The organism is Paenibacillus tritici (assembly GCF_018207515.1).
GTDB classification, from domain to species: Bacteria; Bacillota; Bacilli; order Paenibacillales; family Paenibacillaceae; genus Paenibacillus_AQ; species Paenibacillus_AQ tritici.
Window position 1 is genome coordinate 4,262,963 of record NZ_CP073365.1, and the last position, 57,671, is coordinate 4,320,633.

The 57,671-nt window shown below is 53.1% G+C and carries 51 protein-coding genes (2 of these 51 running past the window's edge); 11 read left to right on the forward strand and 40 right to left on the reverse strand.

From position 1 onward, the window contains the following. A protein-coding gene (locus tag KDC22_RS18300) for a dihydroorotate dehydrogenase electron transfer subunit (protein ID WP_211719934.1) crosses the window boundary here: on the reverse strand, positions 1 to 26 show its start. It extends 679 nt beyond the left edge of the window; the window shows 26 of its 705 coding nt (coding positions 1–26); its start codon is at positions 24 to 26; the stop codon falls past the left edge of the window. 86 nt (positions 27 to 112) lie between these two features. Continuing rightward, a complete protein-coding gene (locus KDC22_RS18305; protein WP_211724099.1) occupies positions 113 to 1,153 on the reverse strand; it encodes an NADH:flavin oxidoreductase/NADH oxidase in 1,041 nt (346 codons plus the stop codon). A 171-nt stretch (positions 1,154 to 1,324) separates the two neighbouring features. Between KDC22_RS18305 and KDC22_RS18310 the strand changes: the two genes are divergently transcribed. Next, entirely contained in the window at positions 1,325 to 2,221 is an 897-nt protein-coding gene (locus tag KDC22_RS18310; RefSeq protein ID WP_211719935.1) for a polysaccharide deacetylase family protein, read from the forward strand. Positions 2,222 to 2,341: 120 nt separating this feature from the next. On the opposite strand, the gene KDC22_RS18315 is transcribed toward KDC22_RS18310, so the two are convergent. Beyond that, on the reverse strand, positions 2,342 to 3,022 hold the full coding sequence (locus KDC22_RS18315) for a 3D domain-containing protein (RefSeq protein ID WP_211719936.1): 681 nt from the start codon (positions 3,020 to 3,022) through the stop codon (positions 2,342 to 2,344). Positions 3,023 to 3,386: 364 nt separating this feature from the next. Here KDC22_RS18315 and ppk1 point away from each other — a divergent pair, with 364 nt between their 5' ends. Further along, a complete protein-coding gene (gene ppk1 / locus KDC22_RS18320; RefSeq protein WP_211719937.1) occupies positions 3,387 to 5,501 on the forward strand; it encodes a polyphosphate kinase 1 in 2,115 nt (704 codons plus the stop codon). Here ppk1 and KDC22_RS18325 read toward each other — a convergent pair. From KDC22_RS18325 to KDC22_RS18340, 4 genes are all read right to left on the reverse strand, one after another. Beyond that, positions 5,449 to 6,975 carry a Ppx/GppA phosphatase family protein gene (locus tag KDC22_RS18325; protein ID WP_173139478.1) on the reverse strand — a complete coding sequence of 509 codons (1,527 nt, stop codon included), beginning with the start codon at positions 6,973 to 6,975 and terminating at the stop codon, positions 5,449 to 5,451. The two genes, ppk1 and KDC22_RS18325, sit on opposite strands and share 53 nt — an antisense overlap. Positions 6,976 to 7,119: 144 nt before the next feature. Beyond that, positions 7,120 to 7,842, reverse strand: coding sequence for an amino acid ABC transporter ATP-binding protein (locus KDC22_RS18330; protein WP_173139480.1), 723 nt, complete (start codon positions 7,840 to 7,842; stop codon positions 7,120 to 7,122). Beyond that, positions 7,829 to 8,488, reverse strand: coding sequence for an amino acid ABC transporter permease (locus tag KDC22_RS18335; RefSeq protein WP_211719938.1), 660 nt, complete (start codon positions 8,486 to 8,488; stop codon positions 7,829 to 7,831). The genes KDC22_RS18330 and KDC22_RS18335 overlap by 14 nt, the downstream gene beginning before the upstream one ends. Positions 8,489 to 8,623: 135 nt before the next feature. Further along, positions 8,624 to 9,448 (reverse strand): transporter substrate-binding domain-containing protein, encoded by an 825-nt coding sequence (locus KDC22_RS18340; RefSeq protein WP_211719939.1) that lies wholly within the window; start codon positions 9,446 to 9,448, stop codon positions 8,624 to 8,626. A 207-nt stretch (positions 9,449 to 9,655) separates the two neighbouring features. On the opposite strand from KDC22_RS18340, the gene KDC22_RS18345 reads away from it, so the two are divergent. Further along, positions 9,656 to 11,419 carry an alpha-glycosidase gene (locus tag KDC22_RS18345; RefSeq protein ID WP_211719940.1) on the forward strand — a complete coding sequence of 588 codons (1,764 nt, stop codon included), beginning with the start codon at positions 9,656 to 9,658 and terminating at the stop codon, positions 11,417 to 11,419. Positions 11,420 to 11,794: 375 nt separating this feature from the next. Here the strand turns inward: KDC22_RS18345 and KDC22_RS18350 are convergent, their stop codons facing one another. Genes KDC22_RS18350 through glgB form a run of 3 tightly spaced genes read right to left on the reverse strand, consistent with a single transcriptional unit; the run spans position 11,795 to position 15,428 of the window. After that, positions 11,795 to 11,971, reverse strand: a complete 177-nt coding sequence (locus KDC22_RS18350) for a hypothetical protein (RefSeq protein WP_211719941.1) — start codon at positions 11,969 to 11,971, stop codon at positions 11,795 to 11,797. A gap of 59 nt (positions 11,972 to 12,030) precedes the next feature. Next, complete coding sequence (glgA, locus tag KDC22_RS18355) at positions 12,031 to 13,467, reverse strand: glycogen synthase GlgA (RefSeq protein ID WP_211719942.1); 1,437 nt, start codon at positions 13,465 to 13,467, stop codon at positions 12,031 to 12,033. 44 nt (positions 13,468 to 13,511) lie between these two features. After that, positions 13,512 to 15,428, reverse strand: coding sequence for a 1,4-alpha-glucan branching protein GlgB (glgB, locus tag KDC22_RS18360; RefSeq protein WP_211719943.1), 1,917 nt, complete (start codon positions 15,426 to 15,428; stop codon positions 13,512 to 13,514). Positions 15,429 to 15,644: 216 nt separating this feature from the next. Here glgB and KDC22_RS18365 point away from each other — a divergent pair, with 216 nt between their 5' ends. Further along, the gene (locus KDC22_RS18365; RefSeq protein WP_211719944.1) at positions 15,645 to 16,868 is read left to right on the forward strand and encodes a glucose-1-phosphate adenylyltransferase; all 1,224 of its coding nucleotides are present in this window, start codon (positions 15,645 to 15,647) and stop codon (positions 16,866 to 16,868) included. A 124-nt stretch (positions 16,869 to 16,992) separates the two neighbouring features. Here the strand turns inward: KDC22_RS18365 and KDC22_RS18370 are convergent, their stop codons facing one another. The 5 genes from KDC22_RS18370 to KDC22_RS18390 all read right to left on the reverse strand — a co-directional run bounded on the left by KDC22_RS18370 (position 16,993) and on the right by KDC22_RS18390 (position 22,338). Continuing rightward, positions 16,993 to 18,396 (reverse strand): sensor histidine kinase, encoded by a 1,404-nt coding sequence (locus KDC22_RS18370; protein ID WP_173139496.1) that lies wholly within the window; start codon positions 18,394 to 18,396, stop codon positions 16,993 to 16,995. Further along, on the reverse strand, positions 18,393 to 19,091 hold the full coding sequence (locus KDC22_RS18375) for a response regulator transcription factor (protein ID WP_173139498.1): 699 nt from the start codon (positions 19,089 to 19,091) through the stop codon (positions 18,393 to 18,395). Before KDC22_RS18375 ends, KDC22_RS18370 begins: the two co-directional genes overlap by 4 nt. Beyond that, complete coding sequence (locus KDC22_RS18380; RefSeq protein ID WP_211719945.1) at positions 19,084 to 20,385, reverse strand: hypothetical protein; 1,302 nt, start codon at positions 20,383 to 20,385, stop codon at positions 19,084 to 19,086. Before KDC22_RS18380 ends, KDC22_RS18375 begins: the two co-directional genes overlap by 8 nt. Before the next feature lies 1 nt (position 20,386). Next, complete coding sequence (locus tag KDC22_RS18385; RefSeq protein WP_173139500.1) at positions 20,387 to 21,112, reverse strand: phosphonate ABC transporter ATP-binding protein; 726 nt, start codon at positions 21,110 to 21,112, stop codon at positions 20,387 to 20,389. 89 nt (positions 21,113 to 21,201) lie between these two features. Then, entirely contained in the window at positions 21,202 to 22,338 is a 1,137-nt protein-coding gene (locus KDC22_RS18390) for an MFS transporter (protein WP_246553752.1), read from the reverse strand. Between the two features lie 239 nt (positions 22,339 to 22,577). Here KDC22_RS18390 and KDC22_RS18395 point away from each other — a divergent pair, with 239 nt between their 5' ends. From KDC22_RS18395 to KDC22_RS18405, 3 genes are all read left to right on the forward strand, one after another. After that, a complete protein-coding gene (locus KDC22_RS18395; RefSeq protein WP_211724100.1) occupies positions 22,578 to 23,438 on the forward strand; it encodes an ArsR/SmtB family transcription factor in 861 nt (286 codons plus the stop codon). A gap of 27 nt (positions 23,439 to 23,465) precedes the next feature. Next, a complete protein-coding gene (locus tag KDC22_RS18400) occupies positions 23,466 to 24,218 on the forward strand; it encodes an HAD family hydrolase (RefSeq protein ID WP_211719947.1) in 753 nt (250 codons plus the stop codon). 102 nt (positions 24,219 to 24,320) lie between these two features. Then, on the forward strand, positions 24,321 to 25,055 hold the full coding sequence (locus KDC22_RS18405; protein ID WP_211719948.1) for a DsbA family protein: 735 nt from the start codon (positions 24,321 to 24,323) through the stop codon (positions 25,053 to 25,055). 51 nt (positions 25,056 to 25,106) lie between these two features. Here KDC22_RS18405 and KDC22_RS18410 read toward each other — a convergent pair whose 3' ends face one another. From KDC22_RS18410 to KDC22_RS18420, 3 genes are all read right to left on the reverse strand, one after another. Next, positions 25,107 to 27,383, reverse strand: coding sequence for a type IA DNA topoisomerase (locus KDC22_RS18410; RefSeq protein ID WP_211719949.1), 2,277 nt, complete (start codon positions 27,381 to 27,383; stop codon positions 25,107 to 25,109). Between the two features lie 97 nt (positions 27,384 to 27,480). Next, on the reverse strand, positions 27,481 to 27,897 hold the full coding sequence (locus KDC22_RS18415; protein ID WP_211719950.1) for a hypothetical protein: 417 nt from the start codon (positions 27,895 to 27,897) through the stop codon (positions 27,481 to 27,483). 66 nt (positions 27,898 to 27,963) lie between these two features. Beyond that, positions 27,964 to 29,694, reverse strand: a complete 1,731-nt coding sequence (locus KDC22_RS18420) for a proline--tRNA ligase (protein WP_211719951.1) — start codon at positions 29,692 to 29,694, stop codon at positions 27,964 to 27,966. A gap of 492 nt (positions 29,695 to 30,186) precedes the next feature. Here KDC22_RS18420 and KDC22_RS18425 point away from each other — a divergent pair, with 492 nt between their 5' ends. Continuing rightward, positions 30,187 to 32,190 (forward strand): methyl-accepting chemotaxis protein, encoded by a 2,004-nt coding sequence (locus tag KDC22_RS18425; protein ID WP_211719952.1) that lies wholly within the window; start codon positions 30,187 to 30,189, stop codon positions 32,188 to 32,190. A 104-nt stretch (positions 32,191 to 32,294) separates the two neighbouring features. Here the strand turns inward: KDC22_RS18425 and KDC22_RS18430 are convergent, their stop codons facing one another. The 8 genes from KDC22_RS18430 to pdhA form a co-directional block, all read right to left on the reverse strand. Continuing rightward, positions 32,295 to 33,782, reverse strand: coding sequence for a glutamate synthase subunit beta (locus tag KDC22_RS18430; RefSeq protein WP_173139515.1), 1,488 nt, complete (start codon positions 33,780 to 33,782; stop codon positions 32,295 to 32,297). Positions 33,783 to 33,938: 156 nt separating this feature from the next. Then, positions 33,939 to 34,430, reverse strand: a complete 492-nt coding sequence (locus KDC22_RS18435; protein ID WP_211719953.1) for a dihydrofolate reductase — start codon at positions 34,428 to 34,430, stop codon at positions 33,939 to 33,941. Then, entirely contained in the window at positions 34,427 to 35,221 is a 795-nt protein-coding gene (locus KDC22_RS18440) for a thymidylate synthase (protein ID WP_173139519.1), read from the reverse strand. The genes KDC22_RS18435 and KDC22_RS18440 overlap by 4 nt, the downstream gene beginning before the upstream one ends. Before the next feature lie 390 nt (positions 35,222 to 35,611). Beyond that, complete coding sequence (locus KDC22_RS18445) at positions 35,612 to 35,917, reverse strand: hypothetical protein (protein ID WP_211719954.1); 306 nt, start codon at positions 35,915 to 35,917, stop codon at positions 35,612 to 35,614. Positions 35,918 to 36,079: 162 nt separating this feature from the next. After that, a complete protein-coding gene (lpdA, locus tag KDC22_RS18450) occupies positions 36,080 to 37,492 on the reverse strand; it encodes a dihydrolipoyl dehydrogenase (protein ID WP_173139523.1) in 1,413 nt (470 codons plus the stop codon). 3 nt (positions 37,493 to 37,495) lie between these two features. Next, positions 37,496 to 39,148 (reverse strand): 2-oxo acid dehydrogenase subunit E2, encoded by a 1,653-nt coding sequence (locus KDC22_RS18455; RefSeq protein ID WP_211719955.1) that lies wholly within the window; start codon positions 39,146 to 39,148, stop codon positions 37,496 to 37,498. A gap of 100 nt (positions 39,149 to 39,248) precedes the next feature. Beyond that, positions 39,249 to 40,226, reverse strand: coding sequence for an alpha-ketoacid dehydrogenase subunit beta (locus KDC22_RS18460; protein WP_173139527.1), 978 nt, complete (start codon positions 40,224 to 40,226; stop codon positions 39,249 to 39,251). A 15-nt stretch (positions 40,227 to 40,241) separates the two neighbouring features. Further along, positions 40,242 to 41,309: a pyruvate dehydrogenase (acetyl-transferring) E1 component subunit alpha gene (gene pdhA / locus KDC22_RS18465; RefSeq protein WP_173139529.1), complete on the reverse strand. Its 1,068-nt coding sequence runs from the start codon at positions 41,307 to 41,309 to the stop codon at positions 40,242 to 40,244. A 264-nt stretch (positions 41,310 to 41,573) separates the two neighbouring features. Between pdhA and KDC22_RS18470 the strand changes: the two genes are divergently transcribed. Next, complete coding sequence (locus KDC22_RS18470; protein ID WP_173139531.1) at positions 41,574 to 42,305, forward strand: alpha/beta hydrolase; 732 nt, start codon at positions 41,574 to 41,576, stop codon at positions 42,303 to 42,305. 136 nt (positions 42,306 to 42,441) lie between these two features. Here the strand turns inward: KDC22_RS18470 and KDC22_RS18475 are convergent, their stop codons facing one another. Further along, positions 42,442 to 42,915, reverse strand: coding sequence for a low molecular weight protein-tyrosine-phosphatase (locus tag KDC22_RS18475; protein ID WP_173139629.1), 474 nt, complete (start codon positions 42,913 to 42,915; stop codon positions 42,442 to 42,444). A gap of 165 nt (positions 42,916 to 43,080) precedes the next feature. Between KDC22_RS18475 and KDC22_RS18480 the strand changes: the two genes are divergently transcribed. Then, positions 43,081 to 43,722 (forward strand): thiamine diphosphokinase, encoded by a 642-nt coding sequence (locus tag KDC22_RS18480; RefSeq protein ID WP_173139533.1) that lies wholly within the window; start codon positions 43,081 to 43,083, stop codon positions 43,720 to 43,722. A 281-nt stretch (positions 43,723 to 44,003) separates the two neighbouring features. Further along, the gene (locus KDC22_RS18485; RefSeq protein WP_173139535.1) at positions 44,004 to 44,543 is read left to right on the forward strand and encodes a C40 family peptidase; all 540 of its coding nucleotides are present in this window, start codon (positions 44,004 to 44,006) and stop codon (positions 44,541 to 44,543) included. Positions 44,544 to 44,588: 45 nt separating this feature from the next. Here KDC22_RS18485 and KDC22_RS18490 read toward each other — a convergent pair whose 3' ends face one another. The 13 genes from KDC22_RS18490 to metH form a co-directional block, all read right to left on the reverse strand. Continuing rightward, the gene (locus tag KDC22_RS18490) at positions 44,589 to 45,353 is read right to left on the reverse strand and encodes a winged helix-turn-helix domain-containing protein (protein ID WP_211719956.1); all 765 of its coding nucleotides are present in this window, start codon (positions 45,351 to 45,353) and stop codon (positions 44,589 to 44,591) included. A gap of 124 nt (positions 45,354 to 45,477) precedes the next feature. Further along, entirely contained in the window at positions 45,478 to 45,780 is a 303-nt protein-coding gene (locus KDC22_RS18495) for a Dabb family protein (protein ID WP_173139539.1), read from the reverse strand. A gap of 14 nt (positions 45,781 to 45,794) precedes the next feature. Next, positions 45,795 to 46,862 (reverse strand): ThiF family adenylyltransferase, encoded by a 1,068-nt coding sequence (locus tag KDC22_RS18500; RefSeq protein WP_211719957.1) that lies wholly within the window; start codon positions 46,860 to 46,862, stop codon positions 45,795 to 45,797. Between the two features lie 147 nt (positions 46,863 to 47,009). Continuing rightward, positions 47,010 to 48,566 carry an ABC-F family ATP-binding cassette domain-containing protein gene (locus tag KDC22_RS18505; RefSeq protein WP_173139541.1) on the reverse strand — a complete coding sequence of 519 codons (1,557 nt, stop codon included), beginning with the start codon at positions 48,564 to 48,566 and terminating at the stop codon, positions 47,010 to 47,012. Positions 48,567 to 48,711: 145 nt separating this feature from the next. Next, positions 48,712 to 50,220: a serine/threonine-protein kinase gene (locus KDC22_RS18510; protein ID WP_211719958.1), complete on the reverse strand. Its 1,509-nt coding sequence runs from the start codon at positions 50,218 to 50,220 to the stop codon at positions 48,712 to 48,714. Between the two features lie 124 nt (positions 50,221 to 50,344). Next, on the reverse strand, positions 50,345 to 51,412 hold the full coding sequence (locus tag KDC22_RS18515; protein WP_211719959.1) for an SAM-dependent methyltransferase: 1,068 nt from the start codon (positions 51,410 to 51,412) through the stop codon (positions 50,345 to 50,347). Further along, positions 51,409 to 52,191, reverse strand: a complete 783-nt coding sequence (locus KDC22_RS18520; RefSeq protein ID WP_211719960.1) for an ABC transporter ATP-binding protein — start codon at positions 52,189 to 52,191, stop codon at positions 51,409 to 51,411. Before KDC22_RS18520 ends, KDC22_RS18515 begins: the two co-directional genes overlap by 4 nt. Next, positions 52,191 to 52,514: a thioredoxin family protein gene (locus KDC22_RS18525; RefSeq protein ID WP_211724101.1), complete on the reverse strand. Its 324-nt coding sequence runs from the start codon at positions 52,512 to 52,514 to the stop codon at positions 52,191 to 52,193. The genes KDC22_RS18520 and KDC22_RS18525 overlap by 1 nt, the downstream gene beginning before the upstream one ends. Before the next feature lie 2 nt (positions 52,515 to 52,516). Further along, the gene (locus KDC22_RS18530; RefSeq protein WP_211719961.1) at positions 52,517 to 53,368 is read right to left on the reverse strand and encodes a deoxyribonuclease IV; all 852 of its coding nucleotides are present in this window, start codon (positions 53,366 to 53,368) and stop codon (positions 52,517 to 52,519) included. Continuing rightward, positions 53,358 to 54,173, reverse strand: coding sequence for an Fpg/Nei family DNA glycosylase (locus KDC22_RS18535; RefSeq protein ID WP_211719962.1), 816 nt, complete (start codon positions 54,171 to 54,173; stop codon positions 53,358 to 53,360). Before KDC22_RS18535 ends, KDC22_RS18530 begins: the two co-directional genes overlap by 11 nt. A gap of 47 nt (positions 54,174 to 54,220) precedes the next feature. Continuing rightward, positions 54,221 to 55,009, reverse strand: coding sequence for a TIGR01457 family HAD-type hydrolase (locus KDC22_RS18540; RefSeq protein ID WP_173139549.1), 789 nt, complete (start codon positions 55,007 to 55,009; stop codon positions 54,221 to 54,223). A 315-nt stretch (positions 55,010 to 55,324) separates the two neighbouring features. Then, positions 55,325 to 56,254, reverse strand: a complete 930-nt coding sequence (rnz, locus tag KDC22_RS18545; RefSeq protein ID WP_173139551.1) for a ribonuclease Z — start codon at positions 56,252 to 56,254, stop codon at positions 55,325 to 55,327. Positions 56,255 to 56,481: 227 nt separating this feature from the next. Continuing rightward, on the reverse strand, positions 56,482 to 57,671 hold the 3' end of the coding sequence (metH, locus tag KDC22_RS18550) for a methionine synthase (protein ID WP_425517064.1). The gene runs 2,188 nt beyond the window's last position; the window shows 1,190 of its 3,378 coding nt (coding positions 2,189–3,378); its start codon lies beyond the right edge, outside the window — the gene reads right to left on this strand; it ends in the stop codon at positions 56,482 to 56,484.

Consider the following 57,671-nt stretch of genomic DNA (forward strand, 5'->3'; position numbering starts at 1 on the left):
CGCTCATTACTAATCACCGTCGCCACATTATCAAGCTCCTTCAAATTTAATCTTATTAACCATGCCTTAGAAGGAACTTAAAATCTGTGACATTGTTCACATATACAGCCTTCTATTTCAGTTTCCAGATTCCGCGCTCATAAGGCTTGGGCACCGCTGCTGAATCTATCCCGCCAAGTGCCTCTGCAGCGTGAAGCACCCAGTAAGGATCACTGAGCATACCTCTGCCTACAGCCACCAGCTCAGCCTTTGCTTCAGAGATCACTGCCTGTGCCTCCTCATACGATTCCAGGCGCCCCACAGCGATAACGGGAACCTGCAATCCGCTGCGTATGTATTCGGCAAGCTTCACCTGGTAAGCCGGTCCGGCACCCGGTCCGCCGTTTGACCCTATCGGTCCTTCACCGCCGGAGGATACGTGGAACATATCAACGCCCGCCTCTTTGTAGCGGCGGCAGAATTCCAGCGCATAGATCTCGTCGTATCCGCCTTCCACATACTCCTTGGCGGAGACCCGCATGATAAGCGGCATCTCAGCCGGCAGCACCTCACGCACCGCCTCCACAACTTGTTCTCCGAACAAGATCGGATCTTGGCCGTACTCATCGCTTCTTACGTTGGAGAGCGGCGAATGGAACTGGTGGATCAGGTATCCGTGGGCTCCGTGCAGTTCGACGGTATCGAATCCGGCTTCTACAGCACGGCGTGCCGCTTCCCGGTAGGCTGTGATCAGCTCCGCTATCTCTTCACGGCTAAGCGCCTTAGGCATCGCGTAACCGGCGCCAAACGGAATCGCTGAAGGTGCCACCGGGGATGAAGCGTCAACGGCCTTGCGGCCCGCATGTCCGAGCTGGATGGCGATTTTGGCTCCATGGGCATGAACAGCACTTGTTAGCTGCTTGTATGCAGGGATCTGCGCGTCATCCCATATCCCGGTGTCCTGGTTCGTGATCCGGCCATCCGGATGAACCCCGCTCATCTCTACAATAATGAAGCCTGTACCGCCGACTGCCCGGCTGACATAATGCACGAAATGCCAGTCCGTCGGAATACCGTCCTGCTTCTCAACAGCATACTGGCACATGGGCGGCATGACCACCCGGTTCTTCAAAGTCAGTGCCTTCAATTCATAAGGTGCAAACAAATCGGTCATTCTGGTGTTCATCCTCCCCATTTCTATAATCCACTTAAGTATACAACGATTTACGGTGTGATACATCTCTGAATGCGCCATAGTCTGCACGGCATAAATTCGCGGCTCTTGGGACATAACAACCCTTATATTCCAAAATAACGGACCCTTGGCTTGAGGAGGCGTAACCCGATGAAGCTGGTAAAATCCCGCCGCATACTGCTGTTTATATTCATCATTGCCCTGGCTCTGCCCTGCCCTTCACCGGCTGCGGAGCTTGCGTCAGCCTCCACCGCACCCGCAGGTTCACCCTTGCCACTGGAGCAACTCCTGACACCTTCTCAGCCCAATACCTCTATGGAAGAAGAACCGGCAGTCCCTGCCGGATCAGGAGCCTCCCGGTCTTCCGCACAGCGGCGTAAAAAAAACAAAGGCCTGTCCCTCAGCCAATTGGTGCGCAAATATCCTGAGACTCTCAAGACCCAGGGTCCCCGGCGCAAAATCATCGCCCTGACCTTCGATGATGTGCCTGATCCGCGCTATACGCCGCAGCTTCTGAATGTCCTTCGTAAATATAAGGTCAAAGCTACTTTTTTTGTGGTCGGCAGCCGTGCGGAGAAGCATCCCGCTCTGGTAGCCCGGATGATCCGCGAAGGCCATGCCGTCGGCAATCACTCCTATAATCATCCCGAGTTCAGTAAAGTGAGCATGAATGAATTCCGCACTCAGATTATCCGGACCGAGAATATCATTCAGCTGCTTGCCGGATACAAGCCCAAGCTGATCCGCCCGCCTTACGGTGATATCAGTGAACCCCAGCTGAAATGGGCCAAGTCCCACGGCTATAAGCTGGTGAACTGGAATGTGGACTCCCTCGACTGGAGAGGCTTATCCAAGGCCCAGGTGAAGAAAAACATCCTCTCCCGGGCCGGCAGGGGGGCAATTATCCTCCAGCACGGGGGCGGGGGCAGAGGCAGCAATCTCCAGGGCTCGCTGCAGGCGCTGCCGGAGATTATCAGCAGCCTCCGCAAACGCGGGTACAGCTTCGTGACGGTCCCCCAGATGCTACAGGTCAGCAAGAGCAAATGACTGCCGCCTGAGCAGGTTCTCATTCAAAAAAAGGAAACAAAACCGGCGGAACAGCCTGGTTTTGTTTCCTTTTAATTAGTGGGATATACGCTTCCCATGGTGCAGCTTAGGATTATCCGTTTATTGAATAATATATAAATGTACATACTGATAGCCGAAGTCGGCTACAAAGCTCTGACTTCCCGGAATAAAGATATCAATCCGGTTGCCCTTGATCGCACTCCCCATATCGGTTGCGGTAGCCACGAAGGCTTCCTTCGGAAGGCCCGGATGAGTATAACCGGTTACCAGTACCTTCGTGCCCAGCGGAATCACGCTCGGGTCAACGGCAATGGTTCCAAGCTTAAGCGAATTGCCGAAGTAATCAACCGCCCCCCACTTGCCATTCTCACTGGCAGCCGAGGAATAGGCCGAAGCCTTGACCTGCAGCACTTTGTCATAATTGAATTCCTTGCCCCAGGCTTGAACGGTGTTGCTTGCAGATTGCACCTTGAAGCTCGGGGCAGCTGCATCTGCAGTCTCCACTGCTGCTGCTGTAGTGTTGGCTACGGCCGCAGTCTTGGCTTGAACATCACCCGGAATCATAAATTTCAGTCCCGGATAGATATTAAGCGCTGAAATTTGCGGGTTTGCATTCATAAGCTCCTCAACGCTTAACCCATAATGAGTGGATAGAGTATAATAGGTTGTAGTCTCTCCAGCGATATGTACGCTGTCGGCGTGAACGGGAGCGGCGTGGAGCAAGGTGCCGAGTCCGAGTACAGCCGCCAGGGCTGTGATAGCTCTGAACTTGATGGTCATGAATAGCCTCCTTCATTAGTGGGCGTCAGGGATAACTGGGCAGAATCTCTGTCCTGTGACGCCAAGATAACGCTGGACCTATTGTCCTGTCTTGCTGTCAGGTCTCTTGTACATGTAACGGTTTGTAAACTAACAGTTATGAATATATCACAACTTTGTAACCATTGGCTATGTTTTTGTTACGATTGGAAATAATTATCCGTTTTGTAACGTTTTCAAGGATATAAATATTACATATTCTTAATAATTATAAGATATGCCGAAAATTTTACACAGTTTTAACATTTCTCGCTTTCGCAAATAGTAGAATGATAGAATACGATAATCTCAAAAGACTTGAAGCAACCTTGGAGGGTCAACGAACGTGAACACAGAAGAGAAAAAAAACAGCTACATTAGTCCTGCAACAGCCTATCTTAACCGTGATTTGAGTTGGATTGAGTTCAACCGCCGGGTTCTCGGCGAAGCACAGGACCCGGAGAACCCGCTGATCGAGCGGGCTAAGTTCCTGGCCATTGTGTCCAGTAATCTGGATGAGTTCATCAGTGTCCGGGTAGCGGGCATCCAGGACCAGATCCGGGCAGGCTATACCAAAAAGGATTTCACCGGATACACCCCCTCCGGCCTGTATAAACGCCTGAGCAAGCGGGTCAGCAAAATTGTCGCCGACCAGTACCGCACATTCAAGGATATCTCCCGCAGCCTGCACAAGGAGGGTATCGTCTTCGTTGATTATGAGGACTTGACGCCAGCGCAGGAGCAGTCAATAGAGGAATATTACCGTGATATTATTTTCCCTGTCCTGACCCCGATGGCCGTGGACCAGAGCCGTCCGTTTCCGCTTGTTCACAGCCAGTTCATCTATCTGGCGGTTGTGCTGACCCGCAAGAACAGCCAGGAGGATGAGCCTTACTTCGCGATCCTGCAGATTCCGTCCAATCTGCCGCGCTGTATTCCATTGCCCCACCGCTCCAACAGCAAGAAACGGCAGTTCGTATTCATTGAAGATGTCATCCGCCATCATATCCAGACCTTATTCAGCGGTTATGATCCTGTAGCCGTCAATGAATTCCGCCTGACCCGCAATTCCGATCTGACGATAGATGAGGAAGGTGCGGAGGATCTGCTGGAGGAGATTGAGAAGGAACTCCGCAAACGCCGGCGCGGCATACCTGCCCGCCTGGAAGTCCAAAAGGGCATTCACCCTTATGCGCTGGAGCAGCTGCAGGCTGAATTCGAGCTTGAGGATTTCATGTTTGAAATTGAAGGCCCGTTGGATCTCGGTTTCCTGCGCAACTTTGCCAGCAGTCTGAAGGGATTCAGCTATCTACATTATCCACCGGTTGAGCCGCTCTATCCTGCGGAATTCGAGGAGAATGAGGATTTCTTCGAGGTGCTCCGTGAACGCGATGTACTGGTCTACCATCCGTATGAGTCCTTCGATGCCATGGCGGATTTCATTACCCAGGCTTCCGAGGATGAGCAGGTCATGGCGATCAAGATGACGCTGTACCGGGTCAGCGGCAAGTCTCCGCTGATTGCGGCGCTGGCCAACGCTGCCGAATCAGGCAAGCAGGTTACCGTGGTGGTAGAGCTGAAGGCCCGCTTCGATGAAGAACGCAATATTGCCTGGGCACGCAAGCTGGAGCAATCCGGCTGTCACGTGGTCTACGGCCTCGTGGGCCTCAAAACCCATGCCAAGGTCACGCTGATCGTCCGCCAGGAAGGCGCCGAGCTGCGCCGCTATGTTCATGTAGGAACAGGCAATTACAATGACAGCACAGCCAAAGCCTATACCGACCTAAGCTTGTTCACTGCCAATCATGAGATTGGTCTGGATGCGTCAGAGCTGTTCAATCAAATGACGGGATACTCTGCCAATTACAACTGGAATTCCTTCATCGTAGCACCGACCAATATGAGCCTGTCGCTCCAGAAGCTGATTCTTCGTGAAGCCGAGCATGCCGCGGCCGGCAGACCCGCACGGATTATAGCCAAGATGAACTCCCTGTCGAACCAGGAGGTTATTGATTATCTCTATAGCGCTGCCCAGGCGGGGGTATCTATAGATCTGATCGTCAGAGGGGTCTGCTGCCTGCGGCCGGGGATTGAAGGCCTTAGTGAGCGGATCACGGTCCGCAGCATTGTTGACCGCTTTCTGGAGCATTCACGGATCTATTATTTCGAGAACGGCGGCCAGCCGGAGGTCTATCTCTCCAGCGCCGACTGGATGACCCGTAACCTGACCCGGCGGATTGAATTGATGTGTCCGGTGAAGGACAGCGGTATCCGCGATCAGATTGTCAAGATTCTGGAGCTGTCGCTGATGGACAATGTCAAATCCAGCTTCCTTCAGCCGAACGGATATTATGAACGGATAGACGACAAAAAGGCCCCTCTACGGAGCCAGTTCGCTGCTATGGATGTTACCCGCTGGAAGGGAAGCCGAGCTTTACCTTCACCGACCAAGCATTCTTGAAGGCCTTGAGCGCATTCTCAATGTCCTCCAGGCCGATAAGCACCTGTCCGCCCCGCAGCTCCAGATCCAGCGTATTATTGTGCAGCCGGGCCTTGACTCCGCTGACAATGCCGATCTCGGTGCTGTCCAGTGCAATGCTTAACTGCACTAATGTGCCCAGCTTATGAATCCACTCTTCGTCGGAAGCCAGCAGAATGTCCTTATGCATCAGGGACATTTTCTGCTTCCGGCTTTTTGTGCTGTAGGAGGCAATGTATGCGCTAAGAATCAGCTGGCGGTGCGTCAGTCCGCGGATGGGTGAATTCATGAGCCAATAGTGCGTATGCCGCTTGGATTGATAATAGTTAATATTAGAGCCTGTCCGGTGCAGCATAATCGCTACGTAGACGAGCATCTCATGCTCCTCCCGGTCCCCTTCGCGCTCAAAGGCTCCCAGCAGGCTCAGCGCCAGCTTATTGATATGATCCAGGTGACGCTTCGAGGTGCGGATATCAAAGCGGATAATCGTGTCCAGGCTGTATTCCAGCGCACTGTCACGTACCGGCTGCTCCGGCTCCAGCAGATCATGCAGCATCCCCTCGCGCAGACCTTCTCCGCTGATCAGCGCACGGCTGGCACCAATGTAATGGAATACTGTATGGAATATAATCAGCCCGGATACAATGATATCCGCCCGGCTCTTGGACAGCCCGTCCAGCTCCTTGCGCTTCTCGAACGGGGTAGCAGGCAGAACCTCCATGAACCGCTCTATCGTGTCACTCTCCAGCACATAACCATGGGAATTCGGCAGCGAATAATCCCGGCTCTTCTGGTCCAGCTTGGCCAGTGAACGCAGCGTTCCCCCCAGCCCGTAGAGCGGCAGCCCTGTGCCTGTTGTGAGCCAGTCATGCTCTACCAGTCTGCCGGTTACGTATAACTGCAGCTTGCGGATCTGTTCCGCGTTCCAGTTGCCGCTATGGCTGAACATCAGATTCGTATTGACCGCACCGAACGGGAAGGAGATGCTCTGCTGATAACGCCGTCCGCGGAACATAGTAACCTCTGTACTGCCGCCCCCGATATCTATTACGAATCCATCCTGAACATCAAACGCATTGATGACTCCAAGGAAGCCGAAATACGCCTCCTGATGCCCGCTCACTACTTCAATCCGGATGGATGAAGCTTCGGACAGATAGGTGATAATCTCGGCGGAGTTCGCTGCATTACGGATCGCGGCGGTGGCTCCGGCACGGATTTTGTCCACTTCAAAATCATCACAAATCTCCTTGAACTGGTGAAGAACAGGAATAATCGTGTCCATATCCTTCTTCTCCAGCCTGCCTTCCTTCGTAATCTTCTCACTCAAACGGGCAGAGTACTTACATTCCTTAATGATTTTGTAGCCGCCTGCCTGTGTCGTATCATAAATTACAAGCCGTATGGAGTTGGAACCAATATCAATAATGCCGATCCGGCAAAGATCATCTCTCATCTGTATGTACTCCCTTTCATGTAAAATTGACCATTTGTATACTATATCACCCATTGTGCGCCCCGCCAAAATAAAATAACCCCACAGGCATGGGGTTATTCGCTATAAATTCTATATACAGCTAAAAAGGATGGCGTCCAGCACCTACAAGACCTTGCTTAAAAAATCGCGCGTACGGGCGTGCTTGGGATTACCGAACACCTCTGCCGGTGTTCCCTGCTCCACGATCACTCCGCCGTCCATGAAGAGGATGCGGTCCCCTACTTCGCGGGCGAAGCCCATCTCGTGTGTTACAATCACCATGGTCATTCCGCCCACAGCCAACTGCTTCATAACCTCCAGCACTTCCCCGACCATCTCCGGGTCAAGCGCCGAGGTCGGCTCATCGAACAGCATGACATGCGGCTGCATTGCCAGCGCCCGGGCGATTGCGATCCGCTGCTTCTGCCCGCCCGAGAGCTGGGCCGGATAAGCGTCGCGTTTGTCTTCAAGACCTACAGTACGCAGCAGCTCCATAGCATACTTCTCCGCTTCAGCAGACTGCTGCTTCCGCACCTTCAGCGGGGCGAGCATGATGTTCTGAAGCACGGATTTGTGCGGGAACAGGTTGAACTGCTGGAACACCATCCCCATTTTTTCACGGGTCACATTGATATCATGCCGCTTCGCGGTAATGGATTGTCCTTCAAAATTAATCTCGCCGCCCGTAGGCTGCTCCAGCAGGTTCAGACAACGCAGAAAGGTGCTTTTGCCCGAACCGCTGGGACCGATCACCACCACGACCTCACCCTTATGAATATTGAGATCAATGCCTTTCAGGATCTCCAGCTTGCCAAAGCTTTTCTGCAGGTTCTTAACCTCGATCATCCGTATTCAGCCTCCGTTCCAATATGCCCAGCAGCTTAGATAGTGTGAATGTCAGTACAAAATACATGATGGCAATCACGATCAGCGGGCTAAGTCCTTCATAAGTAATCGTGGTTATGGTTCTGGCCTGGAACAACAAATCAGCCACACCAATCATGGAAACGATCGAGGACTCCTTGATAATCGTAATGAACTCATTCCCGATGGCGGGCAGCACGTTCTTCAGCGCCTGCGGCAGAATGATGTAACGCATCGTCATCCCCTGCTTCATCCCAAGCGACCTTGCCGCCTCCATCTGGCCGCGGTCCACCCCTTGGATGCCGGCACGGAAAATCTCTGCCAAATACGCCGAGCTGTTAATGGTCAGCGTAATCGCACCCGACTGAATCGGGGACAGCGAAATCCCAAACTCCGGCAAGCCATAATGAATCAGGAACAACTGCACCAGCATCGGCGTACCACGCAGAAATTCCACCCATGCGGTGGCAATAAAGCGCAGTATTCTCCATTTGGACATCCGCAGCAGCGAGACCACGATACCGAGCACGAAACCGAAGAATACCCCCAGCACCGCGAGCAGCAGTGTGTACTTCAGACCGGATAAGAAAAAATTGCGGTATTCATAAGCCATATCCAATACACTCATCGCTTTTAACCCCTCCTGTTCTCAAAAAAATAGAAAACAGCGGATCACCGCTATTTTCTGCATAATAGAGCATTGCCCCGCATTCAACTGCGGGTCTATCTTAAACTCAGCTAACCGTATTCACGGCCACACGTTCTATTTGCTCTCTGCAAGCTCGGTTGCAGCCGTTACAAATTCATCAATTTTGCCTTCGGAGATGAGGCGTCCCAAAGTCTTATTCACCTGATCAAGCAGCTCTGTATTACCCTTCTTCACACCGACAACATAACCTTCATCTTCCACTTCCGGTTTGGCATCGGTAATCGCCAGTCCCTTCACATTCTTCACGAAGGACTTGGCCACAGGACCTTCCATAATCGAAGCATCCACGCGGTTGGACTGAAGCTGCAATATGATCTCGGAAATTTTGCTGAGGGAGGTCAGTTGTGCACCTTCAATCCCCTTGGCGATATCCTCCTGGATCGAACCGGTCTGAATACCCAGCTTGACTCCCTTCAAGGAATCCATAGTCGGATATTTATCCTTGTCGGCTTCACGCACCACCACAGCCTGCTCTGCTCTGTAGTAGATATCGGAGAGTCCCACCGCTTCCGCACGTTCCGGTTTCGGGCTAAGTCCGGAGATGACCATATCAATCCGTCCGCTTGCCAGCTCGTTCAGCAGGGAATCAAACGGAAGATCCTTGACCTCCAGCTCCTGTCCCAGATCAGCGGCAATCTCCTTGGCGATCTCGATATCGAAACCGACAATGGTATCTTTGCCGTCGATCATCTTGTGGAATTCATACGGAGGGAAGTCTGCGCTTGTGCCCATAATCAGCTTCTTGGCAGGTGCCTCCGTGCTGGCAGCTCCGCTATTTCCGCTTGCTGCGGTATTGTTCTTATCGTTATTGGAGCCGCATCCGGCCAGCAGTCCTGCTGCCAGCAGCAGTCCCATAGAAAGTTTACCCCATTTGTTCATTTGTCCAGTCTCCCCTGTTCTATTTATAGTCTCTATTCCTATCCATCCCATTGACCGATTTATTATAAATCACATCGTATGAATATGCAAAGACAATTTTGTGAATTTTGCACATCCTATAACAGGAGGGTTATAATACTATCTACTATAGATTATCTCCATTTACCGCCGGAATAATTACACTCACAACCTGTAGGAGGTGCACTTATGCTGCTGGAAGCGATGTACCATGTTCCCCGTGACAAATGGGCGTATGCCTATGATACCGACACCATTCATCTGCGGGTGCGCACCAAACGTGATGATGTGGACTATGTAGTTGCCCTTACGGGTGACAAATATGATTGGCAGCATACCGCTTATGACATCGTGATGGAAAAAGCTGCCTCCGACGATAAATTCGACTACTGGGAAGCGGCGGTCCGTCCCAAATATAAGCGGCTCAGCTATACTTTTCGCGTCAGCAAAGGTATGGAGACGGTGTATCTGCTGGATAACGGCATCCGCTCTGAATGTCCTCAGCCGCCCAATCACTTCTATGAGTTCCCTTATATTCACGGGGTGGACTTGTTCCGAGTCCCTACCTGGGCCAAGGATGCGGTGTTCTATCAGATTATGACCGAGCGGTTCGCGAACGGTGACCCTTCGAATGATCCTGAGGGTACTGAAGCCTGGGGCGGCACACCGAAGCTGGATAATTACTTCGGCGGTGACCTGCAGGGGGTGCTCGATCATCTGGAGGATCTGCAGGAGCTGGGCATCAATGCGCTCTACTTCACGCCGCTGTTCGTCTCCCCTTCCAACCATAAATATGACATCGTGGATTATAAAAGAGTGGACCCGCATTTCGGCGATAATCTGCTGCTCAAACAGGTTGTCGAAGAATGCCACAGGCGGGGCATCCGCGTCATGCTCGACGCCGTGTTCAACCACTGCAGCGATCAGTTCCCCCCGTTCCAGGATGTTCTGGAAAAAGGCGAATACTCTGTGTACCGCGACTGGTTCCATATCAATTCTTTTCCCGCTGAGATTGTGGACGGTATTCCGACCTACGACACGTTCGGCTTCTATGGCAATATGCCGAAGTTCAATGCCGCCAACCACGAAGTCAAGTCCTATCTGCTGGAGGTCGCGGAATACTGGATCAAGGAGATCAAGGTAGATGGCTGGCGGCTGGATGTGGCCAATGAGGTGGACCATCACTTCTGGCGCGATTTCCGCAAAGTAGTCAAAGCCGCTAACCCGGATGCCTATATCGTTGGCGAGGTGTGGAGCGACTCTCTGACCTGGCTGCTCGGCGACCAGTTCGATTCGGTGATGAATTACCCCTTCTCGGGCACGGTGCTGGAATTCTTCAACGGCGGGATGGACGGCATCACGTTCGGACACCGGATCGGCGGCCTGCTCATGCGGTATCCGCAGCAGACGAACGAGGTGGTCTTCAATCTGCTCGGCAGCCATGACACGCCCCGCCTGCTCACTGTTCTGGGTGAAGATAAACGGAAATTGAAGCTGACGGTCGTCTTCCTGTTCACCTTCATGGGCACGCCCTGTATCTATTATGGAGACGAGATCGGATTGACCGGACATGAAGACCCGGACTGCCGCAAATGTATGGAGTGGGATGAGGCGAAGCAGGACCGTGAGCTGTATGACTTTTACCGGATGATGATTGGCCTGCGCAAGGAGAACAAGGCACTGCGTGAGGGCCGGTTCCGGATTCTTCTGGCCTGCGAGAACGATCCGTGCATCGTCTACGAGCGCGCAGATGAGCGGATTCACTTCACCGTCTGGATGAACAATTCACCGCAGCCGCGCACGCTCAGCCACCCGATGGAGACCAGTGACTGGCTGGACGCGCTGACCGGAGAAGCGGTGGTCCCTGAGCGCGGGATGATGAATGTGGCGCTGGAGCCGTACGGGTACCGGATTCTGTTCCGCCATATTGTGGAGGTGGGATCTAATGATTGAACGTGAGCAGAGGATTGAACACTATTTCCACTCCTGGATCAACAAGGACAAGACCAACACATAAGCTTTGAACTTGAAGCTTCATCGTCACTGTGGTGAACATTTGGACTTCCGGCCGCTCCTACAGTTCCAAATTTCCCCTCTGCTTCTTTTGCTTTTTTGTTTATTCTTTTGTGCTTCTTAAGTAGTTGGATAAACGTATCTTAATTCTGCCACTTTCGAGGGTTTGCGGTAATTAATTGGATAAACGTCATTTAAATTCGCGAATTTGCTCTTAACGGGCTGATTGCTGTCCATTAAGTGCTGTTTATCCAACTGCTGTTGCCGCAGGGCTGTATTCTCTATAAGCAAGTGTAGAAAATCCAACTACTCCCACTATTCCCATCGCCCCTCACAACCGCCGTCCGCCGACACTGCCATAGCGGAGCCAATGCGGTTGCGGGGCGCATTCACCGGTTGACCGGAGTCCACTACATTCACGCTTAAGTAGGAACGGCTTGCCGTCCTTTTAAAGGACGTTACCGTTTCAGTGAAGCCTATAAATTCCATCACAAAAGACACTCCTCAAATCATCCATTGAGGAGTGTCTTTGCGTATGAAATCGGGTTATGCTACTCCGTAACCGGAGCTGTAATCTTATTATAGATGTCAATATACTGCTGCGCGGATACATTCCAGCTGTAATCGCCGGAGAATGCGTTTTTCGCCACTTTTTTCCAGTGCTCCGGCTTGTGGTAGAGCGATACGGCGCGGCGGAGGGTGAACATCATATCATGGGCGTTATAGTCCTTGAAAGTGAAGCCGTTGCCCTCTCCGGTCTCTTCGTTGTACGCCTGAACGGTATCGTTAAGCCCGCCGGTCTCACGGACCACCGGAATACTGCCGTAACGCAGCGCCAGCAGCTGGCTGATGCCGCAGGGCTCGAATTTGGACGGCATCAGGAAGATGTCGCTGGCGGCATAGATTTTGCGGGACAAGGCATCATTGAACAGAATCTGCGAAGACAGCTTGTTCGGATAACGCCACTGCGCCTCGCGGAACCAGCGTTCGTAGACCTCATCCCCCGTTCCGAGCAGGACAAATTGAATGTCATCGTAATACAGCAGCTCATCCATGACACGGGTCAGCAGATCCAGACCTTTGGAATCCACCAGACGGGTAACCATCGCTACCATCGGAATATATGGCGCTACCGGCAATCCAAGCTCCTGCTGAAGACCCAGCTTATTCTCGGCCTTCTTAGTCAGATTGGAGCGGTAGCGGGTGAAGATCGACGAATCGCTGGACGGATTGTAGCTCTTGGTATCAATGCCGTTGACAATCCCGCTCAGGGCATCCGAACGCGAAGCCAGCAGCCCGTCGAGGCCGTATCCGTAATACGGGGTGCGGATCTCATCCGCATAGGTCGGGCTGACCGTCGTGACATGATCACTGTAGACAATCCCGCCTTTCATATAATTCACGTTCCCGTAGTATTCGACGCCCAGGAAATAGCTGTCGTCCAGTCCCAGCAGCTCACCGAGCACCGAATAAGGGAATACGCCCTGGTACAGGAGATTATGTATGGTGAATACCGTACGCATCTCGCTGTAGAACGGATTATGGCGGTAATGCGCCTGCAGTAACAGCGGGATTACCGCCGCATGCCAGTCGTGGCAATGTACGACGTCCGGCTGGAAAGAAATCGCCGGCAGACATTCCAGCACCGCCCGGTTGAAGAAAGCGAACCGTTCTCCGTCATCCATATAGCCGTAGATCCCATCACGCCCGAAGTAGTACTCATTATCTATGAAATAGACAGGAATCCCTTCAAAGACAATCCGTTCTATCCCGCAGTATTGGTTACGCCAGCCGATCGGCACATCAAGAGCTGTAATATGCTCCATCTGAGCAGTGTATTTCTCAGGAATCCCCTTGTATTTGGGCAAGATAACCCGTACATCCACTCCGGCGGCTTTGAGAGCCTTCGGCAGGGCTCCGATCACATCGGCCAGGCCGCCTGTTTTGATAAATGGATGGGCTTCGGCCGCAGCAAATAAGACTTTCATCCAGTTTCCCCCTTCTGATCGAACTTAATTTATGGTTCCAACATTCATTTGCCCTTGCGTCCTGACTTCTTGAGCACCACGAACGCAAGCGGCGGCAGGGTCAGCTCGATACTGTTCACCTGATTATGCCACTCTGTCTTCGTGCTCGTAAGAGGCTCATTGTGGATGCCTGATCCGCCGTATTCGATGTTCTCCGAGCTGAATAACTCCTCATATACGCCCGGACGCGGCACCCCGATGCGGTAGTTCCGGCGCTCCACCGGCTGGAAGTTGATGATGATCAGCAGCGTATCAACCGGCCGCTTCCCTCTGCGGATGTAGGATACAACGCTTTGGCCGTTGTCGTCCGCATCAATCCACTGATAACCCTCCATCTCATGATCCAGCTCCCACAGGGCTTTCTCGGCAAGGTACAGCTTATTGAGCGCAGCCGTATAGCCCAGCATCCGCTGGTGGCTCTCATAATCCAGCAGCAGCCAGTCGAGCTGATCCTGATCCTTCCATTCGATGAATTGTCCGAATTCTCCGCCCATGAACAGCAGTTTTTTACCCGGATGACTGATCTGATACCCAAGCAGAATCCGCAGACCGGCAAATTTCTGCTCATAGGAGCCGGGCATTTTGTCCAGCAGCGACTTCTTGCCGTGAACCACCTCATCATGGGACAACGGCAGCGTGTAGTTCTCGGCATACGCATAGCATATCGGAAAGGTCAACAAATTATGATGGTAAGGGCGTGATCCGAAATCACGTTCTATGTAGCCCAAGGTGTCATTCATCCAGCCCATATTCCACTTGTAGTTGAAGCCAAGGCCTCCTTCATGCACCGGTGAAGTGACACCCGGCCAGGCACTGGATTCTTCGGCCATCATGAGCGCCTTCGGATAATACTGGAAGATCGTCTGGTTCAGTTGCTGAATGAAACGGATCGCCTCCAGATTCTCGAGCCCGCCGTTCTCGTTCGTTCTGTACTGATGATGATCCTTCTCGAAATCAAGCCGCAGCATACTGGTAACTGCATCGACGCGCATACCGTCAATATGATATTTCTCAAACCAGAATAAGGCATTAGAAATCAGGAAGGACCAAATCTCCGGTTTGCTGAAGTCGAAGGACAAGGTGCCCCAGCCCGGCTTCTCAGCCAGCATCGGATCAGCATACTCATACAACGGTGAACCGTCGAACAAGCGCAGGCCATGGGCATCCTTCGCGAAATGAGCCGGAACCCAGTCCAGGATAACCCCGATGCCCGCCTGATGCAGCTGATCAATCAGATACATCAGATCCTGCGGTTCCCCGAAGCGGCTGGTGGCCGCAAAGTAACCAGTCCCCTGATATCCCCAGGACAGATCATAAGGATGTTCAGCGAGCGGCATAAACTCCACATGGGTATAGCTCATCTCTGTCAGGTAAGGGATCAGCAGGCTGCTTATCTCTCTATAAGTATAGAGCTCTCCGTCTTCCTTCTGCCGCCAGGTGCCCAGGTGCATCTCATAAATGTTCATCGGTGCCTGGTAAGGCCCCTTGCTCTTCCGGCGCCAGGCGGCATCCCCCCATTTGTAGCCTTCTAGATCTGCCACGACGGATGCTGTAGCGGGACGAACTTCTGCCTTAAAGGCGTAGGGGTCGGCCTTGAGGAAGCTTGTCCCATCCGCTCCTATAATCCTGTATTTGTAAAAAGTTCCCGGCTCTATACCCGGGAAAAAACGACTCCAAAATCCTGAATCGGGTATCTTATATAACGTATCAAGATCGGATGTTCCATCCCAGCTGTTATGATCACCAGCCAGTCCTACATATGCCGCATGAGGAGCCCACACGGTAAAGCGAACACCGGCTTGCCCTTCTTGGACGGCAATGTGCGCGCCAAGCATCGTATAGCTGCGATAATTCGTGCCTTCATGGAACAGATAAATATCTTCAGCTGACGGGAGGTTTACTGTTTTTGATAAATCGGCCAAATCATCACCACCTTTGTATATAGGATGCACCTTTTACATTACCCGAATATGCTGCATTTGAAAATGATTTTGCGAGTAAATCCGGCGATTTCTGAATAAAGAAAATGTTTATGTAATTTTTCTTGATTCACAGCAATATAATTCCCCTATGCCGTTTCAAGCGCCCACAGAGCGTGTATATTACAAGCATTGACAAAAAAATGGGAGGGATAACAAATGAGTAAAAAAGAATGTATCGCCATGCTTCTGGCAGGCGGAGAAGGCCGCAGACTGGCCCCCTTGACTACCAGCATGGCTAAGCCTGCAGTCCCTTTCGGCGGACAGTACAGAATTATTGATTTTCCCCTCAGCAATTGTGTGAATTCCAAGATTGATACGATCGGAGTATTGACTCAATACGAAGCAGAATCCTTGCATCAGCATATCGGTGAAGGCGAGCCCTGGGGGCTGCACAGCCAGAGTGACCGGGGTGTAAAACTGCTCCCTTCTGGAGTTGAAGGCAGAGACAGCTATACAGGCACCGCCGATGCTATTTATAAGAATATAGAATATATTGACAGTCAAAATCCGGAGCATGTTCTGATCCTGTCGGGAGACCATATCTATCACATGGATTACCGCAAAATGCTCGATTATCACATCGCCAAGTCCGCAAAGGCCACCATTTCGGTAATGGAGGTACCTTGGGAGGAAGCGAGCCGCTTTGGTGTGATGAACGTGGATGAGGATTTCAAAATCTCCGAGTTTGCCGAGAAACCAAAAGCTCCGAAGAGCAATCTGGCCTCCATGGGCATCTATCTGTTCGAGTGGGCATACCTCAAGGCTCATTTGGTGCGCGATGCGGCAAATCCAGACTCCGGTCATGATTTCGGTAAAGATGTGATTCCGTCCATGCTGGATGCAAGCGATGAGCTGTTCGCCTACCGCTTCAAGGGCTATTGGAGAGATGTCGGCACGGTCAGCAGCCTCTGGGAAGCACATATGGATCTTCTGCAGACAGAGGATGGCTTCAAGCTCGATAACTCCCGCTGGCCGATGTACAGCCGTGCCATGCGCACCAAGCTCACCGCCGTCAGACCCCGGGTTCAGATTCCCGCAGCGGATTGCCTGGTTCACGACAGCTGCCTGCTCGAAGGTACCCCGCAGCGTTCTGTAATCTTCGGCGGCGTAGAGATCGGCAAGCAGAGCAGAATCAATCAGAGTGTGGTTATGCCGGGTGCCCGCATCGGCCGTGGTGTTCTGATTGAGAATGCGATTATCGGTGAAGGTGCAGTCATCAAGGACGGTGCTGTGATTAAAGGCAGTACGGATAACATCGTAGTTGTCGGTCCGCACGAGATTGTAGCTGCCAAACCGCTGGTCCGTACGCAGCCTTCCCGTCTGCTTCAGGAGGTCTATGAGAAGTCCGGCCGTCTTCGCGCAGAGGGTATGCCTTCATAATCTAATTTTTCAGCCCGCAGGGCTGTTACATACAAAGGGATACAACCCGGTCCGCTTGGACTATGCTGTATCCCTTTTGTGTGTGTTCACTTATTGAATTATCCGTTATATGTTGCCATTTCGATCAGGACTTCTCCTGCTCTACCTCAACAAGCGGCAGAATGACGGTAACCTGAGTCCCCTTGCCAAGCTCGCTGTCCATCTCCAGCTTGCCGTGATGAAGCTCCACAATCTGCTGGGAGATAGCCAGCCCGAGACCGGTTCCGCCGTTCAGGGCATCGACCTGGAAGAAGCGGTCCCGCACTCTGGACAGATGCGCCTCACTGATCCCGATGCCGCTGTCGCGGACGGTGACAGCCATCTCCGTAGATGACAGGCGCTCCGCCGACAATACGATACTGGAATCCTCCGGCGAGAACTTCACCGCATTGTCCACCAGATTGAGGAAGACCTGCTTCAAGCGGTTCGCATCCCCTCTGGTGAAGATCGTCTCCTCACATTCCAGCAGCAGATGAATCCGCTTCTTCTCAGCCTTGGCCCAGATATTGAGCAGCGTCTCCTGCAGGAGAACCTTGATATCCACCTGTCCCATGGACAGCTTCATTTCGTTCTGCTGCAGCTTGGAGAAATCGAGAATCTCTTCCACCAGCCCGATCAGCCGGTCGCTCTCCCGCGAGATAATCCCTACGCCAAGCTTGGTCTCTTCAGGATCATAGCCGCCGGAGACCAGCGTCTCACTCCAGCCCTTGATGCTGGTCAATGGGGTGCGCAGCTCATGGGAGATCGAAGAAATGAAATCATCCTTGATCTGGTTGCTGCGGACAATCTCATCCGCCATATAATTCAGCGTTGAAGCCAGCTCTCCGATCTCGTACCGGTAATCGCCCTTAATCCGGGTGGTGAACTTGCCCTTGGCCATCTGCGCCGACACTGCCGTAATATTATTCAGCGGACGCACAATGGAATTGGCCAGACCGAAGCTGAACACTAATACGATGGACACAACTGCCATCCCGATGCCGATGGAGAGCAAGGTCAGATTAAGCAGATTTTTGTTGACACCTTCCATGGAGGTCAGATACCGCAGCACATATGTATCATGAGCGTTGATCTGCACCATCTTGGATACCGCCATGACATTCTCATTGGTGCCTGCCTGGCGGCCCACCCAGCGGCCGATATTGCCGCCAACCGCCTCGGGGACATCACTGGTGGTGATCGTCCGGTCCGGCTGGAACCCGGTGGAGCTGGTGATGATGTCCCCCTTAAGGGTCAGAACCTCCAGCTCGGTAAACTCCATATTGAATAATTCAAGCAGCTGCTCCAGCTGGTTCGGCGACCTTTCGTCGATTCCATACTTCACATAAGTCTCAGCCACACTGATATGAGTGGTGATTTTGCTGTAGATGCTGTTGTAATAATACGTGCGGATCGCCAGCAGAAAGATCGTCTCAACGAGGAGAAGCGCCACAAAGACTACCAGAATATAGTGCAGTACGATCTGTCTGCGCATCCCCTTCTTGATCATTGTACCTGACCTTTCCATTTATAGCCGTGCCCCCACACCGTCTGCAGGTATTCAGGCTCCGACGGATTATTTTCGATTTTTTGACGCAAGCGGCGGATGTTGACATCAACGATCTTAGGGTCACCCATATACTCCTTGCCCCACACATGATCCAGCAGGGAGTCACGGCTAAGCGGTGTATTCTCCTTCTCCAGGAAGAACTGCACCAGTGAGAATTCCGTTGGCGTCAGCTCAATCGCTTCTCCGCTCCGCTTGAACTGCTTGGAGATCAGATCCAGGGTGAACGGACCCGAATGGAACGATACCTTGGCCGACTGCTCCCGGTGAACATTGACCCGGCGCAACAGCGACTGGATACGGGCGATCAGCTCGGTTGGACTGAACGGCTTACTGACATGGTCATCTGCCCCTACGGACAGCGCATAGACCTTGTCCTGCTCCTGAACCTTGGCGGTCAGGAAAATAATTCCCAGCCGTTCATTGGTCTCCCGGATGCGTCTGCAGACTTCAAAGCCGTCGATGCCGGGAACCATGACATCCAGCAAAGCGATATCAATATCATGTATGGTAGTCAGCTTATGCAGCGCTTCATTGCCGTCTGCCGCCTCCAGTACTTCAAAGCCGTTGCGCTTCAGGTTAATGACAATAAAACTGCGGATGGATTCTTCATCCTCCAGAATCAGTACTTTACTCATCGATTCCCTTCCTTTCGATAGAGGATTTGACCCTTCCCTCTTCTCCTCCGATTGTATTCTGTTCCAGTTCTCCACGGTACCCGATCATCTTGTCCAGATCGCGTCCGAGCAGCTTCCAGCCGGTATTCTTCACCCGGTCCCATTCCGCCGGTGAGAAGAACGAGACCTCGGCGACAGTCTCTCCGGTATCCGTCATAATGAATTTGAGCGATTTGTTCTGAACCGACTTGGTGTCAATGGTCACCCGCTCCTGCCATTCGGGAGCGAAATTAATGGTGAACCGGTCCAGCGGATCATTATAGAGCTGGGTGCTGAAGGTCAGGCCTTCTTTGCCGTCCCATTTGTAATAAGAATTGAAATACGGAATAGTCTCCGGGTCGAAATACTCCCAGCCCTTGGGAGGAACCAGGATTCCGATCTCAATAACTCCGTCCATATCAATATCCTCGCTGACGATTTTGCGGTCCTTGAAGGTGCGGGCATCTCCCGGAATCACCACACGAAGCTTATTATTATCCATTACAACCACCGTTGTGTAGGCAGAGCGCGAATCCACGGCAGAATCCAGGACGATCCCCTCTTTGTTCGCAGCCACTTTTCCTGAGACAATATTGTAATAGCTATTGAAATACGGGTCCAGGTCGTCGAGTTCATCCAGCAGCTTGAAGCTGTCGTTATACTGGTAGGCAGCTATTGTAGCGAATTCATTACGCTTGAAGTATACCACGGTGATATCCGGAATCCCGTCTTCGTTCAGATCGCCGATGATATATTTGGTGTACGGCTTGGTCAGAATCTCTTCCAGCTCCCCGCCGGAATAGCTGTAGACGACCATCCCCTTCACGCCCTTCTCTTCCCCGCGGGAATAGCCGGTGACAATATTGAGCTTCCCGTCACCCGTGACATCCTTAAGCTCCACAGAATCCAGCACGGTGCCGTCGCCGTCAAAAACAAGCTTCTTCACCCAGGTATCCTCATGCTTCTCCAGAATCATCCCGTGGATCACCACCGCTTCGTTCTTCGTCTCGTAGAACACAAGCGTCTCCATAATTCCATCGTTGTCCAGATCCTCGGTGAAAATCGAGCTGTTATCATCATTGGCCGGACGAAGCAGCGTGGCATCCAGCGTCTTCAATGAAGAGTTAATGGCTGCCATCAGCGAAGCCTTGTCACCGGACAGCTGAGGTACCTTCATCTGGGAGACCGGATCACTGATAAAGGTGCAGCCCGATAGGGCGAACAGGGACAGAGCGGCTGCGGCAAGCCCTCCCAGTAGGCGCATATTGAGTTTCATTTCACAGATGCAGCCTTTCCTGCGAGGTCAGCCGGCGTCCTTTGACATCATGTTTGATTCTTCCATCCTCCAGCACCCACAGACGGCTGGCAAAGCGTTCGGCCAGCTCGATCGGCAGAACGGTCAGAACGGTCAGCCCCGTCTCCTTGCACAGATTGCGGAGCGTTTCAAGGACATTCTCCGCCGTTTTGGGGTCCAGGCCCGTAACCGGCTCATCGGCAAGGATCACCTTCGCGCCGTGAACGAGTGCCCGGGCAATCGCCACCCGCTGCTTCTCACCGCCGCTGAGCTGGCTGGTCTTCAGCTTGGCCTTATCCAGCAGGCCGAGCAGATCAAGCTGGTCCATAGCCCCCATATAATCATCCGAACGGACCATTCCTGTAGCCATCCGCCACAGCGGTGTCTGTGAGGCCTGTCCGATCAGCACATTCTTCAGTGCAGTGCGGTTCGGATTCAGCTCCGCGTTCTGCTCCAGATACGCCCATTCCCGGCGGATCTTACGTTTGCCGGCAAACGGGCTCTTCATAATATCGGTCCCGTCTACCCTGAAATTCCCTCTGTCCCACTTCTCGCGCAGTGCCAGACACCGCAGAAGTGTCGATTTACCGCTTCCGCTGGGTCCCAGCAGCGCCACAAATTCTCCCGGCTCTAATTGAAATCCGATATCCTGCAGAACCGGTGCTTTATCTTCCCCGACCGCTTTGGCCAAATGTTCAACTGTAATCATAGGTCAGCCTCTCCTGTCTTCGACTCTACTCTATAGTGTACTCTGAAAGCGGGATCAAATTCCATGCGAGCATTCGTTCTTATCTTACCTCAAATACTCTTCCGTGGCGAGAATAATAACCCTGCCAGTCCAAACATCATGTACAGGCCGCCCATTAGCGCAAATACACTTCCGCCCCAGCCGGTTTGCAGCAGGACTCCGCCGATGCCCGGACCCGCTATGCTTCCGAGACTATAATGAAAAGAGGACACTACATTTGCGGCCGGAAGCAGCTTGCGCGGCAGGATATCGGCGGCATAACTTAATCCAAGCGAGAAGAAAGAGCCTACAAGTCCCCCGGCTACCATCAGCAGCAGCAGTGTCAGCAGGAAATGCTCACCCGCCAGCGGAAGCAGCGTGAAGGCCAGGCCTCCTCCTGTGCCTGCCGCAATCAGGATGGCTTTGCGGCCGTAGCGGTCGCTCCATATGCCAAGCGGCAGCTGCAAGAGAAGGCCCCCGATGCCTGCGAACGGCAGCAGGGCGGCAATCTGATCGGTGCTGAAGCCGATGCGCAGTCCGTATACCGGGAAGTTGCTGTTCAGGCTGGCTTCCATGTAGCCGTATAACAGCGCCGGAATCAGCGCATACCAAGCCAGACGGTAGCTTCGCCCAAACCGGCTGGCCTGGCCTTCGCTGTGCGCCATGGCTTCCGGGCGGGAGTCCTTCAGCTTGAGCCCTACGAGCAGCAGCACCAGCACGAACAGCAGTGCCGTAATCAGGAACGGAGCAGACTGGCCGAACCGCAGCAGGCTGATGCCAAGCGGCCCCAGGCTGAAGCCCAGGCCGTAGGACATTCCGTACAACGAGAGGTTCCGACCACGGTGCTCCGCAGGTGTCATCAGCAGTACCCAGAGCTGTGCGGCATAGTTGACCGCTGAATCGCCGATTCCGACCAGCAGGCGGAGCACGAACCAGACCTTCACTCCGGTCAGCAGCGGGAACAGCAGCAGCGCCGCCAGCACCAGAGCGAGCCCGGCAGCGATCAGCTTTTTGAAGCCTATAGCGCCAAGCACCCGTTCCGCAACCAGCGTCATGGCAAACGATCCCACATAAAGGGCGGCCGCATTGAGTCCGTTCAGTGAGGACGAGACGCCTTTTTGCTCCAGCAGAATGGATAAGACCGGCAGCAGCATCCCTTGGCTCATTCCTGCCAGTATAATAACGGCAATCAAAATCAAATAATTCATTCTGCCGCTGCGTGCAAGCGATAACGACTTTGAATCTGGCACGAATAAATCCTCCTGTATCATTCAGTGGTATTAGAAACCGGCCTCATCAGGCAAACACGGAACATTATAGTAGACAACCTTCTTCAAAACAAGAGATAATATATAGAAGTGACTGATTTTTTGGAGGTGACCCCGGCTTGAAGAAGTATGAACTCAAAATTGATGTTTCTCCCGTATATGAACTGCTGGACAGTTTCATGTTATATGTAACTAAGAAATGGACCTCCAATCTGGAGATCGGCACGGACTGGATCCGGGAGGTAGACGGCCGCTTCACACCTATGCAGCTGACTGCCCTGAAGCAGGCCGCCGAGTGGCCGTTCGAAGATTATGATGTCCTCTATGCCTGGGCTTACAGCCGGGGCGAGGCTTCCAAGGTGCTGCAGTTCCTGGATGAGCTGGAGAGCTCCTCCCTGGAAGAATGCCTCTTGCGTACAGGACCCTTTTTCCATAGCTTAACGCCGGAAGAATGCACGCGGATCAAGAACGGGTATACGCCTCTCTTGCGGATATGGTATGAGCATTATTTCCGCCACGTGGAGCATACGCTGCTGCCGCTGCTGATTGAAGACGCGTCTGAGAAAAAAATGCTGGAGAGCAAAATGGACATGGTCCCGCTGATTGAATATGCTTCCGGCGGTATTGTCATTGAGGATATCCCGGAGCTGGAGACCATTGTGCTGCTGCCTACGGTCCATAACCGGCCGATTAACACCTATTGCTTCTATAAGAACCTCATGCTTGTGCAATATCCGGTAGATGTCCCTTCAGACAATGAGGAGGAGCCGCCTACGGTATTGCTTCGCTTAACACAGGCTCTCTCTGATCCAACCCGGCTGAGGCTGCTGCGCTTCGTGGCGAATGAACCGAAGACGCTGTGGGAAATGCAGGCGGAGCTGAACCTGTCCCGTGAAATGCTGATGCATCATCTGCTCAGTCTGCGGGTCGCCGGACTTCTGCGTGTACATCTGCGCGGCGAAGGCACCGAACGCTACAGCATCCGGCCTGACGGGGCTTCGGAGCTGCAGATGTTCCTGGAGTCCTACATCCGTATATAATAGAACACACATTTAGGAGTGAGCCGTATGAAATATTTGACCCAACAAGTAATCTTCGATCTGGACGACACCCTGGTGCATTGCAACAAATATTTCGACCTCATTCTTGGGCGGTATTTCGAGCTTATGTCCGACTGGTTCAGCGATGCCGGACCCACAATCAGCGAATTCCGCAGCAAGCAGGTAGAGATTGATGTCGAGACAGTCAGCACCAGCGGACTTGCCAGCGACAATTTCCCGAAATCCCTGATTGCCACCTACCGGTATTTTTGCAGCAAATATAACCGCAAGGCTGACTCCTTCGAGGAGCAGCAGCTCATGAAGCTGGGGCTGAGCGTATATGACCAAGAGGTGGAAGCCTATCCCGGAATGGTGGAGACACTGGACACCCTCAAGCAGGACGGTCATTCCCTCTACCTCTACACTGGCGGCGACGACTCCATTCAGCAGCGCAAAATCGCCCAAATGAAGCTGGACGCCTATTTCGATGACCGGATCTATATCCGCCAGCACAAAAATGTGGAGGCGCTTGAGCATATCCTGACGACCCATCATTTCGACCGCAAAATCACCTGGATGATCGGCAACTCCCTGCGTACCGATGTGCTTCCCGCTCTGACTGCCGGCATCAACAGCATCTATCTGAAGCAGCCCAATGAATGGCTCTACAATCTGATTGAGCTTCAGCGGGAGATGCAGCAGTCCGTGCTGACGATCTCTGCCATTCACGAGGTTCCTCCGGTCATCCGTACGGCTGCCCTGCGTGAGCATCACAGCTGATGGCCTGCTTCCCTTAGCGGGTGTTACAAATGACATAGGCAGCCTGCTGCCGGTATGATTATACTATTTGGGTAGATTGTCATATCGTGCAGGAGGCTGGTCATGAACAAACCCAAACCGAATCATTCCAGGAATACCCGGGGCAACGGGCGGATGCTCCCTATGCTGCTTGCCGTCATTGCAGTGCTGCTGATCGCAATCTTTGTCTTCATTCTTACGAACGGCAAATCGTCCGGCACGGCCGGGCTGGATAGTCTCCCTAATTACACCGATGTGAAGGGAAAGATCGTTGTCGACGGGCTGAAGTATGAGAAACAGCCGCATCTGGGCAAGGAAGACGCCAGGGTGAAGGTGATCGAGTTCGCGGATTTCAAATGCCCGGCCTGCAAAAATTGGACCGCCTCTTATCTGGATACCTTCATCAAGGACTACGTGGATACCGGCAAGGTCCAGTTCTACTTCATGAACTTTGCCTTCATCGACCGGGACTCCTACCTGGCCGCCAGTGCCGGGGAAGCCATCCACCGGCAGAGCAATGAGAAGTTCTGGGAATATCTCCACAAGCTCTATGCCAATCAGGGCGATGAGAGCGAGATCTGGGCAACCCAGAAGTTCATCCTGGGGTTCGTGAAGGACAATATTGAAGGCATTGATTATGGACAATTCGAGCAGGACCTGAAGAACCATACTTATATGTACGATGTAAAAGAAGACTTCAAAATCGCCGGCGCTTACGGCGTGAACGGCACGCCGAAGTTCATGGTGAACGGCGTGCTGCTGCCGGATTCCTCTTATGAGGGCTTGAGCGCCGCCATTGAAGCGGCTTTGAACAAATAACAAAGCGCCCCGGCCGGGAAGAACAGGCCGGGGCGCTTTTGTATGCAGGAATTAGGATTCCACGGCCAGCTGGCCGGTATCCATATTGTTCAGCACCAGCTTGCCTTCAAGCGGCGCGCCATCCTCACCGGTCAGCTTGAGCTTCCCGGTTCTGCCCTTCTCGATCAAGGCCTTGACCTGGGTGTCGGTCAGCGTGCGGCCGTGATTCTCCTTCCAAATTACGAACTTGCAGCCTTCCTTGTAATGGGAGCAGCCGTAGCCCTTCCGTCCCATGAAGATCATACCGCCGCAGCCGGGACGCGGACAGGCTCCAATGATCTTCGGCCCTGTATCCTCACTCTTCACGGCAACCGCAGAGGACCCGCTGCGCTTTCTTGCTGCTACGGGCTTGTCGGCTGCTTTGCGTTCAGCAGCCTTGCGCGGCGCGGCAGCAGAGCTGCGGCCTTTGGCGCCCCCGTTCAAGGAAGGGGTATCTCCCTCAAAGGAGGTCTTGGCTGCCCGGGACTGCGCCCGGACCTTGTCCACAATCATCGAGGCGAACCGTTTGACGTTCTCCATGAATTGTCCGTCCGCCGCGGTGCCGCGCGCGATCTCATTCAGGCGGCGCTCCCACTGCCCGGTCATTTCCGGGGAGGTCAGCAGCTCCACGCCAGCCCCGCGGATCAGCTCAATCGCCGTCCTGCCCTTTTGGGTGATGGCGATTTTTTTACCCTGCATCTCCACATATCCGACATTTTTCAGCCGCTCAATCGTGGCCGCCCGGGTCGCCGGAGTGCCCAGCCCTGAATCCTTCATGGCATCACGCAGCTCTTCGTCTTCGATCTGCTTGCCGGCGCTCTCCATCGCCTTCAGCAGCGTACCCTCCGTGTAGTGCTTCGGCGGCTGGGTATCCTTCTCCTTCACGATAGCATCGCTGCAGTATACTTCACCGTCCGCAGCAATCGAGAACGGCTCGTTCACCTCAAGCTCCTCTTCCTCCTCGTCCTCCTTGCCTTTGCCCTTGGCCGGTCTGGACTTGTCCTTCTTCTGGTCCCCGTAGATCACCTTCCAGCCGAGGCTGAGCAGCTCCTTGACCGTAGTCTTGAACTTCTCATCCTCCACCTCGGTGATCACCGTATGAACCTTGTATTCAGCAGCCGGATAGAACTGGGAGAGGAACCGGCGGACGATCAGATCGTACAGCTTGGCCTCATCTGTGCTTAACCCGTTCGCTTTACGGTTGGTCGGCAGAATCGCATGGTGATCCTCAACCTTGGAGGGATTACAGATAAACTTGTTGCCTTTGTGGACCAGATTGCGGTTGGCCCCCTTCACCCACTCATCGTACTGCGTACCCTGAAGGGCCGACAGCGTCTTGTGCATCTCCGGAATATTCTGCTCCGTAACATAGTTGGAGTTGGTACGCGGGTATGAGATCACTTTATGCTTCTCGTATAACGCCTGAGCGATATCCAGTGTTTTTTTGGCGGAGAAAGCGTACTTCCCGTTCGCCTCACGCTGCAGCAGCGTCAAATCGTACAGCTTGTTCGGGTATTCCTTGGTTTCCTTCACCTCATAGGAGTTAATCCTGGCGGGCTTCCCCTTGACCTTGGCTGCAAGCGCCTCCGCCTTGGCACCGTCCGTCAGTCGCTCCCCCTGCCACATTCCCTTGTAGGCCAGCTCATTCTGGCTGAAATGTCCCTCCACTTCAAAGAACTTCAGCGAAGAGAAGGCCTCAATGGTCTTCTGGCGGTCATAGATCAGGGCCAGCACCGGTGTCTGCACCCGGCCTACAGAGAGCAGAACATTATGCTTGGTCGTAAAAGCGCGCGAGCCGTTCATCCCGATCAGCCAGTCCGCCTCGCTGCGCGCTCTGGCCGCTTTGGTCAGATTCTCGTATTCCGCACCGTCCTTCAGCTCCTGGAAGCCTTTGCGGATCGTCTCCGGCGTCAGGTCGGAGATCCACAGCCGCTTCACCGGCTGGTTCAGCTCCAGATAGCGCTGGATCAGGGAGAAGATATGCTGGCCTTCACGCCCGGCATCGCAGGAATTCACCAGCAGATCGCTGCGCTTCGCCAGCTCCCCGATCACCTTCAGCTGGTCCAGCGTACGTGCATTCGGCAACAACTTGAACTCTTCGGGGATGATAGGCAGATCGTGAATGTTCCACTTTTTATATTTGTTGTCGTAAGCCTCGGGCTCTGCCAGGCCGATCAGATGCCCGATGGCCCAGGTGATGATGTATTGCTCCCCTTCCAGATAGGAACGGTAATTTTTGGCCTTCGGTTCTATTGCGGCGGCGATATTCCGCCCCATGTCCGGTTTCTCCGCAATAATGAGTGTCTTCAAAAATAATCGCTCCTTACCCTTGGTTCTACCAAAATACGTCCAGTTGTCTATTATACCATTAATGGGCGGTGAACGGCTCCCCTCTTTAAGAGGACGGCTACCTGTTACGGAATACGGTCATCAAAAGAACAAGCGCCGCACTCAGCAGCCCGAACAGCTCAAGTGCAAATTCCCTGGAGCGCTTCTTCCGGAAAAAAACGATAGCGGGATGAGCGAGCCCCGCCCCCAGAAACAGGACCGACAGCAGCAGGCCAAAGCTAAGCAGTGTGAACACCGGGGCATTAGACTGCGGTCCCCCGATGAAGGCAATCAGTACAATCAGCACCGCCAGAATGTACAGCACCATGCGGAAGAAAAGAATATAGGGCCCGGACTTTACGGGTGCAGGTTCTACTTCGGCCTGCTGTTCCCTGGCCCGCTCTTCCAGCAGGCGGCGGATTTCCTCCGGATGCTCATTACGCATTCTCTGCATCTGTCTGGCATTGTCAAGCCGGCGTCTCAAGCTTCCAAACATGTATCTCCCTCCTCTCCCAGGCGGCGAATTCATGCAGCATTTCCCCTATTTTACCAGACCGGTTCATCACATAAAAGCTGCATCCGGAGCGGTACGCAGAGCGCTTACCCGCAGCACGGCCTCGCCAATATCCACGATCTCCTTGCTGCCGGCTCGGCGGTCCATATATTCAACCTTCTGCTCTGCGGCTGACTTGCCGACAACCAGCGCCACCGGGATACCGATTAGCCCGGCATCCTTGAATTTGACGCCTGCCCGCTCATCCCGGTCATCCAGCAGCGTATCAATGCCTAGAGAGGTGAGCTGTACATACATGGCTTCGGCCAGCTCACGCTGCTCTGTATCTTTGGCAGACATCAGCAGGATATGAACCGTATATGGAGCCAGGGCCAGCGGCCAGCTCAGCCCTTGCTCATCATTGTTCTGCTCTGCCACCGCGGACAGCAGCCGGGAGATGCCGATGCCATAACAGCCCATAACCACCGGCTGGCTGCGGCCGTCAGTATCCAGGTAGCCCGCCCCCAGCTTCTCACTGTAGACCGTACCAAGCTTGAAGACACGCCCCACCTCAATGCCCTGATGGAATTCAAGCCCGCCTCCGCCGCAGTGCGGGCAGACATCGCCAGGAGCGGCGCTGCGGAAATCTCCTACATGTGTAAGCGGGAAGTCCCGGCCGGGCACAACTCCGCGCAGATGGTAATCCTTCTCTCCCGCACCTGTGACGGCCTCGGCCATATCTGCAATGGCAGCATCCACCAGGATTTGTATGGACAATCCGGCCGGTCCGACATAACCGGCTCCGACTCCAGCGACTTCCTGTACACGGTCATGCTCAGCCAGCGCGATCTCTCCGCAGCCCAGGTATTGCTGCACCTTCAGCTCGTTGACCTCATGATCTCCCCGGACCAGCACGGCAAAAGCACTGCTGCCGCTTGTATAAATGATCGTCTTGATGATCTCCTCCGGCCTGATCCCACTCTCCTGTTCCAGCTGCTGAATGGTCTTTTGATCCGGGGTGTGGAATTTCTCAGGTGCAGGCCTTCCGCTACAATCCTGTGCTGGACGGGCGGTACCGCGCCGCACTTCAGCCTGCTCCAGATTCGCAGCATACCCGCAAAGGGTGCAGACGGCAAGCGTATCCTCGCCGATCTCTGACAAGGCCATGAATTCATGATTTTGACCCTTACCGCCAATCGCACCGGCATTCGCCTGCACTGCCCGGTACTTCAAGCCGCAGCGGTCAAAGATCCGTTCATAAGCGCTGTACATCGCCTGATAGGTCAGATCCAGCCCCTCCCAGCCTGTATCAAACGAGTAGGCATCCTTCATGAGGAACTCTCTGCCCCGCAGAAGCCCGGAGCGCGGACGGCGTTCATCCCGGAACTTCGTCTGGATCTGATAGACCGTAACCGGAAGCCTCCGGTAAGAGTTAATCTCTCCGCGTACAAGCTCCGTTACTACCTCTTCATGGGTAGGGCCAAGCACGAACTCACGTTCATGTCGGTCCTGAAGCTTCATCAGCTCTTTGCCGTACACCTTATAACGTTCGGATTGTCTCCATAGCTCCGCAGGCTGCAGGGAAGGCATCAGGACCTCCTGTGCGCCGGATGCCTCCATTTCCTGACGGACGATAGTCTCGATGTTGCGCAGTACCTTCCGTCCCAGGGGCATATAGGTATATACCCCGGCAGCCAGCTGCCGGATATATCCGGCACGAAGCAGCAGCTGATGGCTCCTGGTCTCTGCTTCAGCAGGGGCTTCGCGTAGAGTGGTAACGAATAGATGACTTTGGCGCATACAAATCAGCCTCTTTCTCAATAGAATATGAAAACGCAAAAAAGACGCATCCGTCAGGGACGAATGCGCCGTGTTACCACCCTGGTTCAACCGCAGAAATAACCTGCGATCCTCAACTCCGGGTAACGGCCGGGGCCGGCAGTCTGATGCACAACTCTACATAAGATTGCAGCTTCCAAGGCAGGATGGTCTCTCACGCTCTTCGGGGGATCTTTCAGCCGGTGAATCCCCTCTCTGTTTCCGGCGGTTACGGATACCAGGTCCTTGGTCAACGCTTTTTCCGTTATAATATGGTTCTTAATCTATACGATATTCACTCCTCCGTCAAGCCAGTGATAATGGATTGTAAATGCAATTAAATATTTTCATCAAATGACTTAAGATATGAAAAAAATGTGTCGATAAACCGAATATATGAGTAGAGTCATTCAGAGAGAAACGGCTACCGATGCTACCAGCCGATTTCCATGTACCAGAGGGGGAACCATTCCAATGTTCAAGTCAGTCAACCGCTTCATCCAACACAAGCTAAGATCACGATCGCTGCAACGAAAAATGATGATGCTGTTCACCATTATGCTGGTGATCCCGATCCTCCTGGTCAGTTATTTTTCTTATTCCAGTGCTAAACAGGAATTGGAAACCAAAATGCAAAAAGCCACACATTCCAGTGTCGATCTGGTCGCCGGCACCATCCATGAATATGTATCCGCCGCTATGCGGAATGTTGATTTGCTCAGCCGCCAGATTGAGTCCTCCGCAGTCGATGCTCATGCTCCCGAAACCCGTACACTGATCGAAGAGTTCATGAAGGCACATCCCGAGCTTGAGATTGTTACAGTGGGCAACCAGCAGGGAGCGTGGATGAAAGCCCCGGACCCCGGCAAGCAGGATTATGATCCGCGCACGCGGGACTGGTATAAGGCGTCCATGCAGAATGCGGGTACCACTACAATCATTGATCCTTTTGTCTCGGCAACCACCGGCAACTATACGCTGTTTATCTCCCATTCGCTGCAGGATGGCAAAGGAGCTGTCACCACCAGCCTCAATCTGAAGGCTATGAGTGAAAGAATCCATAAAACCAGACCGGGTGAAACCGGCTACTTCTACATTGTGGACCGGAATCATAAATTCGTCTCCCATCCCGACAAGGCCGCAGGTGAGGATGTAGCAGACTATGTAGTGAAGATGCTGGTTAACGACAGTGGTGAGCTGCACTACACCAATCCGGACACTGAGATGGACATGCAGGGTTATTATACAACCGACCCGAACACCGGCTTCAAAATTGTCGGCATTCTGCCTACCCAAGAATTCTCGGATGCCTCAAAGCCGATTATCTATACCGGACTTATGGTTCTGGCCGTTGCCCTGATTGTCGCCCTGACCCTGATGTACCTGTTTGTCCGTTCCATTACGAAGCCGATCCGCAGTCTGAACCGTTCCGCACAGCGGGTAAGCGAAGGCTATCTGAATGAGCAGATCCAGATCAACCGGGTGGATGAAATCGGTCAGCTGGCACAGAATTACAACCAGATGGTTGGCTCCCTGCGCAGCATCGTATCGGATATTTCGGACACCTCGGGACAACTCGCAGCCTCCAGCCAGCAATTGAATGCCACCACAGAAGAGAACTCCAAGGCTACCGCTTACGTGGCTGAAATGGTGCAGGAGTCCTCCGAAGGTGCGCAGACGCAGACCTCGGCCATGGCAGAAACCTCGCGTGCGATGGAGGAAATGTCATCCGGTATCCAAAAGATCGCCGAAGCCGCCGCCTCTATCGTCGATTCTTCCGCGAACACTGAAGCTGACGTTCGCAGCGGCAGCCGGAGGATGGAACAGGTCAGCCAGCAAATGGATGCCATCCGCACCTCTACGCACCACTCTTCGGAGCTGATCGGGCAATTAAACGGCCTGAACAATGAGGTGTCCGCTATGAGCAGTGCCATCACGACGATTGCCGTACAGACGAATCTCCTGTCGCTGAACGCCGGCATTGAAGCTGCCCGTGCCGGGGAGCAGGGCCGGGGCTTCGCAGTCGTGGCTTCAGAAGTTCGGAAGCTGGCCGATCAATCGAAGAATACCGCCGGAGATATCCAGGATACGCTGCAGCAGATGACCCGGTTGATCGACCAGACCTATGAAGCCATCCGGCATACCGTTGCAGCCGATGTGGAGCTGGGCATTCAGGTGACCGCCGAAGCCAAAGAAGCCTTCATCAGCATCGAACATTCCACGGCCGCCATCAACAACCAGCTGCATGACATCTCGGCCATTACCGAGCAGATGTCAGCCGGAGCGCAGGAGGTCGCTGCTTCCGTGCACGAGATCTCGGCCATCTCCCGTTCCACCTCAGACGCCTTCCAGAGCGTAACGGCAGCTACAGAAGAACAGCTCGCCTCCATGGAAGAGATCTCTGCCTCCTCTACTGAGCTGTCCAGGATGGCTGGCGATCTGCAGCATAAGATTGAACGGTTCAAGCTGGAAGACTAGCCTTTCATTCAATGACATAGCAGCGTACTAGCAGTACAATAGCAGCACAATAAAAGCCGTCTCTCAGCAATGCTGAGAGGACGGCTTTTATTGTGCATATTGGGTTAAGCAAGTACAGTCGAACCCATCAGGTATTTATCCACTTCACGTGCGGCTTCACGGCCCTCATTAATGGCCCAGACCACCAGGCTCTGTCCGCGGCGCATATCTCCGGCTGCAAATACTTTATCCACATTCGTATTGAATTTGCCGTAACGGGCCTTCACATTGGTGCGGCGGTCCGTATCCAGCTTCAGCTCCTCAATGATATCCTGCTCCGGTCCGTCGAAGCCGATCGCGATCAGCGCAAGCTGAGCAGGATAGACAGCCTCGGTTCCCGGAACCGGCTGGTAGATCTTTCGTCCGGTCTCATCCACCATCCGGCGGATTTGTACCGTGTGCAGCTCCTTAAGGTTGCCTTCTTCATCCCCGACGAACTTCGTGGTCATGATAGAGAATTCACGCGGATCTTCGCCGAAGACGGCTTTGGCTTCCTGCTGGGCATAATCCAGAGTATAGACGTTAGGGAACTGCGGCCAAGGGTTGGCAATCGGGTCGCGCGTAAGCGGAGCTTTGTCATGCGTACCGAACTGGGTAATGCTGCTGCAGCCATGGCGCAAGGAGGTTGCCACACAGTCGGAACCTGTGTCACCGCCGCCGAGCACGATTACATCCTTCCCTGCGGCGGAAACGTAATTGCCATCCTCGAGGTTGGAGTTCAGATAGCTCTTGATCGTTCCGTTCAGGTAATCCATGGCGTACATTACACCCTTGAGATCATTGCCTTCCACATTGAAGCGTCTCGCTTTGGTAGCTCCGCCGCAGAGGACAACGGCATCATATTCATCAACCAGCTGCTGCGCCGGAATGTCTTTGCCAATCTCCGTATTCACTACGAACTCCACGCCTTCAGCAGCCAGCAGATCCACCCGGCGCTGTACGACACGTTTGTCCAGCTTCATCGTCGGAATGCCGTACATCAGAAGGCCGCCGATCCGGTCACTGCGCTCAAAGACCGTTACTGTGTGGCCCGCTTTGTTCAGCTGGGCAGCCGCCGCCAGACCTGCCGGGCCGGAGCCGACAATGGCGATCCGTTTGCCTGTACGCTTCTCCGGCGGGCTTGGAACGACCCAGCCCTCTTCGAAGCCCTTATCTACGATAGCCAGCTCGATAGTCTTGATCGTAACAGGCTGTCCAATCAAACCGACGGTGCAGGAGCCCTCGCAAGGTGCAGGACAAATGCTGCCGGTAAATTCAGGGAAATTATTGGTCTTGTGCAGGCGTTCCAGCGCTTCCTTCCACAAGCCCCGGTAGACCAGATTGTTCCACTCCGGGATCAGGTTATGCACGGGACAGCCTGAAGTACCGCCGCTCATATCCACACCGGTGTGGCAATACGGTGTCCCGCAATCCATACAACGGGCACCCTGGGTCCGAAGCTCGTCCTCGCTCAGATGCTCGTGGAACTCCTCCCAATCTTTCACGCGCTGCTCCGGGTCCCGGTCTCCTGGGAGCTGGCGCTTATACTCCATAAATCCTGTAGGTGTAGACATATATACGTTTCCCCCATCCGTTCTCTTCATGTTGATGTATAGTACACCATTTCTAATTTTAATTATATTAGCATTCAATACTTTCGCACTGTAATGGACTAATCTGCTGATTATTTGTACTATTTCACATCTTATGTCAGAGAAAACGCTTCATCATTATTCCTTGCGCTCATATACAAAAAAACGGTAATCATAAGGGTTCTGCTCATTCTTGATCCCCGCAGTACTGGAGACTTCATTCCACTGGCTCCAGTCCACCTCCGGGAACCTCGTGTCGCCTTCAATCTCTGCTTCGATCCGTGTAACACGCAGCTTATCGGCATAAGGCAGCATCAGGCTGTAGATCTCGGCTCCGCCGATCACCATCAGTTCATCCTCCCTGCGGCCCTCCGCAAGCGCAGCCTCCAGCGAATGCACCACCTCGGCCCCTTCGGGTGCGAAGCTCCGGTCCCGCGTCAGAATCAGGCTGGTGCGCCCCTTAAGCGGCTTGCTGCCAAGAGACTCCCATGTTTTACGGCCCATCAGCATCCTTTTGCCGAGGGTCTCTGCTTTGAAATAAGCGAAATCCAGCGGCAAATGCCAGGGCATATCATTATTTTTACCAATTATGCCATTCGCGGCCATCGCCCAAATCATGGTAATACTCATATAGCAACCGGTGCCTTGATCCCCGGATGATGGACATAGTCGATGAACTCGAAATCCTCATAGGTATAATCAAAAATGCTGTCAGGTACTCTGCGAATCTTAAGCTCCGGCAACGCATATGGCTCGCGCGCGAGCTGGGTGGCTACTTGCTCCATGTGATTTGTATATATGTGCACATCTCCGCCTGACCAGATGAATTCTCCGACCGCAAGCCCCGTCTGCTGGGCAACCATATGCGTAAGCAGCGCGTAGCTGGCAATGTTAAAGGGAAGCCCCAGGAAGGTGTCTACCGAACGCATGGTAAGCATACAGGACAGCTTGCCGTCCGCTACATAGAACTGAAACACAAAATGACACGGCGGAAGCTTCATCTGCTCAATCTCGCCTACATTCCAGGCACTGACAATATGCCGCCGTGAATCCGGATTATGCTTAATCGCCTCAATCACATTCGCAATCTGATCAATATGCTGCCCGTCCTTGCTCTCCCAGGCCCGCCACTGCGAACCGTACACCGGCCCCAGTTCACCGTTCTCATCCGCCCATTCGTCCCAGATGGAGACTCCATTCTCCTTCAAATAGGAAGTATTGGTATCCCCTTTGAGGAACCAGAGCAGCTCATGCACCACCGACTTCAGATGGATGCGCTTGGTGGTCATCAGCGGGAAGCCCTTCGACAGATCGAAGCGGAGCTGACGCCCGAATACAGACACTGTACCTGTACCGGTCCGGTCGCCTTTGGCTGTACCGTTATCCAGAATATCCTGCAATAAATCCAAGTAATTGCGCAAGAAGTATCGCACCCCACTCTCTTTTTTTCTTCTATTAGTTTACCATGAGCAGACTATCCTTGTAACTTGTTCGCGCACAGAAAATACAATTTCCTACAGCAGGAAAATACTAACACAAGCTATTAATCCTAAATGACTGATAATAAAGGAAATAACTATATATAAGATTGACTTAAATTTTGAACTTGAAGCTTCGTCGTCACTGCGGTGAACATTTGGACTTCCGGCCGCTGTTGTCACCAGATTTCTTGATCTAATCCGCTGCCGCGGGTGAAATCCGGTGACAAAGGCGGTCGCTACCGCTCCTACAGTTCCAAATTTCCCCTCCGCTTCTTTTGCTTTTTGTTTATTTCTTTAATGCTTATATAGAATGAACTTGTAAGTTTTCATTCACTCTTGAGACTTCAATTCATCGTATAGGCGCTTTGCCAGGTGTATCACCTGCTCCTCATATAAATCCAGTTTCTTAAGCTTAACGAGCAATGCCTCTTGATTCCACATCAGGTACTGATCAGGTAAAGGAATGTCTGCTAACAAGCTATAATACTCGTCAAAATCACTCCAGACCCATTCATTTCCATTATGCAACATCGCCGTTAAGAGCTGACAGCCAACATGTACAGGAATCTGTTTGGCAACTATTTGCTCAAGCACCCTCTGCACTTCCAGCACCTGCTCTGGCCCTTCGTTCCTCATGCTCTGTCCTCCCCTACCCCCAAATCATTAAGCTCCACTTTCAGCAATCGCAGGTAGCTCTCATTCCTCCAGCTGCCGATTGAAAAGAGGATGTCCCCTTAACCATTCTACATGGCTTCGGGAACATCCTCTTATATTCTTACCGCATAAGCTTAAGCGTTATTATTTCATTACGTGAATCGGGTGGCCTTCTACCAGCTCAGCCGCTTCCATGACGATCTCGCCAAGGGTTGGATGTGCATGGATAGTCAGTGCGATATCCTCAAGCGTTGCGCCCATCTCAATCGCCAGACCCAGCTCAGCGATCAGGTTGGAGGCTTCGATACCGACGATTTGCGCGCCAAGCACCTGATTGTTGTCGCTCTTCGCTACAATCTTGATGAAGCCTTCAGGAGCATTCAGGGAAACGGCGCGGCCGTTGCCTGCGAACGGGAACTTGCCGCTCTTGACTGCATATCCCTTATCCTTCGCTTCTTTCTCAGTCAGACCTACGCTGGAGCATTCCGGATCTGTGAACACTACAGCCGGCATCACCTTGTAGTCAACAACCGATTTGTGTCCGGCGATCGCTTCAGCAGCAATCTTGCCTTCGTAAGAAGCTTTGTGCGCCAGGGCAAGACCAGGAACGATGTCGCCGATAGCGAAAATATTAGGAATATTAGTACGTCCCTGATGGTCAACTTTGACCAGACCACGGTCGTCCAGCTCAACGCCGATCAGATCCAGGCCCAGTTCGCCGTCAGTATTAGGACGACGGCCTACTGTTACCAGCAGGTACTCAGCTGTTACTTCCTTGGACTCGCCGCCAACAGAATACTTCACTGTAACTTCCTTATCGTTCTGAACTGCACTTTCCGCCTTGGCGTTCGTTACAATTTCAATTCCGGTCTTCGCCATATTCTTGGCAACCAGACGGGTCATGTCTTTGTCGAAGCCAGGCAGGACCGTGTCCAGACCTTCAATGATCGTTACTTTGGTGCCGAATTTGGAGTACATCTGGCCAAGCTCTGCACCAATGTAGCCGCCGCCGATTACGATCATGCTCTTTGGAATTTCAGGCAGATCCAGCGCTTCCGTGGAGGACAGAATACGTCCGCCGAACGGGAATGGCTTCAGCTCAATCGGACGGGAACCAGTCGCGATGATGCAGTTATTGAATTTGTAGCGCGGGGATTCATGATCATTGAACAAACGGGCTTCGTTTGCGCTGATGAACATAGCTTCACCACTGAATACTTCAATTTTGTTGCCTTTCATCAGGCTGGTCACGCCGGAAGTCATTTTTTTGACTACGCCGTTTTTGAAGGCCTGGGTTTTGGACCAGTCCACTTTGACGTTCTCGGCAGTAACACCGAATACTTCACCGTGCTGGGCCGCCTCGAACTGATGAGCAGCCGAGATCAGGGCTTTGGAAGGAATACAGCCGCGGTTCAGACATACGCCGCCGAGTTCCGATTTATCTACAATGATGACCTTTTGGCCGAGCTGGGCGGCACGAATGGCCGCCACATACCCGCCGGGACCTGCACCAATTACCAATGTGTCGATTTCGATTGAAGCGTCTCCGACTACCATTAATTACACCTCCATAACTAACATATCAGGATTTGCAAGCAGGGTCTTAATGTAATTCATGAAATTCTGTGCAGTTGCGCCGTCGATAATACGATGGTCGAAGCTCAGGGACAGGGCCATTACAGGTGCTGCTACGATTTCGCCATTCTTCACAACAGGCTTCTCAGTGATACGTCCGGTTCCGAGAATTGCAACTTCAGGGAAGTTGATAATCGGTGTGAAGAACATACCGCCAGCGGAACCGATGTTGCTGATCGAGATCGTGCTGCCTTTCATTTCATGCGGAGCCAGCTTGCCGTCGCGTCCGCGGACAGCCAGATCTGAAATCGCACTAGCGATCATCCAGATACTCTTACGGTCAGCATCCTTAATGACAGGAACGATCAGACCGTTGTCTGTATCTGTAGCGATACCGATGTTGTAGTATTTCTTGTAGACAATTTCGTTCGTAGCTTCGTCAATCATTGCGTTAAGCGCAGGGAACTGGCGGGAAGCTGCAACGAGTGCCTTCACGATGAACGGAAGGTAAGTAACCTTCACGCCCTTCTTCTCGGCAACAGGCTTCATACGGGCGCGGAAGGCTACAAGCTCAGTAACATCCACTTCGTCCATAATGGTAACATGCGGTGCAGTGTATGCCGATTTAACCATAGCATTGGCAATGGCTTTACGGATACCCTTGAATGGTACGCGTTCTTCTTCCAGGTTGGCATTGCCGGACGCTGCCGGTGCTGCTGCCTTAGCTTTTGGCGCTTCCGATGCCGCTGCAGGTGCAGATGCTGCCGGAGCCGCTGCCGCAGGGGCTGCTGATCCGCCCTTCAGGAAGGCTTCCACATCTTCAAGGGTAATCTTGCCGTTCTTGCCGGAGCCGTTCACCTTGGAGATATCCACGCTCTGGTCGCGGGCGAACTTGCGTACGCTTGGTGTTGCCAATACTTCACGGTCAGGAGCTGGTGCTGCTGCCGCCACTGCCGGGGCTGCGCCTTGAGAAGGAGCTGCTGCCTGCGCACCGGATGCTTCAGTGTGGCCGCCTTCCTGCTGCGGAACATCACCTTCTGCTGCAATGATAGCCACAACTTCACCTACGCGGCATACCTGGCCGTCTTTGGTGAACACTTCTACAACTGTACCGTTGACAGGAGAAGGAACCTCCACGACAGCTTTGTCATTCTGAACTTCCATGATGATATCGTCATCGGTAATCTTGTCGCCGACCTTGATATGCATCTTGATAATTTCACCTTCATGCAGGCCTTCGCCCAGTTCAGGGAATTTATATTCGAAGTTCGTAGCTCCGCCGGTTGCAGGGCTGCTAGCTGCTGGAGAAGAGGTTGTATCTGCTCCGCCTTTGGCTGCATCTGCTTCCTGGGTAGCCTGTTCTGCCGGATGGCTGCCTTCCTGCTCAGGAACGTCGCCTTCTGCATCAATAATGGCTACAACTTCGCCAACACGGCATACTTGGCCATCCTTGGTGAAGACTTCAAGCACTGTGCCGTTGACCGGACAAGGAACCTCTACTACCGCCTTGTCGTTCTGAACTTCCATTACGATATCATCATCGGTTACTTTGTCGCCGGCTTTGATATGCATTTTGATAATTTCACCTTCATGCAGACCTTCGCCCAGCTCAGGGAACCGGTATTCGAATTTTGCCACCTTGATAACCTCCTAAAAGTTATGTTGAGCTCTTCCAGCTAATCAGTCAATCGCAGAAACGGCTGCCGCCCTTTTACAAGGACGGCAAGGTCGTTACTTCCTAGAATTCCATCACTTTCTTAACTGCCGCAATTACACGTGCAGGTGTAGGAATCCAGGTATCTTCGATTTGTGCGAACGGGTAGATCGTATCAGGACCTGCTACACGAAGCACCGGGGCTTCCAGGTGCAGCAGAGCTTTTTCGTTAATCTGAGCGATGACCTCTGCGGCTACGCCGGAGCTCTTCTGCGCTTCTTGTACAACAATTGCACGGTTGGTCTTCTTAATAGAAGCAACAATAGTGTCGATGTCAATCGGGCTAACGGTACGCAGGTCGATAATTTCAACTTTGATGCCGTCCTTCTCAAGCTGATCAGCCGCTTTGGCAGCAGTATGCACCATTAGACCGTAGGTAATAATGGAGACATCCGTACCTTCGCGTACTACATTAGCTTTGCCAAGTTCAACGGTATATTCACCTTCAGGCACTTCTGCACGGAAAGCATGGTACAGATTCAAGTGTTCCATGAAGAATACAGGGTCATTATCGCGGATCGAAGCGATCAGCAGTCCTTTGGCATCGTAAGGGTTGGAAGGGATAACTACCTTGATCCCCGGACTCTGGGCAATCAGGCCTTCCAGAGAATCGGTATGAAGTTCAGCAGCTTTAACGCCGCCGCCGAATGGAGTGCGGAAGACTACAGGAGCATTATATCTGCCCCCGGAACGCCAGCGCAGGCGAGCCGCCTGAATAACGATCTGATCAAGTGCTTCAAAGATAAAGCCCACGAACTGGATTTCGGCAATCGGACGGAAGCCCTGTACGCCGAGACCGAAGGCCAAACCGCCAATAGCGGACTCTGCCAGCGGTGTATCGAATACGCGTTCTTCGCCAAATTCCTTCTGCAGCCCTTCCGTTACACGGAATACGCCGCCAACATTACCAACGTCTTCTCCGAAGATAAGAACATTAGGGTCACGATTCAGTTCAACGCGCATTGCGTCACGGATTGCTTCTTTCATATTCATCTGTGCCATTGCCTGATATCCCCCTTATTCAAAATCGGCTTTTTGTTCTTCAAGATGTTTCGGAGTTACCTCGAACATGCTGTCGATCAAGCCGGGAATGGTCATTTTTTCGGTCTGTTCTGCTTTTTTAATCTGCTCGTTAACAGTAGCCTTCGCTTCTTCTCTTACGCGCAGAGTGTCTTCTTCGGTCCAGAGGCCTTTTTTCTCCAGGTACTTGGCAAGACGGGCAATCGGATCTTTCTCATTCCATTGTCCTTCTTCTTCCTTCGTACGGTACTTACTGGCATCGTCGGACAGGGAATGCGGACGGAAACGGTAAGTTACCGCTTCGATCAGCGTCGCACCTTCGCCCTTGCGTGCACGTTCAGCAGCCTGCTGTACCGCGGAGATTACGGCGAATACGTCCATACCATCAATCTTGATTCCCGGAATCCCTGCTGCAACCGCTTTGTGGGCGATGGATTTAGCAGCCGTCTGCTTCGAGAACGGAGTTGTAATGGCATAACCGTTGTTCTGAACGAAGAAGATAACCGGCAGTTTGAATACACCTGCATAGTTAAGACCTTCATAGAAGTCGCCTTCTGAGGAACCGCCGTCACCAGTGTATGTGATCGCAACGTTCTGCTGTTTCTTCAATTTGAAGCCCATAGCAATACCGGTAGCATGCAGGATCTGTGCTCCGATAATGATCTGCGGCATAAGTACATTAACGCCTTCAGGAATCTGTCCGCCATGCTGATGTCCGCGGGAATACAGGAAAGCCTGATATAATGGAAGTCCATGCCATACGAGCTGCGGAATATCGCGGTAGCCCGGGCAGACGAAGTCTTCCTTCTGCAGAGCGAACTCGCTGCCGATCATTGTCGCTTCCTGTCCAGATACCGGCGCATAGAAGCCCAGACGGCCTTGACGGCCCAGGTTGACAGCACGGTCATCCCAGGTACGGGTAAATACCATACGGTACATAATTTCTTTCAGTTGGTCGTCGGTAAGATCAGGCATCATTTCCTTGTTGATAATTTCTCCATCCGGGGAAAGAACCGAAAGGGCCTCAACGTCCTCTGTATACACTTCATAGGGAACCTTAGTCATTATCTTCACCTCAATAAAAAAATTTGAATATCAGTGGTCTCTGTTATAGAATTATTATACACCTGTTGTATCTGTTTCGTCAAAGAAATACGCATAAAATTTATGTTTCCATAAATTTTGTATGTATAACAGACGTTTGAAAGTCCTATAACAGATCAAAGGATATTTATCAAGTAAATGATATATCCCACATTGACGGCCTGGTAATAGAAACGAAACACTAAGTCTTATGCAAAATTCGACATGAAAGGTGACGATTTGACAATGAGCGAACCTGTTTTTCTGAAACGTACAATAGTGAAACAAACCCTGTGGAGCGAACATCTGCAGGAAGAGCGCAAGCTGCGCATCTATCTTCCCCCCGGCTATAATGAAGTACTCAGCTACCCCGTTGTCTACTGCCAGGACGGAGAAGAATTCTTCAACTTCGGCCGGATTGCTACACTTGCCGGCCAGCTGATTCTGGAGCAGGATGTGGAACCCTTCATTATAGTGGGCGTTGAAGTGAACGTGGCTGTCCGCACCGCAGAATACGCTCCGTTCGGCAGCCGCTTCAAGCAGTACCTTTCATGCTTCGCCGAAGAGATTATTCCCTTCATTGAACATAATTATCCTGTCCGGCGTACACCCGGCGAACGGATTATAGCCGGAGATTCCCTGGGCGGCAGTGTCTCATTGCACCTCGCACTGGCTTACCCTGGATTATTCAGCCGAGTTCTCAGCCTGTCGGGTGCTTATTATCCGGAGACCCGCGATCTGCTCGCCCGCGAAGAGGATCTCTCCTGGCTGCAGATCAATATGGTTGTAGGTCTTCAGGAGAGAGATTACAAGACCGATACGGGAGTCTATGATTTCGTTGAAATGAACCGGGAGACCAAGGCGATGCTGGAATCCAAAGGAGCTACAGTCTCCTACCGCGAGAAGGATGGCCAACATCTCTGGGGATTTTGGCAAAAAGAGCTCCCGGAATCATTACTCTATTTCTTCCGCCCCTGAAACAGCTAAAAGAACCCGAAAAGTGAACATCTTACGAACTTATGTATGTGACATGCCTGACTACGCTTTCATTCAAAAGCGGACCCACGGTGCCGATCCTTAGAAGATAAGGACGGCAACCGGTCCGGCTGCAGCGCTATGCCTGCTGAAGCTTCTCATGAATGATCCGTTCCAGCAGCACGTCACAACCGGCATTGATTAAATCATATACCTGCTCGAAATTTCCGGTGAAATACGGGTCAGGCACTTCACGAAGCTCCTCGTCAGGCAGCAGGTCCATGAAGAACAGCAGCTCTGACTTCTCGCCTCCGGGAAGCTTGCGCACATTCTCTCCATTGGACTTGTCCATGCAGATGATATATTCAAACCGCCCGAAATCCTCACCGCTGACCAGCCGGGCTCTCATATTCTCATAGCTGATTCTGTGCAGATCAAGAATTCGCCGGGTCCCTTCATGCGGCGCTTTGCCGACATGCCAATCCCCGGTTCCCGCGGAATCCACTGAGATTTGACCCTCCAGCTGACGCTGCTCAATCTTATTACGCAGCACGGCCTCTGCCATCGGAGACCGGCAAATATTCCCCAGACATACAAATAACACGTTTACGATCCCTCTCACCTCCAATGATCAAGCATACTTACAAACTGTGACAGAATGGTGCAGATAACCGCACTGTCTTTATTTTAACGTTAGCGCGGCAATTGTACAACTTTTCAAACTGCTATATACTGTTCAGGATGATGAACTTAAGTGAACATTAAGGAGGGGGACCCATTGCCATCCGGGCGTATCGTTATTGTTGCAGGCGGTGAGCTGACAGCAGAATGCCTGCACCTATTAGATGAAGAAGATTATATTATCGGCGCTGACCGGGGTGCGCTTTTCCTGATTGATCACGGATACACCCCCCAGCTTGCAGTCGGGGATTTCGATTCCGTAGCTCCTGAGGCGCTGCAGCGGATTCAGGCGGGAAGCAAAGAAACGATCAGCTGTGATCCGGTGAATAAAGACTTAACCGACAGCGAAATGGCTCTTGATCTTGCCTTGAATCTCCAGCCGCAGTCCATTCTGCTTATCGGAGTAACCGGAACCCGTATGGATCATACCCTGGCCAGTATTCAGATGATGACAAGGGCGCTCCAGCGTCAGGTTGCCTGCTCTATTATGGATGCGAATAATTACATTACGCTAACCGGCTCGCAGGCGGTTGTGGAGGATCGCGGGTATACTTATGTCTCCCTGCTGCCCCTGACTCCCGAAGTTACGGGAATTACACTTAAGGGCTTCCAGTACCCCCTGGAGAATGCCACTCTCAAGCTGGGCCAATCTCTGGCTGTAAGCAACGTGCTGCTGGAGCGCAGCGGAACCGTTACGATTGAGAGCGGACTTCTGCTGATTATTCAGAGCAAGGACTGAATACATAGATCTATGGAGACATCGCTGTAACCTTTGTTTCAAAAGTGTAAAACCGGGAATTCCCTTGAATGATAAGGGTTTCCCGGTTTTTTTTCGATCTGCTGCAGCGCTAAATATTAATATTTTGTAACTTTTAATGAGATTTTAATAAAACGCTTTCATTGTATATCCCGCCTGCATTTAGGGGACCCGTTCCATAATTTAGGACGTCTATAACCTGCTATACTACGAATCAGAGAAAGAAACTACCAAATAGATTACAAACTTGGAGGTAACACAACATGAATAAGCAACAATGGATCAAACAAGCAATTACCATCGGATTGTGCACAACAATCGGGTTCAGCACATTACTCGCCACTGGAGCGGGAACAGCACCTGCTGCTGCCTCAGCGGTATCCGCTGATTCGGTATCGGCCGACTCTGTATCCGCATCCGCTTCCGGTTCAAAGGTGGTCAGCTTCGGCAAAAAATACCTGGGTACGCGTTACAAGTTCGGCGCATCCACTTCGACTACCCGTTATTTTGACTGCTCTTCCTTTACTCAATTTATTTTCAAAAAATATGGCGTGAATCTGCCGCGTACATCCGTAGCCCAATCCAAAGTCGGATCATCCGTCAGCAAAGCTAATCTGCGTGTCGGCGATCTGGTGTTCTTCTCTAGCGGAAGCCGGGCAAACGGAAGAAACGTAACCCATGTGGCTGTCTATGCAGGCAATGGCAAGATCCTTCATACTTATGGCTCACCAGGCGTCACCATCTCCGATCTCAACTCGGGCAACTGGAAAAAGACTTACCTGAAGTCCCGCCGCGTTCTTTAAGGACAAGTCTTCCAACCGGAGAGCTAGACTTCATCAGGGTGGCCGTTAGCTTGTGGCCCCGCTCTCCGGTGCCCGCAGTACATATCCGGTTCCGCGCACCGTATGAATCAGTTTATTCCGGCGTCCTTTGTCCACCTTGAGCCGAAGATGCCGGATATAGACATCCACTACATTCGTATCCGCATGAAAATGATACCCCCATACCTGCCGTAATATTTCGTCTCTGGGACACACTTCACCCAGATTCACCGCCAGATAGTACAGCAGATCGAATTCCTTGGGGGTCATCATCAGCTCTGTTCCGTCCCTGCTAACCTGACGGCGGCCAGGATCGAGAAGCAGTCCATCCACTTTAAGCAGCGAGGCCGTTTCTTTCCTGCGGCCTGTCAGCTGAAGTAAATTCAATATCCTGCGTTTGAACTCACCGGTATGTACAGGCCTCTCCATATATTCATTCCCTCCGGCTTCAAAGGCCGAGACAGCCGCCTCCCCCCTCACTTCTTGCAGTCCCCCAGAGAGGGATATCACCATCACCGGCAGAATCATCCCCTCATTCCTGGCCTCCGAGACGGCTTCCCACCCAGCCCAGCCTCCGGGTTCATCCAGTTCGGCGAGCAGGAGTACAGGCTCACCGCCTGACAGCAATAAGCGAAGGCTTTCCAAGTCTTCGCTTATTGCTGTTTTCATGCCGAGACTGTGGATTGCCTCCTCAAGCTCTATTTGGCCGGATTCCCTAGAATCTCCGTCTGCTGCTGCCTTCCGCTCATCCGGGACCGGGCCGGGCCTATACCATCCGATCAGTTCATTCATCCGGGTACTCCCCCTGAAGCAGTCTTGCACCGGCTGTGCCGCAGCAGATGAGCTTAGCATCTCCGATTAGCAAAGAGACCATTCCGCCGGAATGGTCTCTTTGCTAATCATTGCCGCTTCTCGGTTACACCATGAAGTCGATCTCCTGGAATGCAGCAACCTGGGTGTCCCAGCGCTCCGCCACAAAAGCCTGGTGATCCGGATGATTATTGTAGGCATCATAAGCCGCCTGATCCGCGAATTCCATCGAGAATCCGTACTGATAGTCACATTTGACACTGACCTGCCGCAGCACCTCGAAATGGTTCACTCCTGGAATGGCACTGAGAATCTCTGCACCGTCCCGCAGAAAGGCGCGTGTCTCTTCAGTGTCCGGGGCCGATTTCAGTGTAAAAACAGCCATATGCCTGATAGCTCCCTTGTTCATGCGTATCTCCTCCGTTACCCGAAATACCGGTGATAATAGCTGCGGGCAGCAGCGATATCACTGGTTCCATGTATCAATGCTCTTCCGTCTGCGAACACAACCATACGGTATGGCTCCTCTGTAAAAGAAACCAGGTACGGATTGCTCTCCACCTTGCCGCTGTTCAGCCTGGAGAGCCGGGCGGCAGTCTCCTGAAGATTCAGGCTTCTGCGGTTCGCCGGACGGATCTGGACCGTATCCCGTCCGCAGAGCACATCGCTGCGCTCTGTATTGGATGCCGACAGATAAGGATAGACCGGTGATTCGCCGCAGGAAGGGCAGTCTATTTTCTTCGCCCCCTTCACGCCGATCTCCTGCTGCTCATTCCGCCAGACATCGAACGTCAGCAGCTTGCCGCGCAGCTTCTCCTTATATCCGCCGAGCAGCTTCAGCGCTTCCGCTGTGCCGTTGGCTGTAACCATCTGCACCGCTTGCGGAAGGATACCAGCTGTATCACAGGTATCCCCGCCCAGCGGAATACTCCCCAGCATACAATTCAGACACGGCGTCTCGCCTGGCAGGATGGTGTAGGTGATGCCGTAACTTCCGACACAAGCCCCATAGATCCAGGGGATACCGTGTTTCTGTGCCAGGTCATTCATGATCAGCCGGGTATCGAAGTTATCCGTTCCGTCCATGATAAGGTCCACTCCTGGCAGCAGGTCTTCCAGCTCCTCGGCACGTACATCCAGCACATGGGCCTCCACTGTAATTTCCGAATTGACCGCCATAAGCCTGGACTGGGCTGCAGCCGCTTTGGGCATCCGCACACGGGCATCCTCTTCCGTATAGAGCTGCTGGCGCTGCAGATTGCTCCATTCCACATAATCTCGGTCCACTAGAATAAGCCGCCCTACCCCGCAGCGGGCCAACGTCTCGGCGATGCCTGTCCCAAGCGCTCCCATTCCGACGATCAGCACACATGAATGTGCCAGTCCCTGCTGCCCTGCTGCGCCGAATGGCGTGAAGCGGACCTGTCTTGAATATCTGCCGTCTCTACCAGCCGAAGAAGCCGGTGCCGGTATGTTGTTGTCAGGACCCATCTCTGAACAGCCCCCTATGTAAGTAATTAGTAAAAAAAGCCGGGAAGAGCGCCGTTACCTGCTCTATCCCGGACTCTATTTCAAAATATTAATTTCTCGCTGAAACGATACCGTCCTTTAAAAGGACGGCAAAGCCGTTTCCACTGGTTATACTGTCTGCGCAGACCACTGTTCCACATTCCATACCTTCGTAACCCAATCCTCGTAGAATTCCGGTTCATGGGAGACCAGCAGAATGGTTCCTTTGTATTCCTGCAGCGCCCGCTTGAGCTCCGCCTTGGCAACAATATCAAGGTGATTCGTAGGCTCATCGAACAGAATCCAGTTGCTCTCCCGCATCAGCAGCTTGCACAAGCGTACCTTAGCCTGCTCGCCGCCGCTCAGCATGCTGAGCGGGCGGGTAATATGTTCATTCTTCAGCCCGCAGCGCGCCAGATGACCACGCACCTCATTCTGGGTGAGACTGGAAAACTCATTCCACACATCCTCAATCGGAGTGATGTTCTCCGCCTTCATCTCCTGCTGGAAATACGCTGAACTCAGGTAGTCTCCCAGATAGGTTTTTCCGCTATAGGTAGGAATTACACCCAGGATGGTTTTGAGCAGAGTAGATTTGCCGACACCGTTGTAACCGACAATCGCAATCTTTTCTCCGCGTTCAATCATCATATTCAGCTTGCTAGGGAGCAGCGGGCGATCATACCCGATTTCAAAATCAACACCCTCGAACACGGTTTTCCCGCTGGCCCGGCTCTCCTTGAACTGGAAGGTAGGCTTCATCGCCTCTTCCGGACGGTCAATCCGCTCCAGACGTCCAAGCTGCTTCTCACGGCTTTTGGCCCGGCCTGAAGTGGAGGCTCGCGCTTTGTTGCGCTGGATGAAGTCCTCCTGCTTTTTGATGAAATCCTGCTGCTTCTCGTACGCATCAATATGCTGAGCCTTGTTCATACCCGCCATTTCCAGGAACTTCTCATAGTTGGCCGCATAGCGGGTCAGCTTCGAGAACTCCAGATGATAGATTACATCGACCACTTTATTCATGAATTCCGTATCATGGGAGATCAGCATGAAGGCATAAGGATATTGCTTCAGATAATTCGTCAGCCAGTCAATATGCTCCACATCAAGATAGTTGGTAGGCTCATCGAGCAGCAGTACATTCGGTTTCTCCAGCAGCAGCTTCGCCAGCAGAACCTTGGTCCGCTGTCCCCCGCTCAGGGAGGTTACATCCCGGTCCAGACCGATAGCCGAGAGGCCCAGGCCATTGGCCATCTCCTCGACCTTCACATCAATAAGATAGAAGTCGCCGATATCCAGCTGCTCCTGAATTTCGCCCATTTGCTCCAGCAGCAGGTCCAGCTCCTCGGGAGTGGCTTCACCCATCCGGTCTGTGATCGCCAGCATCTCATTCTCCAGCTCCAGCAGCGGCAGGAACGCATCCTTCAGCACATCGCGGACAGTTTTGCCTGCCGTAAGCAGAGTATGCTGATCCAGATATCCGTAACGGACACGCGGCGTCCACTCCACCTTGCCGCTGTCCTTCAATAATTTGCCGGTCAAAATATTCATCAGCGTCGATTTGCCTACGCCGTTCGCCCCAACAATTCCGACATGCTCTCCATCCAGCAGACGGAAAGACACCTCTTTGAACAACATCCGGTCCCCAAAATTATGGGAAACGTCTTCTACAGTAAGTAAACTCATAAATTCTCCGCAAGCTCCTGTCTATATTGTAAATATAACGAGATTCAAAATAAATATATATCACTCCATTCTAGCACAAGTACATACCTCACTGAAATAGAAAATAAGCCTAATTTCAGAAAACCAGTCAGAAAACAGTAACACCTCAGCTTTTTTTCTGAAAAATTCCACTTGAAAGTCGGGGTGCCGAGGTCAAGCCAAGCCAGCCCCTGATCGCCCGAACCAGCTTCCCCTTGCTCTGAAAAGGGTCCTGTTGAAGCGGCAGCGGGCATACTCCGCCAGATCCCAGTGCAGAAGCCAGTAGAGCGGCGTTATGTTCCCCCGCCAGCGGCAGGCCAATCCGCCATTCCGGCCGGGGAACGAGACCTCTGCGGCGCAGCCAATGGAGGAGGTCTGCCAGCCGCCAGTCTGCGCCAGATGCAATGAGAAGCGGCACTGTACTGCCGGTGAATACATCCAGCGCCCCCTCGCCGCCGCCTGTCCCAAGGTCCAGGACAATGAAAGAGTAGGATTGATCCGGCCGCTGAGGGAGTCCATCCGCAGGGGCAAGCTTCCAAAAGTCCACATGGTTCCAGGTAAAGGGACGCTCCGGCATATCCTGAACACTGCCGCATTCGGGGGTGTCAGCCATTTCCTTCATGCGGTTAAATACCTGTGAATCCGGGCTGCAGTCCACCCATGCAGTCAAGCCTGACTGCGACAGGCAGCTGCTTACGGCCAGAGAAGTATGGGTTGTCCCAAGCCCGGAGGACACTCCCATGACTGCTACTACTACGGCCTGCCGGGGTTGTGCATCAACCGTAGGAATACGCCTGTGCAGCAGATAAGAGGGCGCCTTCTCTGCCCCGCCCGCTTCCAGCGCCTCCAGGGCGATTCTTACCTCCTCCGCGCTGGCATACCGTTCCTCCGGATGATGCCGCAGCAAACGTCTGATCACCGGAATCAGCCGGTCCGGAATATGGCCCTGCAGCTTCCTCTCCATCCCGGACTGCCAGGCGCTGAATTGGCCGCCGGAGGCCATGTACAGCAGCAGTGCACCAAGACCATATAAATCTGACTGCGGGCTGCTCTGCCCGTCTCCATACTGCTCCGGGGCGGCAAATCCGGCCGTTCCGAGCTTCTCTGTATCCTCACCGGAGCCGCTTCTCAGCCTGCGCGCGATCCCGAAGTCAATCACCTTCAGCGAATATTCTCCGGTCAACATGATATTGGAGGGCTTCAGGTCACGGTAGATGATCGGCGGCTGGTGACTATGCAGATAATGCAGTACCTCCAGGAGCTGCCTGGCATAACTGATGATTCTCGCTCCCTTCAGCGGAGCGCGCTGCTCCGCCATACTCTGGTGCAGGGTGATCCCCTCGATATAGTCCATTACCAGATAAGTGTAGCCCTCAGGATCAGGAGGGAAAAAATCCGCAATCCGCGGCAGCAGCGGGTGGTACAGGGAGATTAGGAGCTCCGCTTCCGCCTGAATAGCCCCTGCCCCATAGCTTCCCTCCCGGATCACGCTCTCTTTCACCGCCCGCAGCATGCCCTGCAGCCGTACATCCTCAGCCAGATAGACCCGGCTCATTCCGCCTGTCCCAATAAGTCCTGTAATGCGGTAACGCTCCCCCAGCACCTGCCCAGGGCTAAGTTTCCCTGCAAACTCCATAGTATCCCCGCCTGTTCTCATTATGTAATATAAAAAAAGAAAAGCCCCCGCTGGTTGCACAAGCTGCCGGTGTGTAACCGGAGTGCAGATCGCGGGATGCTTTCCCTTGGTAATCTAATATAGATTAGTATTTAATCATATAAAGTGTAATTTCATCACGGTTGTGGAACAGCTGCTTCGCGCGCTGCACTTGCATCCGCTCGCCTTCAAACATGGCGATAATCTCCTTGATCATGGCCAGCGGCTTCTTATGCATCAGCTTCACTGTAACGATAGCCGTCCCGCCCGGTGTCAGGCTATGCAGCAGTCCTGTGACCAGCTTGGCCATCAGCTTGGGGCTCCAGCTCATATCGCAGACCAGCAGATCGAATTCGTTGTCGCGGAATTTGACCTCTCCGGCATTTTTGCGCAGAATCTTAAGCCCCGGATGCTTACGCAAGGATTCATGCATGAGCGCCGGATCAACGGCGGTGACCTTCAGGCCGCGCTCCAGCAGGAATGACGTCCAACCGCCTGGAGAGGCGCCGATATCCACTGCGTTCTTGAAGCTGTAGAACGGAATGGCGAATTCCTTCTCCGCCTCCATCAGCTTGAACTTGGCCCGTGAGATTTGCCCGTCTTCCTTGCGGAAGCGGATCATTCCTCCATTCCAGCCGGACAGGTTCTCCTCCGGCCGGGAGACCCCGGCATAGAGTGCTTCACCGTCCGCATAGACGGAGATGACCCACGCCGGGTCCTGGACGGTGAACTCGGCGCCCAGGCTGTCAAGCCTGTCCTGCAGCCATTCGCGCAGTTCGCCCGGGCTCTCTTCCCAGAAGGAGGTTGCCCCTTTGCGGACATGCAGCGCCACCCTCCCGCCTTCCAGCTCCGTGCGCCGGCTTAAATACACGGCCAACCGTTCCAGCGCCGACTGGTCGCCCGTGTCCTGGAAGTCTACAGGCTGAATGTGGCGCAGGAAGATCGGCAGGTTCCCGGCCAGCCTCTGCGCCACCTCCTCAGGCTCAGCCTCAAGCGTAGCCAGGAAGACTTCTCCGGGCAGCAGCAGGGTGCTTTTCACCGCACCGAACAGGCGGCGAAGCTCCTCCTGGGCGTAAGGGGCGAAGCCATGGTTCGCCGTGCAGATGTATCTTGAGATGATCTTGTCTTGCGGAGCAGAATCCTGCTCCAGAGTATCTTCTGTGAAATCGTTCAAATCGATGAGCCTCCAGGTCTTATTTTAATCCAGGGACGGCCGTTATCCCACTCCACAGTTACAGGAATATCAAAGGTAGCCATTAACATCTCCTGGGTCAGCACCTCATTCTTGGGGCCGGCTCCCGCCAGCTTCCCGTCACGGATCAGGGCCACATGGGTGAAGAGCGGTACAATCTCCTCCACATGATGGGTAACATATACCACCGACACATTGTGCTGCCTGAGCTTGTCAATCTCGGCCAGCATCTTCTCCCGTTCATAGAGATCCAGACCGGCGCAAGGCTCGTCCATGATAAGCAGCTTGGGCTCTGCGATCAGGCAGCGTGCCAGCATGGCCTTCTTGCGTTCTCCTTGGGATAACGAGCCGAACGGATGATACGCAAGCTCGCCGAGATTCATATCCTCCAGCAGCTTCAGCGCCTGCTCCCGGACACTTGGCGGAATCGCCTCGTAGAAGCGTAAGTAAGCGTAGGCGCCCGTTGCCACGACCTCCCAGACAGGGTCGGTGAGCGAGAGCTTTTCCATCAAGGAAGGGCCGATATATCCAATCTCCTTGCGCACCTCGCGCAGATCACATTGACCGTATTTGTAACCCAGCACTTCAACAGAACCCTTACTGGGGAACAGATAGCCGGTCATCATTTCCAGCAGGGTCGTCTTGCCGGAGCCGTTGCGCCCGAGAATTACCCAGTTCTCCCCTTGCTTCATTTCCAGGGATACATCGTCAAGAATCTGGCTTTGCTCCCTGCGCAGGGACAGATGTTGTAAAGATATCATTATGAGGTCACTCTCCTTATGTATGCCAGCACCCGTTCAACAGAGCTAATAGAATAAATGATTTCCGGTTCAGTGCTGCGGTCAGCAGACACTGCCAATAATGCAGGCACACTTGAGATTTGATAGGTGTTCACAAGCTGCGGCAGCAGGTTCACATTCCCCTCGGCAATGAGAAGGCCGGGCGGCAGCAGATGCTCAGCCACCTCAAGCATCCGCCGCGCAGCCTTGCAGGTTCCGCATAACGGGGTATGCAGAAACAGGACAAGCGGCTCACCCTTCGTTGAGAGCAGCTCCAGCAGCTCCGGCTGATTCATTTCCTTCATCTTCAATCATCCCCCGCCTCAAACCAGGTCCTCACAGCAGCAATTTCCGCTCTGTGCGTGCCATCCGGCCCCTTTTCTGTTTCCATAACGATCACTTTATCAGCCAGGGGCTCCATCTTCAAAAGCTGACTAAGCGCCGATGCCCCGATACACCCCTTACCGATTGCAGCATGTCGGTCCCGCCGCGAGCCGAATGGATACCGGGAGTCGTTCAGATGCACAGCATCCAGATTAGCCCAGTAGCCCAGGTTCTCTCCGCGTCTAATGAATGCCTCCGTCTGCTGCGGATTCCAGGTCCCGGCAGCGAACGCATGGCAGGTATCGAAGCAGAAGCCGATCTTCTCCGGATAGCGGCTGAGCTCGCGGACCTTGACCAGTTCTTCCAGCGTCATGCCTTCATGCCCATGATTACCTGCCATGTTCTCAATCAGCAGCTTCGTCTGTCCATTCCAGTCAGCCAGGGTATCGTTCATACATTGTATAATATTTTGATACCCCTGTAACGGCTCCATTCCGGCAAAATGTCCAAAATGCACCACAATGCCCACCGATCCGCAGGCCTCCGCAATCTCCAGATCGTTACGCAAGGAGGCAGCCATCACCGCTCTGCCGCTCGGGTCGGCAGCCAGATTGGTCGGATACGGGGTATGGGCAATAGAGACCATCCCCTGTTCCCGGCAATAGTCTGCACAGCTTCCTGCGTCGCGGTAGTCCACCGGCTTCAGCTTCAAACTGCGCGGATTCTTCGGAAAATATTGAAAACATGCTGCACCGCTCTCCCTGGCGGACCGGGCAGCCTGCCCGTAACCGCCGCGTATGCTGACATGTGCCCCTATGAAGGGCTTAGGCGTCATGCTGGCAATCCGGGCAATAGAACACCTTGCGTCCGGACAGCTCTGTCTTGATTATCGTTCCCCCGCCGCGCAGGCAGGGTTCGCCTTCGCGGTCGTATACCTTGCACGCATCATTATATGAACCGGTCACAGTATCGCCGGTCATGAATGGCATCTCCATATAACCGCCGATTTCGGTAGCTTCCGTTAATACTTTACGAATACTGTCGTAGAGCCGGTTCACAGCTTCCGGCGACAGGTTCTGGACGAGTGTGGAGGGAAGCAGCCGTGCTTCAAAAGCAATTTCGTCAGCATAGCAATTGCCGATTCCTGCCATCACCTGCTGATTGACCAGCAGACTCTTCAGCGCACCGCGGCGGCCCTTGAGTATTCCGGCGAAACGTTCGGCAGTCATCCGCCGGTCCAGCAGTTCGGGGCCGAGCTTACCCATTGCCGCTTCGCCTTCCTTAACGGACAGCAGATGCAGATACCCCAGGCGCAGCCCCATGAAGTAGAGGATATGCTCACCGAAAGCCAGCTCCACCTGAGTTGTGCGGTCCGGACGCTCTTCCTCCGAGCCATAGAACAGGAGTCCGCCAAGCATCAGATGAAGCAGCAGTCTTCTGCCGTCATGCAGGTGGAAGAGGATATGCTTGGCGCGGCGTTCCACGAACACAATTCTTGCGCCCAGCAGGCCATTCACGAAATCCGCAGTCTCCATGTTGATGGTTTTTTCTCTATTTACGGTTACCCCCGTAATGGGGACATTTATTAGATGCTGGCTGAGCAGCTTTCTGTAATTCTCCATTTCCGGCAATTCCGGCATATTGTCATCTTCCCTTCTAGGTTGGTAAAAAGGTCATACCTTTGTCATTATACACTGAGCAGTACCATAAGTTCAGCTAAATCAGCACAAATTTCATCAGGCTTAACTCCGGTCAGCTTCTGGTAGTCCTCCAGGTTCTCCCAAGTTGTAAGACCTGTAAGTACCAGCACCGTCCGGCAGCCCGCATTTGCCCCCGCCGCTATATCGGTACGCATGTTGTCGCCGATCATCACAGCCTCCTCCGGCTTGATGCCGAGCAGCGATGTCGCATAAGTAACAAGATGCGTCTCCGGCTTGCCGATGACGACGGGCGGAACACCGCTGGCAGCTTCAATTGCCGCACCTATCGTACCGGCACCGGGCATCACTCCATCGTCAGAGGGAAGCATCAGATCCGGGTTGGTCAGTACAAACCTGGCCCCTTCCCGAATCCAGCGTGAGGCCCGTGCCAGTGCCTCATATGTAAAAGACCGGTCAATCCCCTGCACCACATATTGCGGATTCTCCGTAACCAGGGTCAGTCCCGCCTCTTCACAGGCTTGCACCAGCCCCTCTTCTCCAAGTATCGCCACGGATGCGCCCGGAGATTCCCCGGCAATATAACGTGCAGCAGCAAGCGACGAGGTACAGACCTCTTCCGGCTTTGCTTCAATGCCCATTGCGCGTAAATGTCCTGCTACACTGGCTGGTGTCCTTGAAGAATTGTTCGTAACAAACAGAAACGGGATGCCGGCTGTCCGCAGTGCTTCTATAAGCCTGTCGGCCCCGGGAATCATTCTTCCGCCATGATACAGGGTTCCATCCAGATCAATTAATAAGCCTCCGATATTGTTCATAACTCCCCCTAGTAGATTGGAAATTTTCAATTCATCTCATTTATTATTAATACTATGAATTATATTTCAAAGCAGCGTGAGATCTTCCGGGAAATCGCGCTGCCAGGGGCATTATTGCCCGTCTCCCGCTGCTCAACACCGCTTAGTTTCGGCATTTTCTCTACTGCTTCGTCCGCATAACACTTCCCGTTTAATTTAAATTTAACATTCTTCGTCGAACGGTAGCGAACACCTGCAGCACCGGGCTTTTTTTGGCATTACCCTGTCATTTCCTGCGCTTTCCCGGAAAATAATTCATGCTTCAGGGTAATTTCCCTAGCTTCTCCGGTGGACCGGGAAGGTGCAAAACTCCTCTGCCAGCAGGGTATCCGGGAAGATCTCCTGCGCCTCTTTCAAGAGCGGAGCAAGCTCTTCCTGTGAGCTATAACGCGAGCTGAAGTGAGTCAGCAGCAGCTCCCGCCCTCCGGCATCCCGTGCCAATTCCGCCGCTTGCCTTGCTGTACTGTGATGATACTGATGAGCCATATCCGCCAGTTCATGGGCAAAGGTCGCCTCATGAATAATGAGATCTGCATCCTGAGCCAGCGGCAAGGAGCCGGGGCAGGGCCGGGTATCTCCCAGTATCACAACAATACGGCCGCGTTTGGGAGCATGAATAACCTCTGCGGCTCTGATTATAGTTCCATCCTCAGTAGTGATGTCTTCCCCTTTCTTCAATCGGCCATACAGCGGTCCCGGCTTCAGTCCATAGCTCTTGAGCAGCTCGGCATTGAGATTCCCAGGACTGTCTTTCTCCGTGATCCGGTAGCCATAGCTGTCAATCCGGTGCTCCAGCAATCCCGCCTCCACCTTGAAGGTCTCATCCTCAAAAACCAGCCCTCCGCTATGCTCCACGATCTCCAGCTTATAAGGAATACGGGACTGGCTGACCGCAAGTGTCGTCTCCAGGTACGCTTTGAGTCCCGGAGGCCCATACACTGTGAGCGGTGATGTGCCTCCCTGGTACCCCCGGCTGGAGATGAGCCCCGGAAGGCCAAACAGATGGTCACCGTGCAGATGGGTTATGAACAGCTTCTCCAGCTTGCCCAGCCGCAGCGGGGAGCGGAGAACCTGATGCTGCGTCCCTTCCCCGCAGTCGAACATCCAGAAGGTGCGCCGTTCTTCAAGCAGTCTAAGTGCAATCGAGGTTACGTTGCGCTGGAGTGTCGGTACCCCGGCATTCGTTCCCAAAAAATAAATTTCCATCATGCCCCTCCTCTCTCTTAACTAATATCCTCAGGCAGCCCATTTCTATTATCTTGCCGATTCTTATGAAAAGAATTCTACTCTGTTTTGGCTCCAAAAGCATCTTTTGCATGTATCATGTGCAGCATATAAATCCTTCTATCTTCAGCAAAAAACCTCCCGTTACCGGGAGGTTCCGAAAAGACGGGGCATAGCCCCGTCTGGCCGGTGTTCACATGGCAGAGCGATTATAGCTTCTCCACATTAAAGTACTGCGCTTCCGGATGGGCAAATACCATTGCCGAGACCGAAGCCTCCGGCTCCATCATGAAGCCCTCCGTAAGATGCACTCCGATATCCTCGGGAGACAGGAGCTTGAATAACGGCCCCTGATCCTCCAGATCCGGGCAGGCCGGATAGCCGAAGGATACCCGAATGCCCTGGTACCGTGCACCGTGTCTCTGCTTCATCGTCATGTCTGCCGGGTCCGGGAAGCCCCAGGTATCCCGCATCATATGATGGACACGTTCAGCCAGCCCTTCTGCTACCTCAAGAGCCACAGCCTGCAGAGCATGGGAACGGAGATAATCCCCTTTATCCTTAAGCTCAGTGGACAATTCACGGACCCCGTGACCTGCAGTGACTACCAGGAACCCGACATAATCCATAATCCCGCTCTCTGCCGGCTTCAGGAAGTCTGCAAGACAGAGATAAGGCTCTACGTTCTGCCGCGGGAAGGTGAAGGTATGCAGGACGTTGGCATGGTTCTGCGGATCATAGATCAGGATGTCATTCCCGCGTGACTGGGCCGGGAAGAACTGATACATCGCATGCGGAACAATGGTCCCTTCCAGCATCGCCTGATGCAGAATATCATCCACCGTCTCTTTCAGTTCTACCGTCCGCGGATCTCTGGCTGCCAGCTGAGCCTCTACAGAACCTCGCAGTCCCAGATGATGACCTAGCAGCATCTGCATATTCACATAGGGAATAATATGGCCCAGCGGATAACTCCGCAGGACATGACGTTCGAGATCCGGCGGAGTGAACACAGGGGCGTCCGCTGAAATCTTGGAGCGCACTGCACGAGTAAGCTCAGGAAGCGGCTGCGCCGGAGCTACAGCTACGGCTGCCTCGGCTTCCTGGCGGACCTCTTCCTCAATCTTCACCCGCTCCAGCGGATTCATCAGCCGGTTGGCGATATCCAGACCGTCCATGGCGTCCTTGGCGTATAATACAAGCCCGTCATATTCCGGCCGGATACGGGTCTTGGTGAATTTGCGGGTCAATGCGGCACCGCCGACCATAATCGGCACATCAATACCGGCCGAGCGCAGATCCTGCGCAGTCAGCACCATCTGCTGGGCAGATTTCACCAGCAGACCGGACAAGCCGATGGCGTCTGCTTTTTCCTTGCGGAAGGCTTCAATAATATTCT

Excerpts from the sequence above, each read along its gene's own strand:
- KDC22_RS18430 (WP_173139515.1), bottom strand. The coding sequence starts at position 33,782 with ATGTCTACACCTACAGGATTTATGGAGTATAAGCGCCAGCTCCCAGGA.
- glgA (WP_211719942.1), bottom strand. The coding sequence starts at position 13,467 with ATGAAAGTCTTATTTGCTGCGGCCGAAGCCCATCCATTTATCAAAACA.
- KDC22_RS18500 (WP_211719957.1), bottom strand. The coding sequence starts at position 46,862 with ATGGGTCCTGACAACAACATACCGGCACCGGCTTCTTCGGCTGGTAGA.
- KDC22_RS18395 (WP_211724100.1), top strand. The coding sequence starts at position 22,578 with ATGTTATATGTAACTAAGAAATGGACCTCCAATCTGGAGATCGGCACG.
- lpdA (WP_173139523.1), bottom strand. The coding sequence starts at position 37,492 with ATGGTAGTCGGAGACGCTTCAATCGAAATCGACACATTGGTAATTGGT.
- KDC22_RS18435 (WP_211719953.1), bottom strand. The coding sequence starts at position 34,430 with ATGAGTATTACCATGATTTGGGCGATGGCCGCGAATGGCATAATTGGT.
- KDC22_RS18305 (WP_211724099.1), bottom strand. The coding sequence starts at position 1,153 with ATGACCGATTTGTTTGCACCTTATGAATTGAAGGCACTGACTTTGAAG.
- KDC22_RS18400 (WP_211719947.1), top strand. The coding sequence starts at position 23,466 with ATGAAATATTTGACCCAACAAGTAATCTTCGATCTGGACGACACCCTG.
- KDC22_RS18370 (WP_173139496.1), bottom strand. The coding sequence starts at position 18,396 with ATGATCAAGAAGGGGATGCGCAGACAGATCGTACTGCACTATATTCTG.
- KDC22_RS18525 (WP_211724101.1), bottom strand. The coding sequence starts at position 52,514 with ATGAAGGAAATGAATCAGCCGGAGCTGCTGGAGCTGCTCTCAACGAAG.
- KDC22_RS18485 (WP_173139535.1), top strand. The coding sequence starts at position 44,004 with ATGAATAAGCAACAATGGATCAAACAAGCAATTACCATCGGATTGTGC.
- rnz (WP_173139551.1), bottom strand. The coding sequence starts at position 56,254 with ATGGAAATTTATTTTTTGGGAACGAATGCCGGGGTACCGACACTCCAG.
- KDC22_RS18460 (WP_173139527.1), bottom strand. The coding sequence starts at position 40,226 with ATGGCACAGATGAATATGAAAGAAGCAATCCGTGACGCAATGCGCGTT.
- KDC22_RS18325 (WP_173139478.1), bottom strand. The coding sequence starts at position 6,975 with ATGAGAGATGATCTTTGCCGGATCGGCATTATTGATATTGGTTCCAAC.
- KDC22_RS18405 (WP_211719948.1), top strand. The coding sequence starts at position 24,321 with ATGAACAAACCCAAACCGAATCATTCCAGGAATACCCGGGGCAACGGG.
- KDC22_RS18415 (WP_211719950.1), bottom strand. The coding sequence starts at position 27,897 with ATGTTTGGAAGCTTGAGACGCCGGCTTGACAATGCCAGACAGATGCAG.
- KDC22_RS18520 (WP_211719960.1), bottom strand. The coding sequence starts at position 52,191 with ATGATATCTTTACAACATCTGTCCCTGCGCAGGGAGCAAAGCCAGATT.
- KDC22_RS18495 (WP_173139539.1), bottom strand. The coding sequence starts at position 45,780 with ATGAACAAGGGAGCTATCAGGCATATGGCTGTTTTTACACTGAAATCG.
- KDC22_RS18490 (WP_211719956.1), bottom strand. The coding sequence starts at position 45,353 with ATGAATGAACTGATCGGATGGTATAGGCCCGGCCCGGTCCCGGATGAG.
- KDC22_RS18390 (WP_246553752.1), bottom strand. The coding sequence starts at position 22,338 with ATGAATTATTTGATTTTGATTGCCGTTATTATACTGGCAGGAATGAGC.
- KDC22_RS18530 (WP_211719961.1), bottom strand. The coding sequence starts at position 53,368 with ATGACGCCTAAGCCCTTCATAGGGGCACATGTCAGCATACGCGGCGGT.
- KDC22_RS18385 (WP_173139500.1), bottom strand. The coding sequence starts at position 21,112 with ATGATTACAGTTGAACATTTGGCCAAAGCGGTCGGGGAAGATAAAGCA.
- KDC22_RS18540 (WP_173139549.1), bottom strand. The coding sequence starts at position 55,009 with ATGAACAATATCGGAGGCTTATTAATTGATCTGGATGGAACCCTGTAT.
- KDC22_RS18505 (WP_173139541.1), bottom strand. The coding sequence starts at position 48,566 with ATGAGTTTACTTACTGTAGAAGACGTTTCCCATAATTTTGGGGACCGG.
- KDC22_RS18420 (WP_211719951.1), bottom strand. The coding sequence starts at position 29,694 with ATGCGCCAAAGTCATCTATTCGTTACCACTCTACGCGAAGCCCCTGCT.
- KDC22_RS18470 (WP_173139531.1), top strand. The coding sequence starts at position 41,574 with ATGAGCGAACCTGTTTTTCTGAAACGTACAATAGTGAAACAAACCCTG.
- pdhA (WP_173139529.1), bottom strand. The coding sequence starts at position 41,309 with ATGACTAAGGTTCCCTATGAAGTGTATACAGAGGACGTTGAGGCCCTT.
- KDC22_RS18375 (WP_173139498.1), bottom strand. The coding sequence starts at position 19,091 with ATGAGTAAAGTACTGATTCTGGAGGATGAAGAATCCATCCGCAGTTTT.
- KDC22_RS18345 (WP_211719940.1), top strand. The coding sequence starts at position 9,656 with ATGCTGCTGGAAGCGATGTACCATGTTCCCCGTGACAAATGGGCGTAT.
- KDC22_RS18380 (WP_211719945.1), bottom strand. The coding sequence starts at position 20,385 with ATGAAACTCAATATGCGCCTACTGGGAGGGCTTGCCGCAGCCGCTCTG.
- KDC22_RS18365 (WP_211719944.1), top strand. The coding sequence starts at position 15,645 with ATGAGTAAAAAAGAATGTATCGCCATGCTTCTGGCAGGCGGAGAAGGC.
- KDC22_RS18425 (WP_211719952.1), top strand. The coding sequence starts at position 30,187 with ATGTTCAAGTCAGTCAACCGCTTCATCCAACACAAGCTAAGATCACGA.
- KDC22_RS18315 (WP_211719936.1), bottom strand. The coding sequence starts at position 3,022 with ATGACCATCAAGTTCAGAGCTATCACAGCCCTGGCGGCTGTACTCGGA.
- KDC22_RS18340 (WP_211719939.1), bottom strand. The coding sequence starts at position 9,448 with ATGAACAAATGGGGTAAACTTTCTATGGGACTGCTGCTGGCAGCAGGA.
- KDC22_RS18335 (WP_211719938.1), bottom strand. The coding sequence starts at position 8,488 with ATGAGTGTATTGGATATGGCTTATGAATACCGCAATTTTTTCTTATCC.
- KDC22_RS18535 (WP_211719962.1), bottom strand. The coding sequence starts at position 54,173 with ATGCCGGAATTGCCGGAAATGGAGAATTACAGAAAGCTGCTCAGCCAG.
- KDC22_RS18330 (WP_173139480.1), bottom strand. The coding sequence starts at position 7,842 with ATGATCGAGGTTAAGAACCTGCAGAAAAGCTTTGGCAAGCTGGAGATC.
- KDC22_RS18445 (WP_211719954.1), bottom strand. The coding sequence starts at position 35,917 with ATGAGGAACGAAGGGCCAGAGCAGGTGCTGGAAGTGCAGAGGGTGCTT.
- KDC22_RS18510 (WP_211719958.1), bottom strand. The coding sequence starts at position 50,220 with ATGGAGTTTGCAGGGAAACTTAGCCCTGGGCAGGTGCTGGGGGAGCGT.
- KDC22_RS18310 (WP_211719935.1), top strand. The coding sequence starts at position 1,325 with ATGAAGCTGGTAAAATCCCGCCGCATACTGCTGTTTATATTCATCATT.